The 57,671-nt window shown below is 71.9% G+C and carries 52 protein-coding genes and 2 tRNA genes (2 of these 54 cut by a window edge); 36 read left to right on the forward strand and 18 right to left on the reverse strand.

The features are described 5' to 3' along the window. The 11 genes from MON03_RS06615 to MON03_RS06665 all read left to right on the forward strand — a co-directional run. Positions 1 to 147, forward strand: partial view of a PhoH family protein gene (locus tag MON03_RS06615; RefSeq protein ID WP_502798690.1) — the 3' end only. 978 nt of this gene lie to the left of the window's left edge; 147 of the gene's 1,125 nt are visible here — the last part of the coding sequence; its start codon lies off the left edge, out of view; the stop codon is at positions 145 to 147. Beyond that, positions 144 to 605, forward strand: a complete 462-nt coding sequence (gene ybeY / locus MON03_RS06620; RefSeq protein WP_242091188.1) for an rRNA maturation RNase YbeY — start codon at positions 144 to 146, stop codon at positions 603 to 605. The genes MON03_RS06615 and ybeY overlap by 4 nt, the downstream gene beginning before the upstream one ends. A gap of 4 nt (positions 606 to 609) precedes the next feature. Continuing rightward, complete coding sequence (locus tag MON03_RS06625) at positions 610 to 1,932, forward strand: hemolysin family protein (protein ID WP_022904305.1); 1,323 nt, start codon at positions 610 to 612, stop codon at positions 1,930 to 1,932. Next, a complete protein-coding gene (gene era, locus MON03_RS06630; RefSeq protein WP_242091190.1) occupies positions 1,929 to 2,858 on the forward strand; it encodes a GTPase Era in 930 nt (309 codons plus the stop codon). Before MON03_RS06625 ends, era begins: the two co-directional genes overlap by 4 nt. 77 nt (positions 2,859 to 2,935) lie before the next feature. After that, positions 2,936 to 4,186, forward strand: a complete 1,251-nt coding sequence (locus MON03_RS06635) for a sensor histidine kinase (protein ID WP_242091192.1) — start codon at positions 2,936 to 2,938, stop codon at positions 4,184 to 4,186. Next, entirely contained in the window at positions 4,183 to 4,869 is a 687-nt protein-coding gene (locus tag MON03_RS06640; protein ID WP_022904308.1) for a response regulator, read from the forward strand. Before MON03_RS06635 ends, MON03_RS06640 begins: the two co-directional genes overlap by 4 nt. A gap of 122 nt (positions 4,870 to 4,991) precedes the next feature. Beyond that, on the forward strand, positions 4,992 to 5,744 hold the full coding sequence (locus tag MON03_RS06645; RefSeq protein WP_022904309.1) for an ABC transporter ATP-binding protein: 753 nt from the start codon (positions 4,992 to 4,994) through the stop codon (positions 5,742 to 5,744). Continuing rightward, positions 5,741 to 7,144, forward strand: coding sequence for an ABC transporter permease (locus MON03_RS06650; RefSeq protein WP_242091194.1), 1,404 nt, complete (start codon positions 5,741 to 5,743; stop codon positions 7,142 to 7,144). The genes MON03_RS06645 and MON03_RS06650 overlap by 4 nt, the downstream gene beginning before the upstream one ends. 267 nt (positions 7,145 to 7,411) lie before the next feature. After that, positions 7,412 to 9,187: a 2-isopropylmalate synthase gene (gene leuA, locus MON03_RS06655; RefSeq protein ID WP_242091196.1), complete on the forward strand. Its 1,776-nt coding sequence runs from the start codon at positions 7,412 to 7,414 to the stop codon at positions 9,185 to 9,187. Between the two features lie 153 nt (positions 9,188 to 9,340). Further along, positions 9,341 to 10,180, forward strand: coding sequence for a DNA repair protein RecO (gene recO / locus MON03_RS06660; RefSeq protein WP_175328628.1), 840 nt, complete (start codon positions 9,341 to 9,343; stop codon positions 10,178 to 10,180). Then, positions 10,177 to 10,974 carry an isoprenyl transferase gene (locus MON03_RS06665; protein ID WP_242091198.1) on the forward strand — a complete coding sequence of 266 codons (798 nt, stop codon included), beginning with the start codon at positions 10,177 to 10,179 and terminating at the stop codon, positions 10,972 to 10,974. The genes recO and MON03_RS06665 overlap by 4 nt, the downstream gene beginning before the upstream one ends. Positions 10,975 to 11,181: 207 nt before the next feature. Here the strand turns inward: MON03_RS06665 and MON03_RS06670 are convergent, their stop codons facing one another. Beyond that, a complete protein-coding gene (locus MON03_RS06670; RefSeq protein ID WP_175328626.1) occupies positions 11,182 to 12,099 on the reverse strand; it encodes a LysR family transcriptional regulator in 918 nt (305 codons plus the stop codon). A 70-nt stretch (positions 12,100 to 12,169) separates the two neighbouring features. On the opposite strand from MON03_RS06670, the gene MON03_RS06675 reads away from it, so the two are divergent. The 4 genes from MON03_RS06675 to MON03_RS06690 all read left to right on the forward strand — a co-directional run bounded on the left by MON03_RS06675 (position 12,170) and on the right by MON03_RS06690 (position 15,816). Then, positions 12,170 to 13,219 carry an aminotransferase class V-fold PLP-dependent enzyme gene (locus MON03_RS06675; protein WP_242091200.1) on the forward strand — a complete coding sequence of 350 codons (1,050 nt, stop codon included), beginning with the start codon at positions 12,170 to 12,172 and terminating at the stop codon, positions 13,217 to 13,219. A 114-nt stretch (positions 13,220 to 13,333) separates the two neighbouring features. After that, positions 13,334 to 14,719, forward strand: coding sequence for a glycine--tRNA ligase (locus tag MON03_RS06680; RefSeq protein WP_175328624.1), 1,386 nt, complete (start codon positions 13,334 to 13,336; stop codon positions 14,717 to 14,719). Between the two features lie 153 nt (positions 14,720 to 14,872). Further along, positions 14,873 to 15,607, forward strand: coding sequence for a DsbA family oxidoreductase (locus tag MON03_RS06685; protein WP_242091431.1), 735 nt, complete (start codon positions 14,873 to 14,875; stop codon positions 15,605 to 15,607). Next, on the forward strand, positions 15,604 to 15,816 hold the full coding sequence (locus MON03_RS06690) for a hypothetical protein (RefSeq protein ID WP_022902919.1): 213 nt from the start codon (positions 15,604 to 15,606) through the stop codon (positions 15,814 to 15,816). Before MON03_RS06685 ends, MON03_RS06690 begins: the two co-directional genes overlap by 4 nt. Before the next feature lie 59 nt (positions 15,817 to 15,875). Here MON03_RS06690 and MON03_RS06695 read toward each other — a convergent pair whose 3' ends face one another. After that, the gene (locus tag MON03_RS06695; RefSeq protein WP_242091202.1) at positions 15,876 to 16,361 is read right to left on the reverse strand and encodes an aminoacyl-tRNA deacylase; all 486 of its coding nucleotides are present in this window, start codon (positions 16,359 to 16,361) and stop codon (positions 15,876 to 15,878) included. Between the two features lie 47 nt (positions 16,362 to 16,408). Between MON03_RS06695 and dusB the strand changes: the two genes are divergently transcribed. The 11 genes from dusB to MON03_RS06750 all read left to right on the forward strand — a co-directional run bounded on the left by dusB (position 16,409) and on the right by MON03_RS06750 (position 30,547). Next, a complete protein-coding gene (gene dusB / locus MON03_RS06700; RefSeq protein ID WP_242091204.1) occupies positions 16,409 to 17,563 on the forward strand; it encodes a tRNA dihydrouridine synthase DusB in 1,155 nt (384 codons plus the stop codon). Next, positions 17,560 to 18,849, forward strand: a complete 1,290-nt coding sequence (locus MON03_RS06705; RefSeq protein ID WP_242091206.1) for a deoxyguanosinetriphosphate triphosphohydrolase — start codon at positions 17,560 to 17,562, stop codon at positions 18,847 to 18,849. The genes dusB and MON03_RS06705 overlap by 4 nt, the downstream gene beginning before the upstream one ends. Positions 18,850 to 19,143: 294 nt before the next feature. Further along, a complete protein-coding gene (gene dnaG / locus MON03_RS06710) occupies positions 19,144 to 21,081 on the forward strand; it encodes a DNA primase (RefSeq protein WP_242091208.1) in 1,938 nt (645 codons plus the stop codon). Positions 21,082 to 22,038: 957 nt separating this feature from the next. After that, positions 22,039 to 23,655: an ABC transporter substrate-binding protein gene (locus MON03_RS06715; RefSeq protein ID WP_022903551.1), complete on the forward strand. Its 1,617-nt coding sequence runs from the start codon at positions 22,039 to 22,041 to the stop codon at positions 23,653 to 23,655. A 91-nt stretch (positions 23,656 to 23,746) separates the two neighbouring features. Beyond that, positions 23,747 to 24,844 (forward strand): ABC transporter permease, encoded by a 1,098-nt coding sequence (locus MON03_RS06720; protein WP_022903550.1) that lies wholly within the window; start codon positions 23,747 to 23,749, stop codon positions 24,842 to 24,844. Positions 24,845 to 24,846: 2 nt separating this feature from the next. Further along, positions 24,847 to 25,842, forward strand: coding sequence for an ABC transporter permease (locus MON03_RS06725; protein ID WP_242091210.1), 996 nt, complete (start codon positions 24,847 to 24,849; stop codon positions 25,840 to 25,842). Next, positions 25,839 to 27,611 (forward strand): ABC transporter ATP-binding protein, encoded by a 1,773-nt coding sequence (locus MON03_RS06730; protein WP_022903548.1) that lies wholly within the window; start codon positions 25,839 to 25,841, stop codon positions 27,609 to 27,611. The genes MON03_RS06725 and MON03_RS06730 overlap by 4 nt, the downstream gene beginning before the upstream one ends. A gap of 147 nt (positions 27,612 to 27,758) precedes the next feature. Then, positions 27,759 to 28,715 (forward strand): ATP-binding cassette domain-containing protein, encoded by a 957-nt coding sequence (locus MON03_RS06735; protein WP_022903547.1) that lies wholly within the window; start codon positions 27,759 to 27,761, stop codon positions 28,713 to 28,715. Further along, on the forward strand, positions 28,712 to 29,737 hold the full coding sequence (locus MON03_RS06740) for a D-isomer specific 2-hydroxyacid dehydrogenase family protein (RefSeq protein ID WP_242091213.1): 1,026 nt from the start codon (positions 28,712 to 28,714) through the stop codon (positions 29,735 to 29,737). The genes MON03_RS06735 and MON03_RS06740 overlap by 4 nt, the downstream gene beginning before the upstream one ends. Positions 29,738 to 29,824: 87 nt before the next feature. Next, a tRNA-Asn gene (locus MON03_RS06745) sits at positions 29,825 to 29,897 on the forward strand. A 173-nt stretch (positions 29,898 to 30,070) separates the two neighbouring features. Further along, entirely contained in the window at positions 30,071 to 30,547 is a 477-nt protein-coding gene (locus MON03_RS06750) for a hypothetical protein (RefSeq protein WP_022903545.1), read from the forward strand. A gap of 56 nt (positions 30,548 to 30,603) precedes the next feature. Here the strand turns inward: MON03_RS06750 and MON03_RS06755 are convergent, their stop codons facing one another. Further along, positions 30,604 to 32,064: an ArnT family glycosyltransferase gene (locus tag MON03_RS06755; protein WP_242091214.1), complete on the reverse strand. Its 1,461-nt coding sequence runs from the start codon at positions 32,062 to 32,064 to the stop codon at positions 30,604 to 30,606. Between the two features lie 141 nt (positions 32,065 to 32,205). Continuing rightward, positions 32,206 to 32,781: a peptide deformylase gene (def, locus tag MON03_RS06760; RefSeq protein WP_175328614.1), complete on the reverse strand. Its 576-nt coding sequence runs from the start codon at positions 32,779 to 32,781 to the stop codon at positions 32,206 to 32,208. Between the two features lie 39 nt (positions 32,782 to 32,820). Between def and MON03_RS06765 the strand changes: the two genes are divergently transcribed. The 6 genes from MON03_RS06765 (at position 32,821) to MON03_RS06790 (ending at position 37,812) form a co-directional block, all read left to right on the forward strand. Beyond that, positions 32,821 to 33,735 (forward strand): multidrug DMT transporter permease, encoded by a 915-nt coding sequence (locus tag MON03_RS06765; protein WP_242091215.1) that lies wholly within the window; start codon positions 32,821 to 32,823, stop codon positions 33,733 to 33,735. Positions 33,736 to 33,835: 100 nt separating this feature from the next. Then, positions 33,836 to 35,047, forward strand: coding sequence for a glycosyltransferase (locus MON03_RS06770; protein WP_242091216.1), 1,212 nt, complete (start codon positions 33,836 to 33,838; stop codon positions 35,045 to 35,047). A 12-nt stretch (positions 35,048 to 35,059) separates the two neighbouring features. After that, a tRNA-Ile gene (locus tag MON03_RS06775) sits at positions 35,060 to 35,134 on the forward strand. 97 nt (positions 35,135 to 35,231) lie between these two features. Beyond that, positions 35,232 to 36,362 carry an AI-2E family transporter gene (locus MON03_RS06780; protein WP_022903954.1) on the forward strand — a complete coding sequence of 377 codons (1,131 nt, stop codon included), beginning with the start codon at positions 35,232 to 35,234 and terminating at the stop codon, positions 36,360 to 36,362. Beyond that, entirely contained in the window at positions 36,359 to 37,165 is an 807-nt protein-coding gene (locus tag MON03_RS06785; RefSeq protein WP_242091217.1) for a DUF1684 domain-containing protein, read from the forward strand. The genes MON03_RS06780 and MON03_RS06785 overlap by 4 nt, the downstream gene beginning before the upstream one ends. Positions 37,166 to 37,332: 167 nt before the next feature. Beyond that, complete coding sequence (locus tag MON03_RS06790) at positions 37,333 to 37,812, forward strand: DUF3145 domain-containing protein (protein ID WP_502798697.1); 480 nt, start codon at positions 37,333 to 37,335, stop codon at positions 37,810 to 37,812. A gap of 312 nt (positions 37,813 to 38,124) precedes the next feature. Here the strand turns inward: MON03_RS06790 and fabF are convergent, their stop codons facing one another. The 6 genes from fabF to aceE form a co-directional block, all read right to left on the reverse strand. Then, positions 38,125 to 39,369 (reverse strand): beta-ketoacyl-ACP synthase II, encoded by a 1,245-nt coding sequence (gene fabF, locus MON03_RS06795; RefSeq protein WP_175327796.1) that lies wholly within the window; start codon positions 39,367 to 39,369, stop codon positions 38,125 to 38,127. Between the two features lie 179 nt (positions 39,370 to 39,548). Further along, complete coding sequence (locus MON03_RS06800; RefSeq protein ID WP_022903951.1) at positions 39,549 to 39,797, reverse strand: acyl carrier protein; 249 nt, start codon at positions 39,795 to 39,797, stop codon at positions 39,549 to 39,551. Positions 39,798 to 39,930: 133 nt separating this feature from the next. Then, the gene (locus MON03_RS06805) at positions 39,931 to 40,950 is read right to left on the reverse strand and encodes a beta-ketoacyl-ACP synthase III (protein ID WP_175327825.1); all 1,020 of its coding nucleotides are present in this window, start codon (positions 40,948 to 40,950) and stop codon (positions 39,931 to 39,933) included. Positions 40,951 to 40,997: 47 nt separating this feature from the next. Next, positions 40,998 to 41,939, reverse strand: coding sequence for an ACP S-malonyltransferase (locus MON03_RS06810; RefSeq protein WP_242091218.1), 942 nt, complete (start codon positions 41,937 to 41,939; stop codon positions 40,998 to 41,000). A gap of 124 nt (positions 41,940 to 42,063) precedes the next feature. Then, positions 42,064 to 43,266 (reverse strand): PucR family transcriptional regulator, encoded by a 1,203-nt coding sequence (locus MON03_RS06815; protein WP_175327797.1) that lies wholly within the window; start codon positions 43,264 to 43,266, stop codon positions 42,064 to 42,066. Positions 43,267 to 43,300: 34 nt separating this feature from the next. Further along, a complete protein-coding gene (gene aceE, locus MON03_RS06820; RefSeq protein WP_175327798.1) occupies positions 43,301 to 46,045 on the reverse strand; it encodes a pyruvate dehydrogenase (acetyl-transferring), homodimeric type in 2,745 nt (914 codons plus the stop codon). 240 nt (positions 46,046 to 46,285) lie between these two features. Here aceE and MON03_RS06825 point away from each other — a divergent pair, with 240 nt between their 5' ends. Further along, the gene (locus tag MON03_RS06825) at positions 46,286 to 46,774 is read left to right on the forward strand and encodes a peroxiredoxin (protein ID WP_242091220.1); all 489 of its coding nucleotides are present in this window, start codon (positions 46,286 to 46,288) and stop codon (positions 46,772 to 46,774) included. A 52-nt stretch (positions 46,775 to 46,826) separates the two neighbouring features. Beyond that, entirely contained in the window at positions 46,827 to 47,756 is a 930-nt protein-coding gene (locus tag MON03_RS06830; protein ID WP_242091222.1) for an alpha/beta fold hydrolase, read from the forward strand. Positions 47,757 to 47,802: 46 nt separating this feature from the next. On the opposite strand, the gene MON03_RS06835 is transcribed toward MON03_RS06830, so the two are convergent. From MON03_RS06835 to MON03_RS06855, 5 genes are all read right to left on the reverse strand, one after another. After that, positions 47,803 to 49,374, reverse strand: coding sequence for an alpha/beta hydrolase (locus tag MON03_RS06835; RefSeq protein ID WP_242091224.1), 1,572 nt, complete (start codon positions 49,372 to 49,374; stop codon positions 47,803 to 47,805). Next, a complete protein-coding gene (locus tag MON03_RS06840) occupies positions 49,371 to 50,312 on the reverse strand; it encodes an amino acid--[acyl-carrier-protein] ligase (RefSeq protein WP_242091226.1) in 942 nt (313 codons plus the stop codon). The genes MON03_RS06835 and MON03_RS06840 overlap by 4 nt, the downstream gene beginning before the upstream one ends. Then, complete coding sequence (locus tag MON03_RS06845) at positions 50,309 to 51,691, reverse strand: acyl-CoA dehydrogenase family protein (protein ID WP_204620510.1); 1,383 nt, start codon at positions 51,689 to 51,691, stop codon at positions 50,309 to 50,311. The genes MON03_RS06840 and MON03_RS06845 overlap by 4 nt, the downstream gene beginning before the upstream one ends. Continuing rightward, positions 51,688 to 51,975, reverse strand: coding sequence for an acyl carrier protein (locus MON03_RS06850; protein ID WP_022904736.1), 288 nt, complete (start codon positions 51,973 to 51,975; stop codon positions 51,688 to 51,690). Before MON03_RS06850 ends, MON03_RS06845 begins: the two co-directional genes overlap by 4 nt. 112 nt (positions 51,976 to 52,087) lie before the next feature. Then, complete coding sequence (locus MON03_RS06855) at positions 52,088 to 52,465, reverse strand: holo-ACP synthase (protein ID WP_242091228.1); 378 nt, start codon at positions 52,463 to 52,465, stop codon at positions 52,088 to 52,090. Positions 52,466 to 52,599: 134 nt separating this feature from the next. On the opposite strand from MON03_RS06855, the gene MON03_RS06860 reads away from it, so the two are divergent. Together MON03_RS06860 and MON03_RS06865 are read left to right on the forward strand one after the other, a co-directional pair. Next, positions 52,600 to 53,637, forward strand: coding sequence for a nitroreductase family protein (locus tag MON03_RS06860; RefSeq protein ID WP_242091230.1), 1,038 nt, complete (start codon positions 52,600 to 52,602; stop codon positions 53,635 to 53,637). Next, positions 53,634 to 55,208: a phenylacetate--CoA ligase family protein gene (locus MON03_RS06865; protein WP_242091232.1), complete on the forward strand. Its 1,575-nt coding sequence runs from the start codon at positions 53,634 to 53,636 to the stop codon at positions 55,206 to 55,208. Before MON03_RS06860 ends, MON03_RS06865 begins: the two co-directional genes overlap by 4 nt. 204 nt (positions 55,209 to 55,412) lie before the next feature. On the opposite strand, the gene MON03_RS06870 is transcribed toward MON03_RS06865, so the two are convergent. The 3 genes from MON03_RS06870 to MON03_RS06880 form a co-directional block, all read right to left on the reverse strand. Then, on the reverse strand, positions 55,413 to 56,039 hold the full coding sequence (locus tag MON03_RS06870) for a hypothetical protein (protein ID WP_175327804.1): 627 nt from the start codon (positions 56,037 to 56,039) through the stop codon (positions 55,413 to 55,415). Further along, positions 56,039 to 57,019, reverse strand: coding sequence for an aldo/keto reductase (locus MON03_RS06875; protein ID WP_242091233.1), 981 nt, complete (start codon positions 57,017 to 57,019; stop codon positions 56,039 to 56,041). Before MON03_RS06875 ends, MON03_RS06870 begins: the two co-directional genes overlap by 1 nt. A gap of 257 nt (positions 57,020 to 57,276) precedes the next feature. After that, positions 57,277 to 57,671: the 3' portion of a hypothetical protein gene (locus MON03_RS06880; protein ID WP_148286280.1), read on the reverse strand. It continues 133 nt past the right edge of the window; only the last 395 of its 528 coding nucleotides appear in the window; its start codon lies beyond the right edge, outside the window; it ends in the stop codon at positions 57,277 to 57,279.

Genomic DNA, 57,671 nt, shown 5'->3' on the forward strand with positions numbered 1-57,671 from the left:
CAAGCCGGGCACCGCCCCGGTGGCCGGGGCACCGCGCCCGAGGGCAACCCGGCCGGCGTGAACCGTGCCGAGCGCCGGGGCCGGCCGCCGCAGGACCGCCAGCGCTCCCCGTACCCGCAGAACGATCCCCGAGGAGGGAACCGGTGAGCATCGAGCTCAACAACGAGTCCGGGGTGGAGGTCGACGAGGCCGCGATCCAGCGCCTCGCCTCCTTCGCGCTCGACGCGCTGCACGTCCACGCCGACGCGGAGCTCGCCATCGTGCTCGTCGACGAGGGCGCGATGGAGCAGCTGCACGTCCGGTGGATGGACGAACCGGGGCCGACCGACGTCCTCAGCTTCCCGATGGACGAGCTCCGTCCCGGCACGGAGGACGACCCGACCCCGGCCGGGCTGCTCGGGGACATCGTGCTGTGCCCGCAGGTCGCCGAGGAACAGGCGAAGACCGCGGGGCACTCGACGACCGACGAGATGCTCCTGCTGACCTGCCACGGCATCCTGCACCTCCTCGGGTTCGACCACGCGGAGCCGGAGGAGAAGGCCGAGATGTTCGGCCTCCAGGGCGAGATCCTCGCCGCGTTCGCCGTGCAGCACCGAGGGCGGTGACCTGATGCTGCTCGTCGCCGTCCTGCTCGCGGTGGCGTTGGTGCTCGTCGTCGCCGGCGGTGTGCTCGCCGCCTCGGACGCCGCCCTGTCCGTGTTGTCCCGCGCCGACCTCGACGAGATCGCCCGGGGCGCCAAGCGTCGCCGCGCGATCGAGGCGATCGCGGACGACGTCGGCGCCCACGTCAACGCGCTGAACTTCGTCCGGGTCCTCGCCGAGACCGCCGCAGCGGTCCTCGTGACGATCGCGCTCGTGACGGTCTTCGACACGTGGTGGGTCGCGCTCGTCGTGTCCGCGGCCGTGATGACGGCGGTCTCCTTCGTCCTGGTCGGGTCGAGTCCGCGCAGCGTCGGTCGCGCGCACGCCGAGCGGCTCATCGCCGTGACCGGCGGACTCGTCCGCGCGGTCCGCATCGTCCTCGGGCCGCTCGCCGGGCTGCTCGTCGCGATCGGCGACCGCGTCACACCGGGGCGTGGCCGGAGCGCCTCCACCGTGTCCAGCGAGGAGCAGCTGCTGTCCCTGGTCGACGAGGCCGCCGAGAGCAACGTGCTCGAAGCCGACGACCGTGAACTCATCCACTCGGTGTTCGAGTTCAGCGACACCCTGGTGCGCGAGGTCATGGTGCCGCGCACCGACATGACGACCGTCGACGGCTCGGACACGCTCGGCGCCGCGATGGAGCAGTTCCTCGCGTCCGGGGTGTCCCGCATGCCGGTCACGGGCAAGGACAGCGACGACGTCCTCGGCGTGCTGTACCTCCGCGACGTGTCCCGTGCCCTCTACGAACGCCCGGGCGCCGGCGCCGAACCGGTCAGCGGTCTGCTGCGGCCCGCCGGGTTCGTGCCGGAGTCGAAGGCCGCCGACGACACGCTCCGCGCGATGCAGGCGGGCAAGAACCACCTGCTGCTCGTCGTCGACGAGTACGGCGGCGTGGCCGGACTCGTCACGATGGAGGACCTCATCGAGGAGCTCGTCGGCGACATCTCGGACGAGTACGACCGCGCGGTGGTCGACCGGGTCGAGGTCGAACCGGGCGTCTGGCGCATCGCGGCCCGGATGCCGATCGACGAACTCGGCGACCTGTTCGGCATCGAGCTCGAGGACGACGACGTCGACACCGCCGGCGGCTTGCTCGTGAAGGAGCTCGGCCACCTCGCCACGCGCGGCGACCGCGTCACCGTCGACGGCATCGTCCTCGTCGCCGACCGGGTGGAGGGCAAGCGCCGTCACCTCGTCTCGGTCCTCGCCGAGCGCACCACGGCCCTCGACGACGTCGAGCACGCGTTCGACGACTCCTCGCCCACGACCACAGGGAAGCCCACCGCATGACCGACACCACCACGCCCGACGGTCAGCCCTACCGCGCGGGCTTCGTCTCCTTCGTCGGCCGACCGAACGTCGGCAAGTCGACGCTGACGAACGCCCTGGTCGGCGAGAAGGTCGCCATCACCTCGTCGAAGCCGCAGACGACCCGTCGCGCCATCCGCGGGGTCGTGCACCGACCGAATGGGCAGGTCATCATCGTCGACACACCGGGGGTCCACCGGCCGCGCACCCTGCTCGGAGAACGCCTGAACGACCTCGTGCAGTCCACGCTGGGCGACGTCGACGTGATCGGCTTCTGCGTCCCCGCGAACGAGCCGATCGGACCGGGCGACCGCTTCATCAACGACTCGCTCGACCAGTACCCGCGTGCGAAGAAGGTCGCGATCGTCACGAAGATCGACCGCGTCTCGAAGGACAAGGTCGGCGAGCAGTTGCTCGCGGTCTCGAAGCTCCGCGAGTGGGACGTCATCATCCCGACCTCCGGCACGAAGGGGCTGCAGCTCGAACCGCTGCTCGACGAGATCACCGCCCTGCTGCCCGAGTCGCCGCAGCTCTACGACGACGCTACCGTGACCGAGGAGACCGACGAGGACCGCATCGCCGAGCTGATCCGCGAGGCCGCGCTCGAAGGCGTCCGCGACGAACTGCCGCACTCGCTGGCCGTCGTCGTCGAGGACGTCGTCGAGCCGGACGAGGAGGACGACCCCGACGGCCCCCTGCGGATCTTCGCGAACCTCTTCGTCGAACGGGACAGCCAGAAGGCGATCGTCATCGGCCGCGGCGGCGAGCGGCTGAAGGACGTCGGCTCGCGCGCGCGGACGGAGATCGAGTCGCTGCTGGGCGGTCGACACGTGTACCTCAACCTCCGCGTGAAGGTCGCGAAGGAGTGGCAGCGGGACCCGAAGCAGCTCGGTCGCCTCGGCTTCTGAACCGACCCGCCGTGGACGCCGGGAACGTCAGCCCATCGGCTGACGCGCGCCGCGTCGCAGGGCCGTACCGTGGGGTGGTGTTCCGTCCCGTGCTGCGCTCGCAGGTCCTCTTCGACGTCATCGTCGCTGTGCTCCTGACCGCGCTCATCGGGCTGGCGCAGGCACCACGGTCCGACGCCCTGCAGTCGCTCGTCGTGGTCGTGCTGCTCGGCGGCGCGTTGGCGTTGCGGCGGACGGCTCCGGGGCTCGCCCTGGTGATCGCCTGGGCGGGCGCCATCGCGCAGATGGTGATGGGCCTCGGACTCGAGGCCGCCGACTTCCTCATCGCCGGCGTGATGTACACGACGAGCGCGTACGGCTCGAACCGGACGCGGTGGTGGGGCTTGGCCTCGGCGTTCCTCGGCGCGGTCGTCGCGGCCGGGTACCTCGGGCTGCAGGAGTACTTCGGCCGGTACTCGCTCGACGGGCCCTTCGCCACGTACCCGTCGCAGTTGATGCGCGAAGCCGTGCAGACGGCGGCGTACTTCGTCGTGGTCCTCGCGATCCTGCTCCTGCCGTGGCTCGCCGGACTCGTGCGCCGCGTCCGGTCGGCCGCACGCATGAGCCGTGAGGCGCAGCTCCTCGCCGAACGTGACGCGGCCCGGGCCGACCGCGCCGTCGCCGTCGAGCAGGAGCGCGTCCGCATCGCCCGGGACATGCACGACATCGTGGCGCACTCCCTCGCCGTCGTCATCGCGCAGGCCGACGGTGCCCGCTACGCGCTCAAGGCCGATCCCGACATCGCCGACCAGGCCCTCACGACGATCTCGGGCACGGCCCGCCGGGCGCTCGGGGACGTCCGCGAGCTCCTCGGCGCGCTCCGCCACGAGCAGGGTACGGCCCCGACACCGGAGATCGACGACATCGAGCAGCTCGTCACCGAGATGCGGGACATCGGGCTCGACGTCGACGTCGAGCGCGACGGCGACCCCTCGGCCCTGCCGACGACGACGCAGCTCGCCGTGTACCGCATCGTGCAGGAGAGCCTCACGAACGCCTACAAGCACGGCCAGCGCGGCACCCCCGTGCACGCGCGCCTGACCTACCGGCCCGACACCGTCGAGATCCAGGTGGTGAACGAACGGGCCGACGACGGCCGTGCGGGGCCGGGCACCGGACACGGCCTGGTCGGCATGCGCGAGCGCGCGACCATGACCGGCGGGACGATGACCGCGGGGCCGCGCGGGGACGCCTTCGTCGTCGCGGTGCGCATGCCCGCCGTCCCCGCGAGCGGGCAGATGCCCCGTGACCGCATCACCTCGACCCACCAGGAGCACACCGCACGATGACCACGACCCCGAACCCCGAGGCCCGCATCCGGGTGGCGCTCGTCGACGACCAGGCCCTGTTCCGCACCGGGATCCGGATGCTCATCGACTCCCAGTCCGACCTGCAGTTCGTCGGCGAGGCCGGAGACGGCGCCGAAGGGGTCGAGCTCGTCCGTCGTGCCCGGCCGGACGTGGTGCTCATGGACGTGCGCATGCCCGTGATGGACGGCATCACGGCGACCGCGACGATCGTCGAGCAGTCCGGCACCGACGGCGCGAAGGTGCTCGTGCTGACCACCTTCGACTTCGACGAGGCCGCCGCGAAGGCGATCCGCGCCGGCGCGAGCGGCTTCGTGCTGAAGGACGCCGACCCCGAGTTCCTGCTCGCGGCGATCCGGACCGTGCACGCCGGGACCGCCGTGTTCGCCGCGTCGGCGACCCGCGAGCTGCTCCGGCGCTACGAGGACACCTCCGCGCCTTCGGTGACCGTCCCGTCGGCGTTCGCCGAGCTCACCCCCCGCGAGCGGGAGATCTTCGACCTCGCGGCGAAGGGCCTGAGCAACAGCGAGATCGCGTCGCACGAGTTCGTCAGCGAGGCGACGGTCAAGACCCACATCTCGCGGGTGCTGACGAAGCTCGAGCTCCGTGACCGTGTCCGTCTCGTGGTGTTCGCGCACGAGCACGGGCTCGTCACGAAGGACTGACGCCCGGCGGCGCACCGTCATCCGCGCGGATGACCCCTGCACAGGGAAGCCAGCCGAGCGGACCATCCACAGGAGCCGACCGACCGACGCGCCACGTGCCTCCCGGGCGTCATCGTTGAGCCATGACCAGCAGCCACCTCCCGATCATCCGCCTCGACCACGTGTCCAAGCACCACGGGGACGCCGCTCGCCGCGTGACGGCCCTCGACGACGTCAGCGTCGACATCGGCGCGGGTGAGTTCACCGCGGTGATGGGACCGTCCGGATCCGGCAAGTCGACGCTCATGCACGTCGCGGCCGGCCTCGACGCCGTCTCGGCCGGACGCATCCAGATCGACGGGGTCGACGTCACCGGCCTCGGTGACCGCGACCTCACCGAGCTCCGTCGCCGCCGGCTCGGCTTCGTCTTCCAGTCGTTCAACCTCGTGCCGACGCTCGACGTCAGCGAGAACATCCGGCTGCCGTTCCTGCTCGGCGGACACCGGACCTCGCGCGAGGAGGACGCCTGGATCGACCGGCTCGTCGCGATGCTCGGCCTCGGCGACCGCCTGACCCACCGCCCGCACCAGCTGTCGGGCGGTCAGCAGCAGCGCGTCGCGATCGCCCGGGCGCTCGCCTCGCGGCCGGCCGTGGTCGTCGCCGACGAGCCCACCGGCGCACTCGACTCGCGGACGGGTCGTGACGTGCTCGCGATCCTCCGCGGTGCCGTCGACGACTGGGGCCAGAGCGTCGTCATGGTCACGCACGACCCCGTCGCCGCGGCGAACGCCGACCGCATCCTGTTCCTCGCGGACGGCCGGATCGTGGGGGACCGCCCCGGGATGGACGCGGCGGAGATCTCCGCCACGATGCTCGGGATGGAGGCCGCCGCGTGAACACCCTGACCTCGCTCCGTGCGTTCCGGCCGACGATCCTCGTCGCGGCGCTCGGCACCACCTTCGGGTCCGCCCTCGTCATCGCACCGGGGATCGTGTCCGAGGCGCTCGCCACCACCGGCCTCGACGGCATCGCCAGCGTGCAGGCGATCCTGTCCGTCGTCGGCTGGCTGTTCCTCGGCATCGCGCTCTACGTCGGGTCGATCGTCACGGCGAACACGTGCGCGACCATCATCGCCGGGCAGACCCGCGTGATCGCGTTGCAGCGGCTCGTCGGTGCGACCGGCGCTGCGCTGCGGGCGCGGATCACGCGCGCCGGACTCCTCGTGGGCGTCGTCGGCGGTCTCCTCGGCGCCGTGGTCGGCACGGGCGCGAGTGCGGTGTTCGTGGTGGTCCTCCGGGGCACCGGGTTCCTGCCGGACACGGCGTACACACTCGTGCCGTGGGAGCTCGTGCTGCCGGTCGTCGCCGTCGTCCTCGCGACCTGGGGTGCGTTCGCCGTGGGTTCCCGCCGAGTGCTCACGGTCACCCCGCTCGAGGCGCTGTCCTCGAGCGTCGAGCCGAGCCACGACGACGTCCGTTCGGGTCGCGCCCGCATCGTCTGGGCCGTCGTGCTCATGGTGGTCGGCGGCGGCCTGATCGTCATCGGCCTCGGCGGCAGTGCGCTGTCGCCGGCCGCCGTGCTGCCGGCCGCACTCGGCGGCTTCGTGTCCTTCGCGGGCGTCGCCCTCGGGGCCACGATCGTGATGCCCCCGGTCCTGCAGCTGATCGGACGGATCGGCGCGAAGGACCCTGTGGTCCTGCTCGCCGGACGCAACGCCATGCGTGCGCCGGGGCGGTCCTCGCGAGCGACGATCGGCCTCGTGATCGGCGTGACCCTGCTCGTCACGTTCGCGGTCGCGCTCGGGATCATGCAGCACGTGCTCGAGACCGTCGTCTCGGGGCAGCCGGGCTCGACGCCGGCGGCGGTCGAGGCGCAGCGCGACTTCTTCGTGCAGCTCAACGTCGTCGTGAGCGTCATCGTCGGGTTCTCCGCGGTGATCGCCGCGGTCGGTGTGGTGAACGCGCTGGCGCTCGGGGTCCTGCAGCGTCGACGTGAACTCGGGCTCCTCCGCGTCCTCGGGCTCACCGGGGCGCAGGTCCGCCGGATGATCGTCACCGAGGCCGTCCAGATGGTCGTCGCGGCCGTGCTGACGGGGCTCGTCCTCGGGGTGTTCTACGGGTGGGTCGGCGGGCAGACGCTCCTCGGCACACTGGGCACCGTCGTCACGCCCGTCCTGCCGCCGGCGACGATCGGGGTCGTGGTGCTCGGCGCGCTCGTGCTCGCGGTGGTCGCGACGATCGCTCCGGTCCGCCGAGCGATGCGCGTGCCGCCGACGGAGGCGCTCGCGGTCGATTGATCGCGCACGACCCCTGCGGAGGCGCTCGCGGTCGACCGACCGCGCACGTCGCCTGGCAGAGGCGACCACCGGTCGGGAGGCGCGTGGCGGACCCGCCCCGTGCCTCCCGGCCGCTTGCACACGGTTGGTACACCAGTGCTACGGTGGAGCCGATGTACCCGGCACTCCTCCTCCTTCGCTGCCGCGACGAGGCCTGACACAACGGCCCACCTCGTCGCGGAGTCCGTCGTGGCCTGACACACACCTGACGACGAAAGCGACGAATCGATGCAGAACACGCAGCGCCCCTCCGGGATGCCGATCCACAAGTACGTCCCCTTCCACGAGCAGATCCGCGTCGAGCTGCCGGACCGCACCTGGCCGACCAAGCGCATCGATCGCGCTCCCCGGTGGTGCGCGGTCGACCTCCGCGACGGCAACCAGGCCCTCATCGACCCGATGGACTCCGAGCGCAAGCGGGCCATGTTCGACCTGTTGGTCCGCATGGGCTACAAGGAGATCGAGGTCGGGTTCCCGAGCGCCTCGCAGACCGACTTCGACTTCGTCCGCTCCCTCATCGACGAGGGTGCGATCCCGGACGACGTCACGATCCAGGTCCTGACGCAGGCGCGGGAGCACCTCATCAACCGGACGTACGAGGCGATCGACGGTGCGAAGCAGGCCATCGTGCACCTGTACAACTCGACGTCGATCGTCCAGCGCGAGGTCGTGTTCCGCACCGACGTGCAGGGTGTCGTGGACATCGCGGTGCACGGTGCCGAGCTCTGCAAGGCGGCCGAGGCGAACCTGCAGCACGAGACGCAGGTGTTCTACGAGTACTCGCCCGAGTCCTACACGGGCACCGAGCTCGAGGTCGCGGTCGAGATCTGCAACGCCGTCCTCGAGGTCTTCCAGCCGACGCCCGAGCGCAAGGTCATCATCAACCTGCCGGCGACGGTCGAGATGGCGACCCCGAACGTCTACGCCGACTCGATCGAGTGGATGTCGCGACACCTGGCGCACCGCGAGGACGTCATCCTCTCGCTGCACCCGCACAACGACCGCGGCACCGCCGTCGCGGCCGCCGAGCTCGGCTACATGGCCGGCGCGGACCGGATCGAGGGCTGCCTGTTCGGCAACGGTGAGCGCACGGGCAACGTCGACCTGGTCGCCCTCGGCATGAACCTGTTCACGCAGGGCATCGACCCCGAGATCGACTTCAGCGACATCGACCAGGTGAAGCGGACCGTCGAGTACTGCAACCAGCTGCCGGTGCCCGAGCGTCAGCCCTGGGCGGGCGACCTCGTCTACACCGCGTTCAGCGGCTCCCACCAGGACGCGATCAACAAGGGCTTCGACGCCATGCGGGCGAAGGCCGAGGCCGCGGGGACATCGGTCGACGAGATCGCATGGGCCGTGCCGTACCTGCCCGTCGACCCGAAGGACATCGGCCGCTCGTACGAGGCCGTCATCCGCGTGAACTCGCAGTCCGGCAAGGGCGGGGTCGCCTACTTGCTCAAGACCGACCACGCGCTCGACCTGCCCCGCAAGCTGCAGATCGAGTTCTCCGGCGTCGTGCAGCAGCACACGGACGCCGAGGGCGGCGAGTTCTCCTCCGAGCGGATCTGGGACCTCTTCCGCGACGAGTACCTGCCCGCTCCCGTCGACGAGGACAAGTGGGGCCGCTACGAGATCACGAAGACCGCGACCTCGAGCGACTTCGACGGAACGACCTCGCTGTCGGTGGCGATGCGCGTCGACGACGGCGCCGTCACCGCGGACGCGGTGGGCACGGGTCCGATCGACGCCTTCCTGCAGATCCTCGCGGGGCAGGGCATCACGGTCACGCTCTACGACTACTCGGAGCACACGATGAGCGCCTCCGGGGACGCCCAGGCCGCGTCGTACGTCGAGCTCGACGTGGACGGGACCCGGCTGTGGGGCGTCGGCATCGACGCCGACATCGCGACGGCGTCGCTCAAGGCGATCGTCAGCGCCGTCAACCGCGCGGTGCGCGCGGGTGCCGCGTCCGGCACGGCGTCGCCGGAGCTGGTCTCGGCCTAGTCACGGTCACTGCCTGGAGGCGCGGTGCGGGTCCGTCCCGCACCGCGCCTGCTGCGAGGGGTCGCGTCGGTGCCCGGTCTCGCCGGGGACGCCCGGTTCTGCCAGGCACGCCCGTAGCGCGCCGGCGTCGGTGGACCGGGGGATACTGGAGCAATGCCGCTGTACCGGGACGAGTGCGTCGTGTTGCGCACCCACAAGCTCGGGGAAGCCGACCGCATCGTCACGATGCTCAGCCGGCAGCACGGCAAGATCCGCGCCGTGGCGAAGGGTGTCCGGCGCACGGCCTCGAAGTTCGGCAGCCGACTCGAACCGTTCATGGTCGTGGACGCCCAGTTCTACGAGGGTCGCTCGCTCGACATCGTCACCCAGGCGGAGTCCCTCGGCTCATACGGCGCGCAGATCGTCGCCGACTACGGCGCGTACACGGCCGCGAGCGCGATGGTCGAGACCGCCGACCGGCTGAGCGAGGCGGACGCCGGGCTCCAGCAGTACCTCCTGCTCGTCGGTGCGCTCCGGTCCCTCGCCCGCGGGGAGCACGCCGCGACGGCGACGCTCGACTCGTACCTGCTCCGGGCCATGAGCATCGCCGGGTGGGCGCCCTCGTTCGGCGACTGCGCGGTCACGGGGGAGCCGGGGCCGCACTCGGCCTTCGTCGTGCAGCTCGGCGGGGTCGTCGCAGACCACGCCGCCCCGCCGGGGACGCCCCGGCTCGACCCGGTGACGCTCGGCCTGCTCGGCTCCCTGCTCGCGGGGGACTGGAGCACGGTCGACGCCGCCGACGAGCGCACCCGTTCCCGTGCGTCCGGCGTGGTCGCCGCGTACGCCCAGTGGCACCTGGAACGATCGCTCCGGTCGCTGCCCCACGTCGACCGCACCGAGCACCCGGCCCCGGTCGCCCCGACCCCGGGCGGTGTGCCGGCCGCCGTGGCCGCGACCCCGACCCCCGCGGTACCGACCCCGACCGCCGCCGACGCCGAAGGAACCCCTGCATGAGCCCACGCCGGTACGCCGAGTCCGAGCCCCTGCGTCCCCTCGACTGGACCGGCGAGCAGCCGCCCGCGATCCCGGCGCAGTTCGTCCCGGAGCACGTCGCGATCGTCATGGACGGCAACGGCCGGTGGGCGAACCAGCGCGGCCTCACCCGGGTCGAGGGGCACAAGGCCGGCGAGGCCTCGCTCCTCGACGTCGTCGCCGGCGCGATCCAGATCGGTGTCCGGCACGTGTCGGCGTACGCCTTCTCGACGGAGAACTGGAAGCGCTCGCCCGACGAGGTCCGGTTCCTCATGGGCTTCAACCGCGAGGTCATCCACCGCCGCCGCGACCAACTGCACGCCTGGGGCGTGAAGATCCGCTGGGCCGGTCGCCGCCCTCGGCTGTGGCGCAGCGTCGTCGACGAGCTGCAGGCGGCCGAGCGGATGACCGCCGACAACGACGTGTGCACGCTGACGATGTGCGTCAACTACGGCGGCCGGAACGAGATCGTCGACGCCGTGCGGGGCATGGCGGAGGACGTCGCCGCCGGGCGCATGAAGCCGAGCCAGGTGACGGAGAAGGCCCTGGCGAAGCGGCTCTACGTGCCCGAGCTGCCCGACGTCGACCTGTTCCTCCGGAGCTCGGGGGAGCAGCGCACGTCGAACTTCATGCTCTGGCAGTCGGCGTACGCCGAGATGGTCTTCCTCGACCGGCTCTGGCCGGACTTCCGACGCACCGACCTCTGGGGAGCGATCGAGGAGTACGCGCGCCGCGACCGTCGGTACGGCGGCGCCGTGGACGCACCGACCGCCTGACAGGAGGCCCGTAGCGGGCCGGCACCGTGCCTCCCGTCGGACACGGCGTCACCACGCGCGGGTGCGACCCGCGTCGGTCGCGGAACGTGGCGGCCGAGGCCGCCGCCGACGGCACGTCGTGCGACCAGGACGGCACCCGGGCGGCACGTCGTGCGACCAACCCGGCGCGGCCCGCTCAGCCGATCATGCGCTCAGCCGATCACGTGCTCAGCCGAGCAGGTGCGCTGCCGACCGCACCGCGCCGAGCGCCGCCCGCACGCTCGGCACCCGGTCCGCGCCCCGCGCGACCACGACCTCGACGCGCCGCGCGAGCTCCTCGCCCGCCGGCGTGACCGTCACCCCGGCCGGCACGACCGTCGTTCGGAGCGCGAGCCGCGGGAGCAGCGCCACGCCGAGCCCGGCTGCGACGAGCCCGACGACCGCCGCCGCGTTGTCCGTCTCGAGCACGATGTCCGGCGTGAACCCCGAGGCCGCACACGAGGCGAGGAGGTGCCCGCGGCAGCGCGGACAGCCGCCGATCCAGCGCGCCTCCCGGTGCTCGGCGAGGTCGGCGGGACCGACGGCGGTGACGGTGTCCGTCGTGGCGGGGGTGACGAGGGCGAGCGGGTCCTGCCCGAGGACGCGGACGAGCAGGGTCGGGTCGACGCCGGGGTCGGCGTCCTGCAGCGCGTGCGAGAACGTGAGCGCCACGTCGACCTCGCCGCGGCGGAGGAGCTCGACGGCCTCGGGCGGCTCGGCCTCGACGTACGAGGTGACGACGCCGGGCGCCTCGTGCGCCATGGTCGCGAGGACGGCCGGTACCAGGGTGGAGGACGCGCTCGGGAAGCCGGCGATCCGCACCCGTCCGCGTGCGAGTCCGCCGACGGCGTCGAGGTCCTCGCGGGCAGCGGCCAGCGCGGCCTCGACGGCGGGGGCGTGCTCGGCGAGGACGCGCCCCGGCTCGGTCAGCGTGACGCCGCGCGCGCCGCGGAGGACCAGGTCGTGTCCGAGTCGTCGTTCCGCACGGGCGAGCAGTTGGCTGACCGCGGGCTGGCTGTACCCGAGGGCGACGGCGGCGCGGCTGATGGAGCCCGCGTCGCGGACGGCACGCAGGACGCGGAGCAGCTGGGGGTCGATCTCGTCCACAACGTCATGTTATGGGGGATCGAAGAAGCCTGCTCTGGTGTGATGCCTCCACCACGGCCACGGTGGAGGCATGGACTCCTTCGTCGACGGCTCGGGCTACCTGGCGGCGTGCACGGCCGGACTCCCGACCCACGGGACCCTCGCTGCGATGCGCGCCGACCTGGCCGAGTGGGAGCACGGCGCGTCCTCGCCGCTCGCGTACGGCGCGCTCGTGGAGGAGGGCCGTTCGCTCTTCGCCCGAATCGTCGGCGTCGACCCGGCACGCGTGGCCACCGGCTCCCAGACCTCCGCGATGGTCGCGGTCGCGGCGGCCGCCCTGCCCGACGGTGCCGAGGTCGTGGTCCCCGACGGCGACTTCAGCTCCGTGGTCTTCCCGTTCCTCGCGCAGGCGCATCGCGGGGTGCACGTCCGGAGTGTCCCGCTCGACCGGCTGGCCGAGGAAGTGCGCCCGGGCACCGCGATGGTCGCGTGGTCCGCGGTCCAGTCATCGAGCGGCGCGGTGACCGAACCGGAGCCGGTCGTCGCGGCGGCGCGCGCTGCCGGGGCCCTCACCCTGTGCGACCTCACGCAGGCGGCCGGGGTGCTCCCGGTGTCCGCCGCGCCCGTCGACGTGACCGTCACGCACGCCTACAAGTGGCTGTGCGCACCGCGTGGCGTCGCGTTCGCGACCTTCTCGGACGAGGCGCTCGCCCGGCTCCGACCCGTGCAGGCCGGCTGGTACGCGGGCGAGGACCTGTGGTCGTCCTGCTACGGCCCGGACATGCGCCTCGCCGCCGACGCGCGCCGGTTCGACGTCTCACCGGCGTGGCAGGCCTGGCCCGGGGCGGTCGCCGCCCTGCGGCACCTCGCCGCCGTCGATGCGGCATCGGCCTGGAGGCACGCCACCGGCCTCACGGACCGGCTCGCGGACGCGCTCGGGTCGCCCCGGAACGGTCAGGCGATCACGACCTTCCCGGACGCCGACGGCTCGGCGCTCCGCGCACTCACCGACGCCGGCCTCACGGCGAGCGGCCGGGCCGGGCGGCTCCGCCTGGCGTTCCACCTCTGGAACGACGACGCGGACGTGACGCGCGTGGTCGACGTCCTCGGGGGACTGTCCGGCTTCAGACCTGTGGGGTGAGACGACCCGTCCACAGGTGCCGCGCCTCCCGTCCGCCGACGGCCGCGAGGCCGGTACGCTTGCCCGGTACCTTCCCGCACCGGGCACCCAGTCCGGCGATCCCTGGAGTCCCTCTTGGCACAGTCCTCCCGTCTCGACAGCGTCATCGCCCTGGCCAAGGGCCGTGGCTTCGTCTTCCAGTCGGGGGAGATCTACGGCGGATCCCGCTCCGCGTGGGACTACGGGCCCCTCGGCGTCGAGCTCAAGGAGAACATCAAGCGCCAGTGGTGGCAGCGGTTCGTCCGCGGCCGCGGCGACATGGTCGGCCTCGACTCCGCCGTCATCCTGCCCCGCAAGGTGTGGGAGGCCTCGGGCCACGTCGCGACCTTCACGGACCCGCTCGTCGAGTGCCTGCACTGCCACCACCGCTTCCGTGAGGACCACCTGCTCGAGGCGTTCGAGTCGAAGAAGGGCCGGAAGCCCGAGGGCGGCATGGCCGAGATCGCCTGCCCGAACTGCGGCACCCGCGGTGAGTGGACCGAGCCGCGCGAGTTCTCCGGCATGCTCAAGACGTACCTCGGCCCGGTCGAGTCCGAGGAGGGTCTGAACTTCCTCCGACCCGAGACCGCGCAGGGCATCTTCGTCGACTTCGCGCAGGTCGTCACGACGAGCCGGCAGAAGCCCCCGTTCGGCATCGGACAGGTCGGCAAGGCGTTCCGCAACGAGATCACGCCCGGCAACTTCATCTTCCGCACGCGCGAGTTCGAGCAGATGGAGATCGAGTACTTCGTGCCGCCGGCCGACGCCGAGACCCACTACGAGCAGTGGATCGCCGACTCGGTCGCGTTCTACACCGACCTCGGCATCGACCCCGAGAACCTCCGGCGCTTCGACGTGCCGGACGGCGAGCGGGCGCACTACTCCGACGCGACCGCCGACATCGAGTACCGGTTCGGGTTCCAGGGCTCCGAGTGGGGCGAGCTCATGGGCGTCGCGAACCGCACCGACTTCGACCTCAAGAACCACATCGAGGCGTCCGGCAAGGACCTCCGGTACTTCGACCAGGCGGCGAACGAGAAGTACGTCCCGTACGTCATCGAGCCCTCGTTCGGCCTCACCCGTGCCCTCATGGCGTTCCTCATCGACGCCTACCACGAGGACGAGGCCCCGAACGCGAAGGGCGGCGTCGACAAGCGCACCGTCCTCCGCCTCGACCCGCGCCTCGCTCCGGTCAAGGCCGCGGTCCTGCCGCTGTCGCGCAACGAGCAGCTCTCGCCGGTCGCACGGGGGCTCGCCGACGACCTCCGGAAGCACTGGAACGTCGACTTCGACGACGCCGGCGCGATCGGCCGTCGCTACCGTCGCCACGACGAGATCGGCACGCCGTTCTGCATCACCGTCGACTTCGACACGCTCGACGACAAGGCCGTCACGGTCCGCGAGCGCGACACCATGGGCCAGGAGCGCGTCTCGCTCGACCAGCTGCAGGGGTACCTCGCGCAGCGGCTCCTCGGCGCCTAGGCGCGACGCGGCGCGGCGCGGCGCGGCGCAGGCCGGCGTGGCGCGGATGCGCTTCGCACAACCAAAGTCACCTCGAACCACGCGATCCCGCGGCGCGAGGTGATTTTGGTTGTGCGGCGGGAATGAGCACGCATGCCGCGCGTTGTCGTCTGCGTGAACGACTCCGTGAAGGTCGATGTCTGGTCGGACATCGCATGCCCCTGGTGCTACATCGGCAAGCGCAAGTTCGAGGCGGGAGTGGCCGTGTTCGGCGCCGGCCCCGACGCCCGCCCGGTCGAGGTCGAGTACCACTCCTTCGAGCTGAGCCCGGACACGCCCGTCGACTTCGAGGGCACCGAGGCCGAGTTCCTCTCCGGGCACAAGGGGCTCCCGGTCGAACAGGCCCAGCAGATGATCGACCAGGTCGCCGGCATCGCCGCCACCGTCGGGCTGCGCTACGACTACGACGCCCTCCGCCACACGAACACCGTGAAGGCGCACCAGGTCATCCACCTCGCCAAGCAGCACGGCAAGCAGCTCGAGATGGTCGAGCGCCTGTTCGCCGCGTACTTCGAGCGCGGGGAGCACGTCGGGCAGGACGAGTCGCTGGCCGACCTCGGGGCGTCGGTCGGACTGGATCGCGACGAGGTGCTCGCCACCCTCCGGGACGACGCCCAGCTCGCCGCCGTCCGCGCCGACCAGGCCCAGGCGCAGGCGTTCGGCATCAACGGTGTGCCGTTCTTCGTCATCGACGGCAAGTACGGCGTCTCCGGGGCACAGGACCCGGCGACGTTCGCACAGGTGTTGCAGCAGGTCGTGCAGCTCCGTGCGACCACGCCCGAGGAGCTCGCCGAGGCGGCTCAGCGTGCAGCGGACGACGCGCACGCGGATGCCGAGGCGACCCGATGACGGCGCTGCAGCCGACGGGTGCGGTCGAGCCGCGCCTCCAGGCCGCACCGCCGGTGTCGGTGCCCGACGCGCTGACGGGGGAGCCGCGCCCGGCGCTGCTCAGCCTCGTCACCCCGGGAGGTGCGCCCGTCTGCGAAGGCGACACCTGCTTCGTCCCCGGCGCGACCGTGCCCGGCGCCGAGGGCGTCTGGACGGAAGTCCCGGACTGATCGACGGCGACCGACCGACCGTGACCGACCGGCGGCGATCGATCGTCAGCTGCTGACGATCAGTCGCGGGTCGGCTCCTCGTCGGTGATGTCGGCGACCGTCGCACCGTAGGCCGCGACGAGGTCGTCCGCCTCGACGAACGCGCTCGCGCCGTGGCGCCCGGCGCCCAGTGCGATGCGGCGGCCGAGGATCCGCTCGTCGGCGTACACGGGCAGGTCACCGGTCGCGCCGATGGGGGTGATCGTGCCGCGCTCGTAGCCGGACGCCTCGAGCGCCGTGGCCGCGTCCGGCAACGAGAGCTTGTTGACGCCGACGACCGCGCGGAGCTTCTTCCACGCGATGCTCCGGCCGCCCGGGACGAGCGCGAGCACGAACCCGCCGTCGTGGCGCTTCACGACCAGGGTCTTGACGATGTCACCGGGCTGGATGCCCAGGAGCGCGGCGGCATCCGCGAGCGAGTCCGCGGCCGGCCGTTCGACCACCTCCACCCGCAGGTCTCGGGCGGTGGCGTCGGCGTCGAAGCGGGCGATCCCGGTGTCGGTCATGTGGAGAACGCTACCGGCGCGCGACGACGTGGGAGGATGGGAGCCGTATGACGATCACACAAGCGCCTCCGAAGGGTTTGCGCATCGGCCCGATCGAGGTCGAGGCGCCGGTCGTGCTCGCGCCGATGGCGGGCATCACGAACATGGCGTACCGCCGGCTCTGCCGCGAGTACGGCGCCGGCCTGTACGTGTGCGAGATGATCACGTCCCGGGCGCTGGTCGAGCGGACCCCGGTGTCGATGCAGCTCATCCAGCACCACGAGTCCGAGACGCCGCGCTCGATCCAGCTGTACGGCGTCGAGCCGAACACCGTGGCCGAGGCCGCGACGATCCTCGTGGGTGAAGACCGGGCCGACCACATCGACCTGAACTTCGGCTGCCCGGTCCCGAAGGTCACCCGCAAGGGCGGCGGGGCCGCGCTGCCGTGGAAGCTCGACCTCTTCAAGGACCTCGTCGAGAAGACCGTCACGGCGGCCGGGGACGTCCCCGTCACGGTGAAGATGCGCAAGGGCATCGACGCCGACCACCTCACCTACCTCGACGCCGCCCGCATCGCGCGGGACGCCGGCGTCGCCGCGATCTCGCTGCACGCCCGCACGGCGAACGAGCACTACTCCGGGCACGCCGACTGGTCCGCGATCGCCACCCTCAAGGAGACGATCACCGACATCCCGGTGCTCGGCAACGGCGACATCTGGTCCGCCGCCGACGCCCTGCGCATGGTCGACGAGACCGGCTGCGACGGCGTCGTCGTCGGACGTGGCTGCCTCGGTCGCCCGTGGCTGTTCGGCGACCTCGCGGCGGCGTTCCGCGGTGAGGACGTCCGTGCGATGCCGACGCTCGGCGAGGTCGCGGTCGCGTTCCGTCGGCACGCCGAACTCCTCGTCGATTTCTTCGGCTCGGAAGACCACGGCTGCCGCGACGTCCGCAAGCACGTGGCGTGGTACTTCAAGGGGTACCCGATCGGCGGTGACGTCCGGTCCGGCCTCGCGATGGCCTCGAGCCTGCAGGAGATCGACGACCTGCTCGGCAGGCTCGACTGGACGGCGCCGTACCCGGGCGCCGACGTCGAGGGCCCCCGCGGACGAGCCGGGCACCCGAAGCGCACCGCACTGCCGGACCGGTGGCTCGAGTCGCGCGACGTCGACGCCGAGTTCCGGAAGGTCCTCGCGGCCGCCGAGCTCCACCACAGCGGCGGATGAGCGCCACCGCCTCGTACGGTCCGGCCGACGCCGAGCGCTGGCTCCCCGAGCAGCACTCGAACCGTCGCTCCGACTTCGCCCGTGACCGCGCCCGGCTCCTGCACTCCAGCGCGCTCCGGCGTCTGGCCGCCAAGACCCAGGTGCTCAGCCCCACGACGGGGCTCGACTTCGCCCGCAACCGGCTGACCCACTCGCTCGAGGTCGCGCAGGTCGGCCGGGAACTCGCGGACTCGCTCGGGCTCGACCCCGACGTGGTCGACACCGCCTGCCTCGCGCACGACATCGGTCACCCGCCCTTCGGACACAACGGCGAGACGGCGGTCAACGCCTGGGCCGCGGGCATCGGCGGGTTCGAGGGGAACGCACAGACGCTGCGACTCCTGACCCGGCTCGAGCCGAAGGTGTACGGGTCGGGGCCGGACGCCGACCGCGCGTACGGGTTGAACCTGACCCGGGCGTCGTTGGACGCGAGCTGCAAGTACCCGTGGCCCGCCTCCCAGGGCGTGTCGGAAACGTCGTCGGGCCGGACGAAGTTCGGGTTCTACGACGACGACCATGCAGCGTTCGAGTGGCTCCGGGCCGGCGCTCCCCGTCGTCAGCGCTGCATCGAGGCCCAGGTCATGGACCTCTCCGACGACATCGCGTACTCGGTGCACGACTTCGAGGACGCCGTCGTCGCGGGCTTCATCGACGTCGCGGCGCTCGGGGACCGGGTCGGCGAGAACGACATCGTGACGGCCATGCACGCCTGGGTGGGCGACGACCTCAGCCGCGAGGAACTGCTCGAGGCGTTCGACCGGCTCCGCGCGCTGCCGCTCTGGATGACCTCCTACGACGGCTCCCGGCGTGACCTCGCGCGCCTGAAGAACCTGACCTCGCAGCTCATCGGCCGGTTCGCGCGGACGGCGACCGCCGCGACGCGCGAGTCCTACGCGTCCGGCTCCCTCGTCCGGTTCGCAGCGTCGGTGGTGACGCCCCCGGAGATCATCGGCGAGATCGCCGTGCTCAAGGGGATCGTGGCGGCGTTCGTGATGACCCACGGCGACCGGCAGCCGGTGTACGAGGAGCAGCGACGGGTGCTGACCGAGCTGCTCGACGCGCTCGCGGCCACCGGCAGCGGCGACCTCGAGCCGGGGTTCGCGGCGGACTGGCGTGCGGCGTCCGACGATGCTGGGCGGCTGCGGGCGGTCGTCGACCAGGTGGCGAGCCTGACCGACCAGGGGGCGCTCGCGTGGCACCGGCGGCTCGTCGTGGGGGAGCAGGAGCGGACGCACATCCCGGTGTGACGTCGTGCGCTGGCGCGCGGTGCCGGCGAACGGCGCTGGAGCGCGGCGCTGGCGCGCGCCAGCGCTTGGTGCGAGGATTCCCGCACGGTGCGACGCGCAAGGGCGGTCACCATGTGTGGAACCTCGCACCGAAGGCCCACGGCAGTCGCCGCGACCGCCACGACGCAACCACGACGCGACCACGCACCGGGGGTGCGGAGCGCGCCGGTCCTGCACCGCGCCTCCAGGCAGGTGGCCCGTCCACAGACGGACCGACGGCCAACGGGGGTCGGTCGCACGAACTAGGATCGAGGGGTGGCTGGCAGGATCGCGCGGAACGACATCGACGAGGTCCGCTCGCGTGTCAACATCGCGGACGTCGTCGGCGACTACGTCACGCTGAAGCACGCGGGCGTCGGCTCGATGAAGGGTCTCTGCCCGTTCCACGACGAGCGCTCTCCGTCGTTCCACGTCCGGCCTCAGGTCGGCCGCTACCACTGCTTCGGGTGCGGCGAGGACGGCGACGTCTTCAGCTTCATCATGGCGCAGGACCACACCACCTTCGCCGAGGCCGTCGAGCGCATGGCGGCGAAGATCGGGTACACCCTCCACTACGAGGAGGGCGACGGCCCCCGCACCGACTACAACACGCGTGCCCGGCTCATCGCGGCGAACGAGGCCGCGCTCGAGTTCTTCACCGCGCAGCTGACGACCGCCGCGGCCGACCCCGCGCGGCGGTTCCTGGGGGAGCGCGGGTTCGACCCGGGGGCGGCTCAGCACTTCGGCGTCGGGTTCGCCCCGAAGTCCTACGACGCGCTCAAGGACCACCTGCGCGGTCGCGGCTTCACGCTCGAGGAGCTCACGAGCGCCGGGCTCGTGAGCCAGGGCGACCGCTCGCCGTACGACCGCTTCCGCGGACGCCTGATGTGGCCGATCCGCGACGTCACCGGGGCGACGATCGGCTTCGGTGCGCGGCGGCTCCTCGACGACGACAAGGGCCCGAAGTACCTCAACACCCCCGAGACGCCGATCTACCACAAGAGCCAGGTGCTCTACGGGATCGACCTCGCCCGGCGCGACATCTCGAAGCAGAAGCAGGTCGTCATCGTCGAGGGCTACACGGACGTCATGGCGTGCCACCTCGCCGGCGTGACCACCGCGGTCGCCACGTGCGGCACCTCGTTCGGCGTCGACCACATCAAGGTGCTCCGGCCGATGCTCGGCGACGTCAGCGGCGCCGACCCGAACGCCAACGGCGAGGTCGTCTTCACCTTCGACCCGGACGAGGCGGGGCAGCGTGCCGCCTCGCGGGCGTTCGCCGAGGAGCAGCGGTTCGCCGCCCAGACCTTCGTCGCGGTGGCGCCCGACGGCCTCGACCCGTGCGACCTCCGGCTCGCGCGCGGCGACGACGCCATCCGTCGCCTGGTCACGAACAAGCGCCCGATGTTCGAGTTCATGATCCGCCGGACCCTCGACGGGCACGACCTCGAGACGGTCGAGGGCCGTGTCGGTGCCCTCCGCGCCGCGGCGCCCGTGCTCGCGACCATCCGCGACCGTTCGCTCACGCAGGGCTACGTGCGCGAGCTCGCCGGCTGGCTCGGTCTCGACATCCCCGAGGTCCGTCGCGCGGTCGAGAACGCTCGCCAGCGAGCGCGCGGGGCGCAGGACGATCGGTCTGGAGGCACGGTGCCGGTCGCGCAGGCCGGTCCCGGTGGCGAGCTGGTCGCCCCCGCGGACGAGCCGGTGGCCGGACTCCGGTCACTGCCGAACGACCCGATCACCCGCATGGAGCGCGACGCCGTGATGGCGATGGTGCAGCAGCCCGGGCACGTCGGTGCGCCACTGCTCGGCCTCGCAGCGGCGGCCACGTTCTCGGCGCCGATGCTCGCCGTCGTCCGTGACGCCGTCGTCGCGAACGTCGACGCGGTCGGCGCGGGGGACTGGCTCGACCGGCTGCTCACCGACGTGCCGATGCCGCTCCGCGGTCTGGTGCAGGAGCTTGCGCTGTCGCCGATCCCCGCCCGCACCGACGAAGACCTCGCGCTCTACTGCCGGAGCATCGTCGTCGCCCTCGTCGAGCGCGACCTGCTCGCACGCAAGGCGTCGTTGCTCGGGCAGCTGCAGCGGGCCGACCCGCACGAGCAGGCCGACCGTCGTGCGGAGATCCAGCGGCAGCTCGTGGACATCGACGCGCAGCGGATGCGGTTGCGGGCGGACTCCGAGGCTGCTGCGGCCGCTGCCAGCCAGCGCTGAGCGGGCGGCCCCGGGCGGCCGGCCAGCGCTGAGCGGGCGGACCCGGGCGGACCTGGGCGGACGGCTGTTCGCGGGCGGGGCTCGGCTCGCGGTCACGGTCGGTCGCAGGAGATGTCGGGCGTGCGTGTGGCGGGCGGAACGTCGTGCGACCAGCGCGGAACGAGCACGGCATGTCGTGCGACCAACGACGGGACCGGCGCCGCGCCCCCGGTCCTTCCCGCCCGCCGGCCGGTCACGACTCCCCGCCGCCGCGACGCCGGGCGGTCACGAACGGTCGGTCCCGCGCGCGCCAGGCGACAGTTCGTGACCGACAGCCGGAGATGAGCGGGGAGTCGTGACCGCCCGCCACGCCCGGCACGCCGCCGTCGAGTCGCTCCTGGTCGCAGGAGGTGTCGGGCGTGCGTGTGGCGGGCGGCACGTCGTGCGACCAGCGCGGGACGAGCACGGCATGTCGTGCGACCAACGACGGGACCGGCGCCGCGCCCGGCGCCGCGCCCCCGGTCCTGCCCGCCCGGGGGTCGCGACTCCCCGCCGCCGCGACGCCGGGCGGTCACGAACGGTCGGTCCCGCGCGCGCCAGGTGACAGTTCGTGACCGGTGGGCGGAGCTGAGCGGGGAGTCGTGACCCCGCGCGCGCCAGGCGACAGTTCGTGACCGGCGGGCGGAACTGAGCGGGGAGTCGCGACCGCCCACCCAACCATCAGCCGAGTCGCCCCCGCCCCGCCCCCTCCGACGCCCGATGTTGCCCGACGCAACGATCGTGCACGACACGCCGAGACCGACCGGCGACATCATGCGCCACGCGGCGCGGCGCCGCATTACAGCGGTGTAAACAAATCGCCCTCAGTTCGCTGACTTCCGTGACAGGGTGGTACCAATGAGCGTTCCTGACCGGGCACACAGTCGTTCCACCCGCCGGTCAGGACTCCTGCAATCATCACCAGAGAGGTACACGGACATGGCATCCGTCACCAAGTGGGGCAAGCGCGGCATCGCGCTCGGCGCCGGGGCAGCAGCGACGGCGCTGGTGCTGACCGGCTGCGCGAGCAGCAGCGTGTCGTCCACCGACCTGAACGGCCTGACGATCGGCACGACCGACAAGATCACGTCGCTCGACCCGGCCGGCTCGTACGACAACGGCTCCTTCGCCGTGCAGAACCAGGTGTTCCCGTTCCTGATGAACACCCCCGTCGGCAGCCCGGACGTCAAGCCGGACATCGCGACCAAGGGCGAGTTCACGAACGACACCACGTACGAGGTGACGCTCAAGAAGGGGCTGAAGTTCGCGAACGGCCACGACCTCACGTCGAGCGACGTGAAGTTCTCGTTCGACCGCGAGCTCAAGATCAACAACGAGAACGGCCCGCAGTCCCTGCTCGCCAACCTCAAGAGCATCGACACCCCGGACGACACCACGGTCGTGTTCCACCTCGACCACGCCGACCAGACCTGGCCGCAGGTGCTCTCGAGCCCGGCCGGTCCGATCGTCGACGAGCAGGTCTTCTCCGCCGACAAGCTCACCCCCGCGGCGGACATCGTCAAGGGCAAGGCGTTCGCCGGGCAGTACGAGATCACCTCGTACAAGGAGAACGACACGATCCAGTACAAGGCGAACAAGGAGTACGACGGCCTCCTGGGCAAGGCGAAGACCGACGAGGTCACCGCCAGCTACTACACCAAGGAGACCGACCTCAAGCTCGCCGTGCAGCAGGGCGACGTCGACGTGGCGTACCGCTCGCTGACGCCGACCGACATCGCCGACCTGCGCAAGGACGACAACGTCAAGGTCACCGACGGCCCCGGTGGCGAGATCCGCTACCTCGTCTTCAACTTCAAGACGCAGCCGTTCGGCACCGGCCAGTCCGACGCCGACGAGGCGAAGGCCCTCGCGGTCCGCCAGGCGGTCGCGGACGTCGTCGACCGCGAGAAGCTCGCGAAGGACGTGTACAACAACACGTACTCGCCGGTCTACTCGATGGTCCCGGACGGCCTCACCGGTGCGGCGACCCCGTTCAAGACGCTCTACGGTGACGGCAACGGCGGCGCCGACGTGGACAAGGCGAAGAAGACCCTGTCCGACGCCGGTGTCTCCGGCAAGGTGCAGCTCGACATCCAGTACGCGCCGGACCACTACGGCTCGACCTCGGACGACGAGTACGCCGAGCTCAAGACGCAGCTCGAGAACTCGGGCCTGTTCACCGTGAACATCCAGTCGACGGTCTACACGACGTACGCGGTCGACCGCACGAAGGACGCCTACCCCGTGTACCAGCTCGGCTGGTTCCCGGACTTCTCGGACGCGGACAACTACCTGTCGCCGTTCTTCACGAAGGACAACTTCGTGCAGAACCACTACGACGACCCGACGATCCAGAAGCTCATCGCCGAGGAGCAGGCCGAGTCGGACGCGTCCAAGCGCGCGGACCTCATCGAGCAGGCGCAGCAGCAGGAGGCCGAGCAGATCTCGACCCTGCCGCTCCTCCAGGGCAAGTCGATCGCCGTGGCCGGCAAGGACGTCAAGGGCCTGACCCTCGACGCGTCCTTCAAGTTCCGCTACGCGACCCTCTCCAAGTGACAGCGACCCTCTCCGAGTAACACCGATGTGACCCCAGGGGGCGCTCCCGACCGGAGCGCCCCCTGACCACGTCCCGAAAGGCACCCCACCCGTGACCCTCACGAACCCCGAGGCGATCGAGACCGAACCCACCAAGCCGCAGGCACAACGTCGTGCCCGGGGCGGCGGTGGCGGTCTCGGCCGGTACGTCCTCGTCAGATTCCTCCTGATCTTCCCGACCGTGTTCATCCTCGTGACGCTCGTGTTCTTCCTGATGCGCGTCATCGGGAACCCGATCACCGCGTCCGTCGGCGGCCGTCTGACGCCCGACCAGCTGCAGGAGCGCCTGCACGCCGCCGGGTACGACCGCCCCGTGCTCGTGCAGTACTTCGAGTACCTCGGCAACATCGTCCGGTTGAACTTCGGCGAGACGTCGACCGACCACCGGCCGATCACCGAGATCATCCTGCAGTACGGCGGCGCGACGGCCGAGCTGGTCTTCTACGCGCTCATCGTGGCGCTCGTCCTCGGCATCCCGCTCGGCATGCTCGCCGCCTACGTCCGCGACAAGTGGCCGGACGTGCTCTTCCGGGCTCTCGCGATCCTGACGTACGCGACCCCCGTGTTCTTCGGCGGCCTGCTGCTCAAGCTCGTGTTCTCGGTCTGGCTCGGCTGGCTGCCGCTCGGCGACCGTGCGTCGACGCGGGTCAGCCTCGTCCTCGACAACATCCCCGGCGCCACCGGCATCTACATCGTCGACGCGCTCCGCACCGGCAACGCGCAGATCATCGGGGACGTGCTCGCGCACGCCGTCCTGCCCGCGCTGACGCTCGGGCTGCTCACCGCCGGCATCTTCCTCCGCCTGGTGCGCGCCAACATGATCGGTTCGCTCGGCTCCGAGTACGTCGACGCGGCCCGCTCGCGCGGCGTCCGGGAGGCGCGGCTCGTCCGGACGCACGCGTTCCGTCCCGCCCTCGTGCCGATCATCACGGTCATGGGACTCCAGATCGCCATGCTCCTCGGTGGTTCCGTCCTGACCGAGACCACCTTCGGGTGGCGCGGGCTCGGCTTCGAGCTCAACCAGTACCTGTCGGCCCGCGACTTCGTCGCGGTCCAGGGCATCGTCGCGATGCTCGCGGTGATCGTCGCGGTGACGAACTTCGTCGTCGACGTCGTCGCCGCGCTCATCGACCCGAGAGTGAGGTTCTAGCGATGGCCGACACCGCCCTCGTCGACCGCCACGAGCCGCTGTGGAAGCGCCTGCCCGTGGTCGTCCAGCTCCGCAGGAGCACCGGCTGGCAGCGCGCCATGCTCGTCACCGGCGTGGTCATCTGCGCCCTGTACCTCGTCGTCGCGATCGCCGCACCGCTCATCGCTCCGTACGGCTTCGGCCAGCTGCAGTCCGCCGACGGCCAGGGCTTCCCGCGCACCGCGGCCCCGAGCTCGGAGCACATCTGGGGCACCACGGTCGGCGGGTTCGACGTGTTCAGCCGCACCGTCTACGGCGCCCGGACCGCGGTGCTCGTGGTCATCGTCGCGGTCGTCGTGTCGATCACGATCGGCGTCATCCTCGGCATGGTCTCCGGCTACCTCGGCGGCTGGCTCGACCGGGTCCTCGTGGTGGTCGCCGACGCGATCTACGCCTTCCCGTCGCTGCTGCTCGCGATCGTGCTCTCGATCGTCGTCTCCGGCGGCAACTCGAGCTACTCGGGCGGCATCATCGCGGCGGCCATCTCGATCACCGTCGTGTACGTGCCGCAGTACTTCCGCGTGGTCCGCGCGGAGGCGGTGCGCCTCAAGAACGAGGCGTTCGTCGAGTCGGCACGCGTCGTCGGCACGAACCCGTGGCGGATCATGACCCGGCACGTGCTCCGGAACTCCACGCGGAGCCTGCCGCTCATCCTGACGCTGAACGCGAGCGACGCGATCCTGACGCTGGCGGGCCTCGGCTTCCTCGGCTTCGGCATCGGCCCGACCTCCGGCGCCGAGTGGGGCTACGACCTCAGCCGCGCGCTGTCCGACGTGGCGTCGGGCATCTGGTGGACGGGCGTCTTCCCCGGTGTGGCGATCGTCGTGCTCGTGCTCGGTGTGACCTTCATCGGAGAGAGCCTCAACGACATCTCCGACCCCCGTCTGCGTGCTCGCCGTCGCTTGAAGCAGCTGGTGTCGCGCAAGCAGGCGGCCGGCACGGAAGGAGCAGCAGCATGACGGACGCGACGAACCGACCCAGCGCAAGCGGCCAGTCCGACGTGACCGGCCAGTCCGACGTGACCGGCCAGCCGGGCGCGACCAAGCGCCTCCAGGCCGGCGACACGACGACCGAGGCGGTGGCCGTCGTCGACGACCTGACCGTGACGTTCGCCACCGACAACGGTGCCGTCGACGCCGTCAAGGGCGTCAGCATCGACGTGCGACCCGGCGAGGTCCTCGCCCTCGTCGGCGAGTCCGGCTCCGGCAAGTCCGTCACCGCCAGGAGCATGCTCCGGCTCATGCCGGAGACCGCCACCCTCGGCGGCGCGGTGTACCTCGACGGCACCGACGTGATCAGCGTCGGCGCGGGCAAGCTCCGCGAGCTCCGCGGCACCGCCGGTGCGATGGTCTTCCAGGAGCCGTCGACCGCGCTGAACCCGGTCTTCACGGTCGGATGGCAGATCGCCGAGGGGCTCCGCGCCCACGGCGGCGTCTCCAAGAAGGAGGCCCGGGCCAAGGCGATCGACTACCTCCGCCGTGTCGGGATCCCCGACCCCGAGACGCGGGTCGACCACTACCCGCACCAGTTCTCCGGCGGGCAGAAGCAGCGCGTCGTGATCGCGAGCGCGCTGGCCCTCGAGCCGAGCGTCATCATCGCCGACGAGCCGACGACCGCGCTCGACGTGACGGTGCAGGCGGAGATCCTCGACCTCCTCCGGCGCTGCCGCGACGAGTTCGGCGCCGCGATCGTGATCATCACGCACAACATGGGCGTGGTGGCCGACCTGGCCGACCGCGTCGCCGTGATGTACCAGGGCGAGATCGTCGAGGAGGCCCCGGTCCGCGAGCTCTTCGCGGCGCCGCAGGCCGACTACACGAAGCGCCTGCTCGCCGCCGTGCCCCGGCTCGAGGCGTCGACCGGCTCGGCGCGCCGGGCGGCGATCTCCGAGGACGTCGAGCCGCTGGTGTCGGCGCGGGGCCTCGAGATCGAGTACCCCGGACGCCTCGGGTCCCACGCCTTCAGGGCCGTGAAGGGCGTCGACCTCGCGATCCGCCCCGGCGAGGTCCTCGGCCTCGTGGGGGAGTCCGGCTCGGGCAAGACCACCATCGGCCGGGCGATCGCCGGCCTCACCCGTGTGACCGGCGGCTCGCTGAACGTCCTCGGCACCGAGATGCTCGGGTACCGTGAGCGCGACTTCAAGCGGCATCGGAAGGACATCGGGTTCGTCTTCCAGGATCCGGCGACGTCGTTCAACCCGCTGCTCACGATCGCGGAGTGCGTGGCCGAACCGCTCGTCGTGCACGGCGAGGTCCGGAGCCCCCGGGCCGCGCGCAAGCGGGTCGACGAGTTGCTCGAGGCCGTCCAGCTGCCCGCCGCGTACGGCGACCGCTACCCGCACGAGCTCTCCGGTGGGCAGCGTCAGCGTGCGTCGCTCGCCCGGTCGCTCGCGCTCCGGCCGAAGCTGCTCATCGCGGACGAGCCGACGAGTGCGCTCGACGTGTCGGTGCAGGCCCGCGTGCTGGAGCTCTTCCTCGAGCTCCAGCAGGACCTCGGGTTCGCGTCGCTGTTCATCAGCCACGACCTCGCGGTCGTCGGGGCGCTCTCCGACCGGATCGCCGTGCTCTACCGGGGCGACCTGGTCGAGACGGGCACGACGGCGCAGGTCCTCGGCGCGCCGCAGCACCCCTACACGCAGCGGCTGCTCGCGTCGCTCCCCGTGCCGGACCCGGCGGAACAGGCCGAGCGACGGCGTACGCTGGAGGAACTGGAGCGCGTCGGGTCCTGACCCGACCGGACCGGCCTGGAGGCGCGACCCGCGTCGTCGACGCACCTCGCGCCTCCAGGCGGTCGCCTCCGGTGCCGTGCACACGCGGCGACGACCTCCCACGTCGCCGCGCGGACCGCCGCCAGGGGGCGGCGTGGAAGGGGACCCATGATCGCGGTGAACGGACCGGCGGTCGTCGCAGACGACGTCTCGATCGAGTACCGGAGCGGACGAGCGGGGGAGCCGATCCGCGCCGTCGACGGCGTGAGCCTGTCGCTCCGGCAGGGCGAGATCCTCGCGGTCCTCGGTGAGTCCGGCTCCGGCAAGTCCACCCTCGCGGCGGCGATCGCCGGTCAGCTCGGCGCGCACGGGGAGGGCGAGGGCGCGTACCGTCGCCAGATCGTCGGCGGGGAGCTGACCGTCCTCGGCCAGAGGACCCGCGGGCTCCGGGCATCGTCCCGCAAGCTCGAACGACTCAGCGGCCGGATCGGCTACCTGCCGCAGGACGCCGCCGACCGCCTCAGCCCCGACCTCACCGTCGGCGAGGCCGTCGCGGAGCCCATCTACGTCCGCGACCGTCGCTTCGGCCGGAAGGAGGCCGGGCTCATGGTCGCCCGGCTGCTCGACGCCGTGCACCTGCCGCTCGGGTCGATGCGTCTCAACACGTGGGAGCTCTCGAGCGGGCAGCGGCAGCGCGTCGCGCTGGCTCGGGCGCTCATCCTCGAGCCACAGCTGCTCGTCGCCGACGAACCGGCTCGTGGCGTCGACGTCCTGGTGCGGCAGTCGGTGCTCGAAGCGCTCGCGAACCTCCAGCGGAACCGCCAGTTCTCGGCGATCGTGGTGTCGAGCGACCTCCGCGAGGCCAGGGCACTCGCCGACCGCGTCGCCGTGATGGCCGACGGCCGCCTGGTCGGCCTCGGTACTTTCGACGACGTGCTCGACAACCCGGTCGACCCCTACGTGAAGACCCTCGCCGCCACCGCGGCGCGCCCGGTCAAGCGTCGTCCGGCCGGCGGTGCCGCTGCCGCTGCCGCACCGGCCGCTCCCCGCCGGTCCTCCGCGCCCCGTCGTCCGGTGGCCGCTGCCGGGACCGGACCCCGCACCGACCGACAGGAGCAGGCATGAGCGCCGAGACCGCAGCCCCGACCCCGGCCGGCACGCGAGGACACCGAGCCGTCGTGACCGACCACGGCGCACCGCTGCCGGTGGCCCCGCCGACCGCCGGTCCGGTCGCGATCCTGCCGTCGCCCGCCGACCTCCACGTCGCGGCCGTGCGGGACGCCGGCGGCACCGTGTCCGCCGTGGGCGAGGACACCCGCGGCATCGTCTGGCTCGACCCGCGCGACCCGGACGGACTCGCGCGGGCCCTCGACACGGCACCCTCGGTCGGCTGGGTCCAGCTCCCGTTCGCCGGCGTCGACGCCTTCGCCGGGCTCATCGCGGCGCACGGCGACCGGGTGCTGTTCACCTCCGCGAAGGGCGCGTACGCGGAGCCGGTGGCCGAGCACGCCCTCGCACTCACCCTCGGCACGCTCCGAGTGCTCCAGAAGCGCGCGCGAGCGACGTCGTGGGCGACCGAGCCCGAGGGCGTGTCGCTCTACGGGCGGAACGTCCTGGTCATCGGCGCCGGCGGCATCGCGCTCGAGTACATCCGGCTGCTCGCCCCGTTCGACGTCACCGTGACGGTCGTCCGGCGCTCGTCCTCGCCCGTCGAGGGCGCCGACCGTACCGTCACGACCGACCGGCTCGACGAGGTCCTGCCGGACGCCGACGTCGTGATGATCGCCGCCGCCATGACCTCGGGCACGGCGAAGCTCCTCGGCGCCCGGCAGTTCGGCCTCATGAAGCCCTCGGCCCGGCTCGTGAACATCGCCCGCGGCGGCCTGGTCGACACCGACGCGCTCGTCACCGCCCTCCGCGAGGGCACGATCGCCGCAGCGGGCCTCGACGTCACCGATCCCGAGCCGCTCCCGGACGGGCACCCGCTCTGGGACGAGCCCGGGGCGGTCATCACCCCGCACCAGGCCGACACCCCCGAGATGGTCGCCCCGCTGCTCGCCGAGCGGGTGCGTGCGAACACCACGGCGTTCCTCCGTGGCGACGGGGAGGGGTTCGTCGGGGTCGTGGACCCGGTGGCGGGCTACTGAACCGCCACGCCCGGGGTGCGGCGACGATGCGGTGAGCGGGCTCCGGGTGCTGCTATGCTGTTACCCGTTGTTCAGCAGAGCAACTGATCCTCGATAGCTCAATTGGCAGAGCAGCCGGCTGTTAACCGGCAGGTTGTTGGTTCGAGTCCAACTCGGGGAGCGTCAGACCCCCACCGTTCGCGGTGGGGGTCTTTTGCGTCCCCGGATTCTTCGCGTCCCCGGGCTCTCCGCATCCCCGGGTTCTCCGCGTCTTCGGTGGTCCATGGCTCGGAGTCTTCCCCGCCTTCTTCAAGCGCGCGTGGAGCACGAGCCTGTTAGCGTTCTCAGGTGCGCATGCCCAGCCTCATCCTCGCCGTGACGGTCGTCGTCGCGACGGGCGCACTGCTGCAGGGCTGCACGTCGTCGGATCCGACGCCAGAGGACTCCTCAGCGGGTTCGGCCGGAGTGGGCACGGTGACCGGGAGTGCACCGATCATGTTCGCGTTCACCTGTCGTACCGGCTCCGGTGCCGGGACGGAGACGTACACGACGTACTCCGCCGTGTGGGAAGACCGCCGCGCGGAGTGCACCGCGTTCCGGACGACGGGCAGCGTTCTCTCCACGCAACAGGCCGCCGCGGTACGAGCCGCCCGGGGCGCCGCGGCGCTCGACGAGCTCGCCGCGGGGTGCGCCGTCCGCGGAGCCGGTGCCTGGGTGCGCCCGGTGACCGAAGCGAGGGCAGCTGACATCGCCGCCGGCCTCCTCGCCTACTGCCCCGGACACCCGGAGCACGAGCGACTGCGCGAGGCGTTGGCGACGTACCGCAGCTGAGCCGCACCTCCGAGTCCCGCTCCCTCGAACGGGTGCGACGCCCCGCGTCGCTTCCGTCATCCGCGCTCGATGAGGAGCGTGCCGTCCCGGTTGTTGTCCTCGATCGTCCCCTGCTTCGCGATGTAGACGTCGAGGTAGTCGACCCGGAAGTGCTCGAGCTGTCCGCTCGACTCCGAGAGGAACGTCCGCACCTGCCGAGGCATCGTCCTGCGGTCGTCCTCACCGACGACGATGGCACTGAACGGGCCGTTCTGCGGCTTCATCGTGCCTCGCTCGGGGAAGTAGATCCGCCAGGTGTTCGCGCTGAACCTCGCGAAGAGCACGTTGTCCGTGTCCTCGCCGCGGACCGTGAGCGCTTCGTCGAGCAGGGCGATCCCGCTCGGCCGGGTTGTCGCCACCGCCTTGCCGAGCACAGCGACGGGGACGAGCAGGGCAGCGACGAGTGTGACTCCGACGACACGGACGACGGGCGAACGCGACGCAGCGAGTCGGCCGTACCCGATCGCCGCCAGCGCGATGACGAACGGCATCCACGCGTCGTAGTAGTACGGCAGCGAGACGTTCGCGACCAGGATGTAGAAGACGAGGAAGACGCCGAGGGCGATCGCCAGGAACGCCACCAGACGGCTCGGGCGGAGGACGAGTGCGGCGAGGACCCCGATGAGCAGCACCGTGAGCAGGAACCACCCGGTGCCCTGCGCGAGGAACGCGAAGTTCGCCCACCACGGGGCTTCCGGCCAGATCGTTCCGCCGATGGTGATGGGATGCCCGTGCTGGTTCTGACGGCCCTGGAAGCGCAGCATGTAGCCGATCGCCGTGAAGAGTCCCACCGGGAGGTACACGACGACGAACACGACGACGAAGGCGATCCCGCCGAACACGGCGCCCACGATCAGGTCCCGGGGGCGGCGGAAGAGCAGCGGAAGGGCTGCGATCGCCAGCACCAGCACCGAGGTCGAGACCTTCGACGTCACGGAGAGCGCCAGCATGGCTCCTGCGAGGGCGATCCAGCGGCGGTGGCCGGTGCGCATCCAGGTCCACCCAGCGGCCAAGGCGGCGACCGCGAAGAAGACCATGATCGGTTCGAGCATGGCGAAGCGATCGATGCGCGCGCCGATGTTCGACCCTGTCGTGGCCCAAGCGGAGCCGGATCCTCGCGGCGTGAGCCACCATCCGCCAGCGGCCACCAGTGCGGTCCAGAACCCGGTCTCCCTGCGGAGCCAGACGAACAGGACGGCGCCGGTCCCGAGCACCGCGACCGCTGCCACGACCCTGGGACCGAGCACGCCCTGCCCTGCGACGAGCTGTGCGACCCCGTAGAGGTACTTCGCGAACGGCGGGTGCTCGAGGTTCAAGCTCACGTCACCGTGCACGTACGCCCAGCCGGCTCGGACGTAGACGAACTCATCGTTGACCACCGTCGCCCGGCCCAGCCGCCAGAACGCGACGAAGACCGCTGCAGCGCCCACGGCTACCAGCGCGGCGATCCGCACGACGTGGATCCGGTGGTGATGCATGACGCCCTCCTGGTCGCGAACTCCGCCATCTTGACAGGAGCGCGACCGCCGACGCTGGACGCGGTGCTCGCCGGGCGGTTCGTCCGCTGGACGCAGCCCTCGCCGGTCGCTTCCCGCGCCGGACCGCGGACGGAGCGGGCGTCAGCCCTCTGGGTGGTCCCGCCCGGGCAGCCAGGAGTGACCCGGGCCACCCCAGCTGTTCTTCCGGATCGCCTTCGCGACCTGCTTGCCGTAGGGGTGGACGAGCCGGTCCGCGTAGAGGTAGCCGTCGAGGTGGTCGTACTCGTGCTGGAAGATCCGCGCGAGCCAGCCGTGCGCTTCGACCTCGAACGGCTGCCCGTGCTCGTCCTGGGCGCGGAGCAGCGCACCCTCCGACCGCCGCAGCGGGAACCGCTCGCCGGGCACGGAGAGGCAGCCCTCGGACTCGTCGTCCTCGTCCAGTTCCTCCACGGACTCGGGCACCGGGGGAGTCGTCCACAGGACGGGGTTCACCGCCGCGCCGCGGTGCAGGACGTCGGCATCATCGGTCCATGAGTAGACGAAGACCCGCTTGCCGACGCCGACCTGCGGACCCGCCAGCCCGACACCCGGGGCCAGGTCCATCGTCTCGAACATGTCCGCCACCAGCTCACGCAGTCCGTCGTCGAACTCGGTCACCTCCGCCGCGCGCTCGTGGAGGACGGGTTCACCGGTGATGCGGATCGGGAGGACGGCCATTCACCCAGGTTATCCGGCGACGACCGGTAGCCTCGACGCGTGACGACGGACCTCCCGCTCCCCGACGCGGTCAGCAACCTGACCCCGTTCCAGGCGCTCATGATCCCCGTCGCACTGCTCGGGGCGGTGTTCCTCTCCCTCGGCGCACAGTTCCAGAGCTGGGGCGTCCAACGGGTCGAGGCGAGGCTCGGCCGCCAGTCGAAGGGCCTCAGCGTCAGGCACGTGCTCGGGCTGCTGTCGAGCGGCTACTGGGTGCTCGGGACGATCATGCTCGGCGCGGCGGTGGTGCTGCAGCTGTTCAGCATCGCGAACGCACCCCTGATCGTCGTGCAGCCGCTCGGGGCGGTGGCGCTCGTCATCACCACGTGGTTCTCCTCCCGCGCGAGCGGGGTGCCGCTCGGTCGCCGGGCCAAGCGCGCCGTGTGGACCTGCATCATCGGCGTCGGCATCTTCGTCGGCATCGCGGCCTTCGTCGGTCGAGAGAGCGCCATCACGCGCGAGCAGCTCATCACGGTGCTCGTGATCCTCGCGGTCGTGCTCGCGCTCGTGCTGGTGTCGTTCCGCTTCGTCGCGACGCACCGCAACGCGCTGTACTACATCGTCGGGGCCGGGGTGCTCTACGGCTTCGTCGCGACGCTCGCGAAGGTCGTGCTGAACCGCCTGCTCAACGGGACGTTCGACTGGCTGACCGTCGTGGCGATCGTCGGCGTGGTCGTCGCGGCGTCGCTCGGCGGGTACTTCGTGCAGAACGCCTACTCGAGCGGCTCGGCCGACCTCGTCATCGCCGGGCTCACCGTGATCGACCCGATCGTCGCGGTCGGCATCGGCGTGATCGTCCTCGACGAGGCCACGGGCGCGCCGGTCGGGGCGGTGCTCGGCTTCGTCGTGGCGGCGGCGATCGCGATCACCGGGGTGTTCCTCCTCGCCAAGCACCACCCGCAGTCGCGCTCCTGAGCCGCCGGTTCCTCAGCCGCGAGGCGGACGCCCGACGCGGAGCGTGTGCGGTAGCGTTCCAGTCCGACCGGACACCGCCCACGAGAGGACATCACCCCACGTGTCAGCAGATGCCACCACCGCCACCGCCTCGTCGACGGGTGCGACGGGCGAACGCCGACCGCTGCGGGTCCTCATCGCCGCGGACACCTTCCCGCCGGACGTCAACGGCGCCGCGACCTTCGCCGAACAGCTCGCGGTCGGCCTCGCCGAGCGCGGCCACGAGGTCCACGTCGTCGCCCCGGCCTTCTCCAGGCACCACGGCAGCTTCGAGGAGGAGCACCGCGGCGTGCAACTCGTCGTGCACCGCCTGAAGTCCTACAAGTGGCCGACCCACGCGTGGCTCCGGTTCGTGTGGCCGTGGAGCGTCCGGAAGCTCACCGCGCCGATCTTCGACGCCGTCCGGCCCGACGTGGTCCACATCCAGTCCCACATCGTGGTCGGACGCGGTGTCGCCCGCGAGGCGCACGACCGCGGCATCCGGGTCGTGGCGACGAACCACTTCATGCCGGAGAACCTGCTCGACTACGTGCCGCTGAGCAAGTGGATCATCCCGACCGCGATCAAGATCGCGTGGCGCGACGCCGCGAAGACCTACCGCATCGCGGACGCGATCACGACGCCGACGAACCTCGCGGCCGACTACCTGCGCGAGGCCATCGCCGGCCAGCGGGTGCTCGCCATCTCGTGCGGCCTCGACGTGTCCCGGTACGTCGCCCGCGAGGGGCGCCCGGTGAACAACGAGATCGTCTTCGTCGGCCGTGTCGCGCCGGAGAAGAACCTCGACGTCCTCGTCCGTGCGCTCCCGCTCCTGCCGCCGGAACTCCACGCGCACCTCACCGTCGTCGGCGGCGGCGAGATGATCCCGAAGCTCACCGCGCTCGCCCGGGAGCTCGGACTCGAGGACCGCGTGCGCTTCGCCGGATTCGTGTCCGACGAGGACAAGCGGACCGCGCTCACGAACGCCACCGTCTTCGCGATGCCGTCCACTGCCGAGCTGCAGAGCATCTCGTCGCTCGAAGGCATGGCGTCCGGCTTGCCCGTGGTGGCGGCCGACTCGATGGCCCTCCCGCACCTGGTCGACGGCAACGGGTTCCTGTTCCGCCCCGGCGACGAGCACGACCTCGCCGCCAAGCTCACCGAGGTGCTCACGGCGTCGGACGAGGACTACGTGGCCATGCGGCAGCGGAGTCTCGAGATGATCCAGCCACACGACATCAACCGCACCCTCTCGACGTTCGAGGCGCTGTATCGTGGGGAGCCGGTGGCCTGACGGCCCCGGCGAGGGGCGGTAGCCAAGCTGGTCAAGGCAGTCGGCTCATAACCGAACGATCCGCGGGTTCGAGTCCCGCCCGCCCTACGATGTGACGCGGGTCCGAGCAGGACGCTTCAGGCACGGCCCGCCATGCCCGATCCGAACCCGGTTCGGGCGAGTCCGCGAGACGAGGCCCGCCACCGTGCAGCTCCCCAAGCGCAAGCCCCACGACCACGACCCGCTCGGCCCGACGCCGAACGTCACGTTCGAGGTGACCCGTGGTGGCACCGGCGTGCGCGTCAACGCGTTCCGCATCGGGTTCATGGGTGCCATCGGCGTCCTCGTGGCCATCGTGGCCGGCACCGTCCTCCGCGAACTGAGCACGGTCCTCGTCTACATCGGCGTCGCGCTGTTCCTGGCGCTCGGCATCGACCCGCTCGTCTCGTTCCTCGAACGCCTGATCCCGCGGTGGTCGGCGATCCTCGCGGTGGTGGTCGCGGTGCTCGCGGCCTTCGTCGGCGTGATCTTCGCGGTCGTGCCGATCCTCGTCGAACAGGCCACGAACCTCATCCAGAACTTCCCGGGGATCATCCAGGACATCTCCCGGCAGGACTGGTTCCAGGACCTGTCGAAGCAGCTGGGCGGGGCGTTCGACGTGCAGCACGCCCTGCAGTCGGTCCAGTCCTTCGCCGAGGACCCGGGCAACCTGCTCAACCTCGGCGGTGGCATCCTCGCGGTCGGCGGCGGCATCCTCTCCGGGCTGACCGGCGCCCTCATCGTCCTGATCCTCATGCTCTACTTCCTCGCGTCGATGCGCGGGCTGAAGTCGATGACGTACCGCTTCGTCCCGGCCTCTCGGCGGGAGAACTTCGTGGACGTCAGCGAGCAGATCACGCAGGCGGTCGGCCGGTACGTCGTCGGGCAGATCTCACAGGCGCTCATCAACGGCATCCTGAGCTTCTTCTTCCTGCTCATCATCGGCGCACCGTTGCCCGCGCTGCTGGCGTCGTTCGCGTTCCTCGGCTCGCTCATCCCGCTCGTCGGGACGCTGAGCGCCGCGATCGTCATCTCGCTGCTCTGCTTCTTCGCCTCGCCGGCCACGGCCCTCGCGGCAGCGATCTACTACCTCGTCTACATGCAGGTCGAGGCGTACGTCATCTCGCCCCGCATCATGTCGCGGGCGGTCCAGGTCCCGGGGGCGCTGGTCGTCATCGCCGCGGTCGCCGGCGGGACGATCGGCGGCGTCCTCGGTGCGCTCGTCGCGGTGCCCATCGCCGCGTCGCTCATCATCATCGTGCAGAAGGTCATCTACCCACGCCAAGACCAGGCATGACGACCTTCCCCGACCACGTCGCCGAGCGGGACCGCTGGGCCAGGAGTGCCCGCGGACCGCTCGCGCTCATGAACGCACAGCGCGTCGACCTCGAGCAGCCGGTGTGGCCCGTGCCCGGTCGTTGGGCTCCCGCTCCGGGCGGCCTGACGGTCACCGCGGCGGTCGCCGACGGGGTCGTCGTCGACGGCGTCCCGGTGGACGGGACAGTCCTGGTCGCGAGCGACCAGGCGGTGGTGCCGTCGACCGTCGCGTTCCCGGACGGCCTCGCCGGCACCGTCGCCGACGGGACGCTCCGGGTCTGGGACCCGGCCTCCGAGGCGGTCACCCGGTTCGACCACATCGCCCGCTTCGCTGAGCAGGACCACTGGGTCACGTCCGGCAGGTTCGAACCGGTGGGCGACGGCCTGGAGGCACGGGCTGACGTCGTCGACGCGGCCGGCGTCCCGCTCCTGGTCGCCGGGATCGTCGCCACGACCGTCGCCGACGTCGCCGTGCGGCTGGTCGCCGTGCGCTCGGCCGCGTTCCGCGGCGCATCCCGGCTGCAGCTCATCGTGCAGGACGCCACGAGTGCGCTCCCGGAGGACGACCCCTCGAGCACCTACTCGATGGGCCGTTTCCTGTACCTGGATGATCCTGGAGCAGCGGGCGAGGTCGTCCTCGACTGGAACCGAGCGGTCCTCCCGCCCTGCGCGTTCTCCTACCAGTTCGCATGCCCCATCCCGCCGGAGGAGAACCGCGTCCCGGTCGCGATCACCGCCGGGGAGCGGCACCCCGTGGACGCATCCGGAGCGGTTCTGCTCTGAAGCGGGCGCCGACCTGGCGCTCCCAGCGGTGACGCTGCATAATGGGCGTGTCCGCAGGACATCACAATCGCATACCGATGGTTCCCGAACGCGATGCCGTTCGTCCAGGTCGATGGGGAAGTCGCACCTGACGAATCGGAGGAATCGTGAACGGAACGACGGCCGGAGTGCTCTACGTGCACTCCGCTCCACGCGCGCTCTGCCCGCACGTCGAATGGGCGGCTGGTCGCGCCATGAATCGTGCCGTGAACTTCTCGTGGCTCGACCAGCCCGCACAGGACGGCGCGCGGCGGACCGAGTTCACCTGGACCGGTCCGGTCGGGACAGGCGCTGCGATCGCCTCGGCGCTGCGCGGGTGGGAGCACCTCCGGTACGAGGTCACCGAGGAGCCGACGAGCGCCTCCGACGGCGGCCGGTGGATGCACACCCCCGACCTCGGGGTCTTCTACGCGCAGACCGACGTCACCGGCAACATGGTCGTCCCCGAGGACCGCGTCCGCTACGCGATGGAGGTCGCGGGCAGCAACGCGCTCGAACTCCACCGTGAGCTGCGGCTCGCCCTGGGCCAGGCCTGGGACGACGAGCTCGAGCCGTTCCGCCACGCCGCCGAGGGCAACCCCGTCGTCTGGCTCCACCGCGTCGGCTGACCGTCGCCCGCACGCCCTTCCTCCGCTCCGCCGAACGCCGCCCGGCCCCGTGCCCGGCGGCGTTCGTCGTCCCGCCGGCCCCGAGTCTCGGCGGACCCGCCCCGAATCTCGCGCAGGGCGACCGTTCTCGCGCCGGACAGCCCGAGCAGTGTCGCGCAGCGCGAGTCTCGGCGCCCGGACGCCCGGGCACCCGGGCACCCGGGCACCCGGGCACCCGCGACCAGGCCGGCCACGCAACCGACGGAGGCCCGCCCCGACGACGCGGGGCGGGCCTCCAGACCGGATCGGACGCGGCGCGCCCACCCGACGCGACTACACGTTGCGGAACGCCACCACGGCGTTGTGGCCACCGAAGCCGAACGAGTTGCTCACCGCGAGCAGGTCGCCGTCCGGTAGCTGGCGCGGCTCGCGTGCCACGTCCATGACGATCTCCGGGTCCTGGTCGGTGAGGTTGATCGTCGGCGGCGCGACCCGGTTGTGCAGCGCGAGGACCGTGAACACGGCCTCGATCGCGCCGGCACCGCCGAGCAGGTGGCCCGTCGACGCCTTCGTGGCCGAGACCACGACGTCGTCGAGGTGGTCGCCGAACACGCGGCGCATGGCGTGGTACTCGGCGACGTCGCCCACCGGGGTCGAGGTGGCGTGCGCGTTGACGTGGACGACGTCCTCGCGGGACGCGCCGGCGTGCTCGAGCGCCTGGAGCACCGCACGGGCTGCCGCGCTGCCCTCGGGGTCCGGGGCGGTGATGTGGAACGCGTCCGAGGTGATGCCGGCGCCGGCGACCTCGGCGTAGATCGTCGCTCCGCGGGCCTCGGCGTGCTCCTTCGTCTCGAGGATGAGCGCCGCGGCGCCGTCACCGAGCACGAAGCCGTCACGCGTGACGTCGTACGGCCGGGAAGCGGTCTCGGGGGAGTCGTTGCGCCGCGACAGGGCCTGCATGGCGGCGAACGCGGCGAGCGGCAGCGGGTGCAGGGCAGCCTCGGCGCCACCGGCGATGACGATGTCCGCTTCGCCGGTCGCGACGTGGCGGTAGGCCTCGGCGAGGGACTCGGTCGAGGAGGCGCAGGCGGAGAGGTACGTACGGGCACCGCCGCGCGCGCCGAACTCCATCTCGATGGCGGCCGCGGGGCCGTTGGCCATGAGCATCGGGACCGTCATCGGCATGACGCGACGCGGGCCCTTCTCCCGGAGGGTGTCCCAGGCGTCGAGCAGCGTGTTGACGCCGCCGATGCCGGTCGCCCAGTCGACGATGAGGCGCTCGGGCACGACCGACTCGGCGTCGATGCCGGCGTCGGCCCACGCCTCACGGGCGGCGATGAGGGAGAGCTGCGACGACGGGTCGAGGCGCTTGGTCTCCGGACGGGTGAGCTGGTCGGTGACGAAGCGGCGCGCCTGGCCGGCGAACTCGACGGGGAGCTCGAGCTCCGCGTAGCGGGGGTCTTCGATGCGGGTGATGCCGGACTTCCCGGCCAGCAGCGCCTCCCACGTCTCCGGGGCGGTCGCGGCGAGGGGTGAGATGGCACCGATCCCGGTGACGACGACGGTCTTGTTGGTCATGGAACGACGTGTTCTTTCGTGAGGACGCCCGGCCGCTCGTGGCGGAGCCGGACGGAGCCGGTTCGGCCCGACGAACGTCGAGCCGGAGTGGACCGAGCTGTGTCGGTCCGGAGGTGGACGAGATGAGCGCCGCGGCCCGCGGCTGGTCAACCGGGGCCGCGGCGCTCAGGAAGCTCGCGTCAGGCCTGCGCCTTGACGATGTAGTCGACGGCGTCGCCCACGGTCTTGAGGTTCTTGACCTCTTCGTCCGGGATCTTCACGTCGAACTTCTCTTCGGCGTTCACGACGATGGTCATCATCGAGATCGAGTCGATGTCGAGGTCGTCGGTGAACGACTTGTCAGCGGCGACGGTGTCGGTCGCGATGCCGGTCTCGTCGTTGATCAGCTCGGCCAGGCCGGCGAGGACTTCTTCGTTGGACAGGGCCATGGGGATTCTCCTTGAGGGGGTGTCGTTTGACCGTGGACCAGCCTAGGGCACTCGCGCTGCGGGTGCCCGGAGGCGGGCCGGGGATCGCGGAGCGACCCCCGTGGGGGTCGTGCCGGAGCACGACCGTGTGGGACTAGGGGAGGACGACGACCTGCGCGCCGAAGACGAGACCGGCACCGAAGCCGATCTGCAGCGCGAGGCCGCCCGACAGCTCGGGGTGCTCCTCGAGCAGTCGGTGGGTCGCGAGCGGGATGCTCGCTGCCGACGTGTTGCCGGTGGTGGTGATGTCCCGCGCGATGGCCACCGTGTCCGGCAGGCCGAGCTGCTTCGCGAACTCGTCGATGATCCGGATGTTCGCCTGGTGCGGCACGAACGCGGCGAGGTCCTCGGGGCGGATGCCGGCGGCCTCGATCGCCTCGCGGGCGACCTTGACCATCTCCCACACCGCCCAGCGGAAGACCGTCTGACCGGCCTGTCGCATGGTCGGACGAGGTGCGCCGGCAGCCCATTCGTTGTAGGTCGCGGTCATGCCGATCGCGTCCCACTTCGAGCCGTCGGAGCCCCAGATCGTCGGCGCGATGCCGGGGAAGTCGCTCGGGCCGATCACCGCGGCGCCCGCACCGTCGCCGAGGAGGAACGAGATCGAGCGGTCGGTCGGGTCGACGACGTCGCTGAGCTTCTCCGCACCGATCACGAGCACGTGGTCGGCGAGGCCGGACTTGATGAACGAGTCGGCCTGGGCGATGCCGTACGCGTAGCCGGCGCACGCGGCGCTGACGTCGTACGCCGCGGCCGGGGTCGCACCGATCCGCTCGGCCAGGAGCGACGCCATCGACGGGGTCGCGACCGTGTGCGTCACGGTGCTGACGAGCACGACGCCGATCTGCGACGGCTCGATGCCGGCCTTCTCGATCGCCTCCCGCGCGGCCGTCTCGGCGAGGTCGACCGCCTCGGTGCCGGCTCCGGCACGCTTCCGCGTGATGATGCCGGTGCGCTGCCGGATCCACTCGTCGGACGAGTCGATCGGGCCGACCAGATCGTCGTTCGGGACGACGTTCTCGCCGCGGGCCGCGCCGAACGCGAGGATGCGCGTGAACTCGTGGCCGCGACGCTGCTGGAGCAGCGGCCGGGAGGCGCGGGTCGCGTCCGTCACGCTGGTGTCGGTGGTGCTGTCGGTCGGGTTGGTGCTGGTCGCGTCCGTCACGCGGTCGCCTCTGCTTCCGTCGTCGCGGCCTGCAGGAGCTCGATGGCTGCCGGCAGGTCGTCGGGGGTCTTGATGGCCACGGTCGGCGTGCCGCGGAGGCCGCGCTTGGCGAGGCCGACGAGGGCACCGGCCGGAGCCAGTTCGATGATGCCCGTGACGCCCGTGGTGGAGAACGACTCCATCACGGCGTCCCAGTGCACGGGGTTCGCGATCTGCTGGACCATGAGGTCGACGAAGCGTCGGCCGTCGTCGACACGGGAGCCGTCGGCGTTCGTCCAGATCGGGAGCGTGGGGTCCTGCACCGTGGCGGCCGCCGCGACGGGAGCGACGCGCTCGACCGCCGGGGCCATGTACCGGGTGTGGAAGGCGCCGGCCACCGCGAGCGGCACGACGCGCGCCTTCGCCGGCGGGTTCGCGGCGAGGTCGGTGATCGCGTCCGCGGCGCCCGCGACGACGGTCTGACCGCCGCCGTTGTGGTTCGCCGGGACGAGCCCGCGCGACTCGAGTGCCGCAGCGACCTCGTCGGCGTCGCCGCCGAGGACGGCCGCCATCGAGGTCGGTTCGAGCGCTGCCGCGTCGGCCATCGCCCGGCCGCGCTCTGCGACCAGCGTGAGGGCATCGGTCGGCTCGAGGACGCCGGCGACGGCCGCCGCCGTGAACTCGCCCACCGAGTGGCCGGCCACGCCCCCGACCAGGCCACGACGGCCGTCGGCGAGCAGGGCGTCCGCGGTGATCAGGCCCGCGGCGACGATGAGCGGCTGCGCGAGCGCGGTGTCCTTGATCGTCTCGGCGTCCGACACGGTGCCGTGCGCGACCAGGTCGACGCCGATGGCGTCCGACCAGGCTCCGACACGGTCACGGACGGCGGAGTCCTCGAGCCAGGGGGCGAGGAAGCCGGGGGTCTGGGAGCCCTGTCCGGGCGCGACGACGACGATCACCGGACAATCCTGCCGGGCCGGGCGCGCGCGGTCCGTGTGGGCTTCCCACACGAAACCGCGCGCGACATTGTGCGAACTCATACACCCTGCGATGCGAACGACGCGCGACCGGGCGTTGCTCGGGTCACCGACGGTGCGGCAGGCGCCGTCGCCCGGATGCGGACTCCGACATCGCGCCGAGGATGAGCGCCGACTGCACGATGAGGGCGTCCCGGGCGTGCGTGGCGTCCCACCCGATGATGTCGGCCACGCGCCGCAGCCGGTAGCGGACGGTGTTCGGGTGCACGAAGAGCTCGCGTGCCGTCGCCTCGAGCGACCGCCCGGTGTCGAGGTAGCACCACAGCGTCTGCAGGAGCTCGGTCGACTGGTCCTTCAGCGGCACGTAGATGCGCTGGACGAGGGCCGACCGGGCGAGCGGGTCGCCGGCGAGGGCCCGCTCCGGCAGGAGGTCGTCCGCGAGCGCGGGACGCGGGGCGCCGCGCCAGGCGCGAGCGACCGCGAAGCCGGCCAGGGCGGCCTTCGCGCTCGTGGAGGCGTCGACGACACCGGGCACTTCGTTGCCGAGCACCAGGTGGCCCTCGCCGAACGACGGTTCGAGCGCCTGGGCGATCGCGGTGAAGGACACGGGGTCCTCACCCTCGGGAACGTCGTCGCGCGGGGTCGCCCGACCGATGACGACGACCAGCCGCGAGCCCTGCACCCCGATCAGCACGTCGGCGTCCATGTGCCGCGCGGTGCGGCGGATCTGGTCGACCTCGAGCTGCTTCGGCGCCGTGCCGACCAGCACAGCGACCTCGCCGTGGCCGTGCCACCCGAGCGCCGCGATGCGGGAGGGGAGTTCGTCGTCGTACTCGCCGGAGAGGATCGAGTCCACGACGAGCGCTTCGAGCCGGGCATCCCAGAGCCCGCGGGCCTCGGCCGCACGCGCGTAGACGTCGGCCGCCGCGAACGCGATGTCGCGCGAGTACTGCAGGATCGCCTCCTGCAGCATCTCGTCGTCCTTCGCCCGCTCCTCGACCACGGTCACGACGACCCGGATGAGCTGCAGGGTCTGCTGCAGGCTCACCGAGCGGAGGAGCTCCCGCGGTGCGGAGCCGAAGACGTCGGCCGCGGCGATCCACGGCGTCGAGGAACTGCCCTCGAGCCATCCGATGAACGACGTGATGCCGGCCTGGGCCACCAGCCCCACTGCACTGCGCCGGCCGGGGGGCATCTCGCTGTACCAGGGGAGCGTGTCCTCCAGCCGCTTGATGGTCGCGGTGGAGAGTTCGCCCGACACCTGCCGGAGCCAGGAGAGCGCGCGTTCGCGGTCGTTCTCCCGGCTCACGGCAGGGTCGGTGCGGGGTGTCGTCACGCGGGGATCAGCTCTCGCCGCCCGCGCTGCCGGTGGTGCCGGCGGTGACGTCGTGCAGACGGTACTTGTCGATCGCCTGCTGGACGAGGGCGTGGTCGACCTTGCCCTGCTTCGCGAGCTGCTGCAGCGTCCGCACGACGACCGAGGGGCCGTCGATGTGGAAGAAGCGGCGGGCCGCCGGACGGGTGTCCGAGAAGCCGAAGCCGTCGGCGCCGAGCGTGGCGTAGTCGGTCGGAACGAACGGACGGATCTGCTCCTGCACGGCGTGCATGAAGTCGCTCACCGCCACGACCGGACCCTCGGTCCCGAGCAGGCGCTCGGTGACGTACGGCGTCCGCGGGGCCTCGTTCGGGTTGAGGAACGCGTGCTGTTCCGCGTCGAGTCCGTCGCGGTACAGCTCACCCCAGCTCGTGACGCTCCACACGTCGGCCGACACGCCCCAGTCCTCTGCGAGGAGCTGCTGCGCCTCGAGGATCCACGGCACGGCGACACCCGACGCGAGCAGCTGGGCCTTCGGGCCGTCCTGCTCGCTCGGCTTGAGGAGGTACATGCCCTTGACGATGCCCTCGGCGTCGACGCCCTCCGGCTCGGCCGGCTGCACGAGCGGCTCGTTGTAGACCGTGAGGTAGTACATGACGTTGGGGTCGGCGTGCTTCGGCGAGCCGTCCTCGTTCGTCCCGTACATGCGCTCGAGACCGGCCTTGACGATGTGCCCGATCTCGTAGCCGTACGCGGGGTCGTACGACACGACCGCCGGGTTCGTCGCCGCGAGGAGCAGCGAGTGGCCGTCGGCGTGCTGCAGGCCCTCGCCCGTCAGGGTCGTGCGGCCCGCGGTCGCACCGATCATGAAGCCACGGGTCATCTGGTCACCCGCTGCCCAGATGGCGTCGCCGGTGCGCTGGAACCCGAACTGCGAGTAGAAGACGTAGACCGGGATGAGCGGCTCGCCCTGCGTCGAGTACGAGGTGCCGACCGCGGTGAACGCCGCCAGGGCGCCCGCTTCGTTGATGCCGACGTGGATGATCTGGCCCTGCGGGCTCTCCTTGTAGGCCAGGAGGAGCTCACGGTCGACCGACGTGTAGTGCTGCCCGTTCGGGTTGTAGATCTTCGCGGTCGGGAAGTACGCGTCCATGCCGAACGTGCGCGCCTCGTCCGGGATGATCGGCACCACGCGGTCGCCGAAGTCGGGCGATCGCAGCAGGTCCTTCAGCAGACGGGCGAACGCCATCGTCGTGGCGACCTCCTGCTTGCCGGAGCCCTTCTTGACGACCTGGTACTTCGAGTCGTCCGGCAGGGTGACCTGCGTGTACTTCGTCCGGCGCTCCGGCACGTAGCCACCGAGCTCGCGACGACGCTCGTGCATGTACTGGATCGCCTCGTCGTCGTTCCCCGGGTGGTAGTACGGCGGCGTGTAGGGGTTCTCCTCGAGCTGCGCGTCCGAGATGGGGATGCGCATCTCGTCACGGAACTGCTTGAGGTTGTCGAGCGTGAGCTTCTTCATCTGGTGGGTCGCGTTGCGGCCCTCGAAGCTCGGGCCGAGGCCGTAGCCCTTGACCGTCTTCGCGAGGATGACCGTCGGCTGGCCCTTGTGCTCGGTCGCGGCCTTGAACGCCGCGTACACCTTGCGGTAGTCGTGCCCGCCGCGCTTGAGGTTCCAGATCTGGTCGTCGGAGTAGTCCTTGACGAGCTCGAGCGCCCGCGGGTCGCGGCCGAAGAAGTTCTCGCGGACGTACGCGCCGTTCTCGGCCTTGTACGTCTGGTAGTCGCCGTCCGGCGTCGCGTTCATGAGGTTGAGCAGCGCGCCCTCGGTGTCGCGGGAGAGCAGGTCGTCCCACTCGCGGCCCCAGATGACCTTGATGACGTTCCAGCCCGCACCGCGGAAGAACGCCTCGAGCTCCTGGATGATCTTGCCGTTGCCGCGCACCGGACCGTCGAGCCGCTGCAGGTTGCAGTTGATCACGAAGTTCAGGTTGTCGAGGCCGTCGTTCGCGGCGACCTGGAGCTGCCCGCGCGACTCGACCTCGTCCATCTCGCCGTCGCCGAGGAACGCCCAGACCTGCTGGTCGGAGGCGTCCTTGATGCCACGGTTGGAGAGGTACTTGGCCTGCTGCGCCTGGTAGATCGCGTTGATCGGGCCGATGCCCATCGACACGGTCGGGAACTGCCAGAAGTGCGGCATGAGGCGCGGGTGCGGGTAGGACGACAGTCCGCCGCCGGCGTGGGACTTCTCCTGCCGGAAGCCGTCGAGCTGGTCCTCGCTGAGGCGGCCCTCCATGTAGGCGCGGGCGTACATGCCGGGGGAGGCGTGGCCCTGGAAGAAGACCTGGTCGCCGCCGGACGGGTGGTCCTGCGCGCGGAAGAAGTGGTTGTAGCCGACCTCGTACATCGCGGCGCTCGACGCGTACGTCGAGATGTGGCCACCGACGGCGATGCCCGGGCGCTGTGCGCGGTGCACCGTGATGGCGGCGTTCCAGCGGATCCAGCGGCGGTAGCGGCGCTCGAGCTCCTCGTCGCCCGGGAACTCGGGCTCGTTCTCCGGCGCGATGGTGTTGACGTAGTCCGTCGTGGGGACCATCGGCACACCGAGGTGCAGCTCCTTGGACCGCTTGAGCAGGCTGAGCATGATCTCGCGGCCACGCTGGTGGCCGTGGGTCTGCACCAGGCCGTCGAGGGACTCACGCCACTCGGCGGTCTCCTCCGGGTCCTGGTCGTTGCTGCCGGCGCTGTACGGGTCCTGGTCGTTCACCGTCACCCTTGACCTCGTTCGTTCTCGTGGTGGTGGACATGGTGGGTTCCGGCGGTCGGTCGGACCTGAGGGAAACCCCCACCACTCTAGGCCCCACCACCGACCGCCATGCTGATGGTGACGTGCACGTGGACAGGCGCTTGCATTCGGGTGACGTCGGCGTACGATTGCCGATCGTGCACGCGTGACCCGCGCCTGCACGGGACACGGGCACACACCACGCCCGAGGAAGAAGCACACGCACCGATGGCACTGGAGATCGGCTCACTCGCGCCGGACTTCGAACTCCCGAACCAGTTCGGAGAGCACGTCCGCCTCAGCGACTTCCGCGGCATCCGCCCCGTCGCCCTCGTCTTCTTCCCGCTCGCCTTCTCGTCCGGCTGCACCAACGAGCTCTGCGCCCTCCAGGACAACATCGCGATGTTCGAGGACCAGCGTGTCGAGCTCATCGGCATCTCGGTCGACTCGAAGGCGACGCTGCGGTCCTTCGCCGAGGCGAACGGCTACGACTTCGAGCTCCTCGCCGACTTCTGGCCGCACGGCGCGGTCTCCAAGGAGTACGGCGTGTTCCTCGACAAGAAGGGCTTCGCGACCCGCGCGACCTTCGTGATCGACGTGCAGGGTCGGATCAAGGCCTCCATCATCACCGAGCCCGGTCTGCAGCGCGACGTCGCCGAGTACCAGGCCGCGCTCGACCGCCTCGCCGCCTGCTCGGCACCCGTCCCGGTCGGCTAGCGTTCCGAATCCTCCTCGGGCGCGCGCACGCGCGGTCCGGACGGGAGGAACGGTGCGGGTCATCGACGGACGCTCGGTCGGCGACGCGGTCGCGACGGACAGCGGCGCCTACGCGCCGTTCCCGCTCCGTGACCAGCCCGAGCGGTGGTCGCTCGTCCGCCGAACCGTCGAGACCACGGCGGGCACCGTCGTCGTCCACCACCGCCCCGGCCCGGACCCCGTCCTGCTCCTGCACGGCGTCGCGGGCTCCTGGACGACCTGGACGCCGCTGCTCGACGCGGCGCACGGCTTCGCGGGACGCGGTGTGGTGCTCCTCGACCTGCCCGGCTGGGGCGCCTCCTCGACGCCGGCGGAGCCGCTCACGGTCGACGGCGCGGCGGAGGTCGTGACGGTGGTCCTCGACGCCCTCGGTGTCGGACGGGTCGACGTGGTCGGGCACTCGATGGGCGCGTTCGTCGCCCTGCACCTCGCGGTCGTGCTGCCCGGACGGGTCCGTTCGCTGTCGCTGGTGTCCCCGACGACGACCGCGACGGTCCGTGCCGCTCGGCACCCGTGGCGTGCGCTCGGACACCTGCCGGCGTACACGCTGCTCCGGGGCGGTCTGCTCGTGACCGGCCGGGCTGCGCTGCCGCTGCTCCGCGGGCTGGCGGCGGTGGGGCTCCTCCGACTGCTCGCCGCCCCGGTGTTCACGCACGTGCGCCGGCTCGACCGCAGCGTGCTCGACGCGTTCGTCCGGGAGCTGCGGCCGCGCGAGTTCACGGCAGCCGCCCGTTCCGCTGCCCGCTACGACACCGAGCGCTGGCGCGGCGTCCGGTGCCCCCTCGTGGCGGTGCTCGGCCGGGACGACGTGTTCGCCCGGCCGGCGGACCTCGACGAGCTCCGAGCCGCGATGCCGCAGGCACGGACGGTGCTCCTCGACGACTGCGGCCACTTCGCCCACGTCGAGCACCCCGCCGAGGTCGCCGCGCTCCTCGCCCCCTGACGGTCGACCCGCGAGGACACCCGGACCGGCCGGAGCCGCGGCGGCGTCAGACGTGCGCGGGGAAGGTGGCCGCCACGCGCGCCCGCACCTCGGCGCGGACGGCTGCCCGCATCGTCGGGGAGAACAGCGCGTGGTCGCCGTCCGGCACCCGCACGACCTCGACCTGCCCCGACCACCGTCGGACGGCACGTCGGCCGCCGAGCCGGTCGAACAGCTCGGCGTCCTCGGGCGCGACGACGAGCACGACCTCGGTGCCGTGCTGCACGAGGGGACGCACGTGCCCGACGACGCCGCCGACCCGGTCGCGCCGGGCGATCCGCGTCCGCAGTCGTTCCGGCACCCACCGGTTGTAGAGCGTCCGGAACCGTTGCCGCCGCGGGGACGGGGTGTCCACCGCGCGGACGTGGTCGGCGTAGCTGCCCGGCGCGGCCGGCGTCCGGCGGTAGTCGTTCGGGCTGATCTCGACGACGAGCCGCGGGGTCTGGTCCACCGCCCGACCGGCGAGCCACGCGCCCGCGCACATGCCGACGAGGGCGAGTCGGTCCGGCGGCACCTCCAGCGCGTCGAGCACGGTGGCCTGGTCGTCGATCCACTCCTGGGCGAACATGAAGTCGCGCTCGTCGGCGCGGACGACGGAGCTCTCGCCCGTGCCGCGCCGGTCGATCCGGAGCACCCGGGCGCCGTCGCGGGCGAGGTCCCGCGCGAGGGCGACCTGGTAGTCGGACGCCCCGACTCGGTGCTCGGCGGACCCGTTGTGGAGCACGACCGTGGGCGCGTCGTGTCCCTGGGCCGACGACACCGTCTCGATGCCGAACAGGGCCTCCGGGCCGAGGCGCACCATGCGCTCGGACACCCGGCCGTCGACGTCGAGGACCTCGTCGAGCACCGGCGTCCGCGGCGTCTCGGCGACCGCGGGGGCCCAGGTGTCGATCCACGCGACGACCTCGTCGACCGCCGGACCCGGGATGCGGGCGTGCATGCTCGTCCGGTCCATCAGTTCGTCGGTGCCGTGCACCTCGATCCGATCGACGGCCCCGAGCTTCCGCGGAGCCGGGGCGCCGGGGCGGACGAAGGCGACGGTCGGGGCCGCGCACGGGGTGAACGTGAGGGCGCCGAGGACGGCGGCCTCGGCCTCGTCCACGTCGATCCCGACCAGGGACTCGACGCCGTCGAGCACACGGTCGGACCCGATCGTCATCGTGGCGAGTGCCCGCTGCCCGCGGAGCCACGCGCGCCCGGAGGCCGGCGGGTCCCACACGACGAGGGCATCGTCGTCCGCGGCGGCCTCGGCGGCGACGATCGCAGCCGACGCGAGCCCGACGAAACCGATCCGTCGGACGCCCGTGCTGCGCAGCAGCGCGGCCGCGTGTCCCGCCGACCGGACCTGTGCGTGCGGGTCGGTGTCGGGGGCTGCGTCCCCACGTCCGGACGGGTCGTAGCGCACCGAGGCCACGCCACGGGCCTCCAGGCGGTCCGCCAGCAGGCGCAGCGTGCGGTACGCGATGACGCCCTCCTGGCCGAGGGGCGGCACGATGACCACCCCGGCCCGCGCGGCGGGCGGCAGGTGCACGGCCACCCGGAGGGCGGGCGATCCCGACCAGCCGTGCAGGGTGGTCACAGCGCCAGTGCCGAGCGGACCGCGGTCGGCCACGCGTCGGGGTCGGTGCCGTGCGCGGCGAAGAGCGCGATCGTGATGCGCTCCAGGCCGAAGGCGATGCACGCGCTGTGCGCGACGCCGCCGTCGGCGCTGCGGATGCCGAACGCCGTGCCGAAGTGGTCCTCGTGCAGGTTGGCGGAGCTGATGGCCGTGGCCTCGTGGTCGGGCCCGTACACCGGGGTGACGAACTCGAACTTGAGCGCCTGCTCGACCTGGTTGCGAGCGAGCATCTGCCCGACGCGCCCGAAGAACGGGTCGTTGGCGGGCACGACGTCGATCTCGAGCCCGAACGACTCGAGCAGCGCGCGCATCACCGGGATGCGTCCGTCGCGGTGCGCCTTCGCGGACTCCGGCGTGCCGATGTGCACGAACTCGTGCATGTGGAACGCCTGGAGCCGCATCGGGTCGAGGGACGGTTCACGGCGGAACGAGTCGCCGACGATGTCGAAGAAGCGGCCGCCCGCGCGGACGACGTCACCGACGAGGCCGTAGACCGGGTGGCAGACGGCCGGCGTCAGCATGAGGTCCGCGGGTTCGAGGAAGCCCTCCCAGCGCTCCCCGCGCTCGCGGGCGGCGAGGAGCGCCCGGTGCGTCCGGTCGTCCCCCGTGAACCCGGAGATCGACGCGGCGAGGTCCGGGAAGGAGGCGATGTAGTCGGTCCGTTCGAACGCCGTGAGGGGCTCGACCGGGGGGAACCGCAGGACCTCGGCGTCGAGGTCGGACTGGCTGCGGACGGCGGCGGCGTCGACCGCGCCGTACACGCGCTCGAACACGCCGGTCCGGCCGTAGAGCCCGGGGGAGCCGAGGTCGATGAGGACCCCGTCCGCGAGCAGGCGTCCGCGGAGGGCAGCTCGTGCGGCGTCGAGCGTCGTGCGTTCGGTGTCGAGGTGGATGGTCACAGGAGTGCTCCCGTCATGAGCGCCATGCCGGCGTCGTTGTGCAGGAGACGGTCGTTGCTCACCATGACGGCGGCACCGTGGGCGTCTCGGAGGTGTCGGGCGATGCTCGAGGGACCGCTCGTGGCGTACCCGGCGATGCCCACGATGCGCAGGGACCGGGTGACGAGGTCGGTGACGCGTTCGGACGCACCGATCTTGAGGGCGTTCGCGGACAGGGCGAACGCCGTGGAGTCGAGGACGTCGGCGTCCTCGGCCACGACGTCGAACCGTTCCGCGGCGTGCCGGACGGAGTCGGCCAGCGCCTGCAGCTCGACGAGCAGCTCGGCCAGCCGGAGTGCACCGGGCGGGGTGGTCCCCACGGCGGCGCGGGCCTGCTTGCGGACGGCGGCACGGGCGCGGTCCGCGGCGTCGGCCGCGATCCCGAGCCACACCGACGCCCAGAGGACGTGCGAGACCGGCAGGACGGTCCGGGCGCTGACCGTGGCGTAGTCGTCGCGGAGGACGTGGTCGGCCGTGGTCTCCGCATCCAGCAGCCAGCCGTTGCTGCAAGTGCCCCGGAGGCCCAGGGTGTCCCACGTCGAGGTCTGCGTGAGCGTCGTGTGCTCGGGCAGGCAGACGACGACGCGCTGGTCCGAGGCGGCCGCGTCGACCGAGCGGCGTGCGGTGACGAGGATCGCGTCGGCCTCGGTCGCGTAGGAGATGACCGGCGCGTCCTTGCGGAGACGGATCCGGCCCGCGGCGTCCGGCTCGAGCGCGCAGGTGCTGCGACGGGCGTCGCCGCCGATGCCGCGCTCGGTCGTGGAGGACGCGAGCAGCGCGCCGTCACGGACCCCGGCGACGAGCTCCGTCACGCCGGCACCGTCACCACCGTGCCGCCAGAGCGCCATCGCCTGGCCCTGGTGCATCGCGAAGACCATCGCGGTGGCGGCGCACGCGCGGCCGAGCTCGGTCGCGATGACGGACAGCTCGGCGAGGGTCGCACCCTCGCCGCCGAGCTCCGTCGGGACCGCGGCGGCCAGGAGTCCGTGCTCGCGCATGGCGGCGATCGCCTCGCGCGGGGGCCTGGCGTCGCGGTCGACCTCGTCGGCGACGTGGCGGGCGACGTCGGCGACGAGGGCGGTCCGCGCGGCGAAGCGGCCGCGGGGGTCCGTGCCGGCGGCGGCGGTGGCGACGGCGCCGGTGGGCGCGGTGCTGCTGCCGCTGGCGTCGGTGCCGGTCGCTGCGGTCGGGGTGCCGCTGCCGGCGGCGGTGCCGGTCGTCGCCGAGCCGGTCGCCGCTGTGGCCGCTCCCGCTGCCGCGCGTCGCCCGCGCCGGGTCGGGCCGGCCGGCGCGACGACGGGGACGGGCGCGGTCGGCGGCGCTGCGTCGAGGATGGTCACGACGCCGTACCGGCGGCGTGCACGATCGACTCGACCGTCGCGAAGGTCGACCGGTTCAGCACGGCGTCCGGGAACTCGACGTCGAGTTCGTCCTCCACCGCGAGCATCACGTTGACGGTGGCGTGCGACGTCAGCCCGAGTGCGTAGAGGTCCGCGATCGAGGCGACGTCCCAGGCGTCGACGGAGAGGTGCCCGTGGTCGGCGAGCGCACGGCGGACGGCGTGTTCGGTCGTCGGGTCGGCGAGCGCGACGGCGGTCGCGCGGGTCTGCTGGTCCTGGTCCATGACGGCAACCGTAATGAGGACGGCTCCCCGGAAAGCCGCCTCCCGGTTGCGGGGAACCGCACGACCGTCCTGCGGGACCGTGGCCGCTCCGTGACCGTGCGGCCCGCCGACGTCAGCGTTCGGTGAGCGCGACCGCGGTGGCGAGCGCCAGGCCGCGTTCGTGGGACAGGGACACGGAGACCGGGCCGCACCCGATCGCCTCGGCGAGCGCCGCCGCTGCGCCGGTCAGTTCCACGGTGGGTGCGCCGTCCTGGTCGAGCACGACGGCGACGTCCCGGAGGGGCAGGGGGTCGGCGCGGGACGGGCGCAGGAGCTTGACGACGGCCTCCTTGCCCGCGAACCGTGCTGCGAGTCGCTCGGGGTCGTCCCCGCTGTCGGCGCGCTCGCGGTCGGTGAAGATGCGTGCGAGGTAGCGCTCGCCGTGCGTCGCGATGCCGCGGACGACGTCGTCGACGGCGGTGAGGTCCGTCCCCGTCCGGATCACGGTCATGCCGACAGGGTACGCGCCGGTCGGGCGGGCGCTCCGCCGTGGTCGCTGCGCTCCGGCGGCAGGGTGCATGTCGCCGCGGGCATGCGCGTCAGCGGGCATGGGTAGCATCGGCGCACGACCACCGAGGGGGAACGATGGCATCACCGTGGACCGGCATCGTCGAGGACGCCCGGCACTACCCGTCACCGCACAACTCACAGCCGATCGTGCTCGGCGTCGAGGACGACCGGACGGCGACCGTGTACTACGACCTGCGGCGGGGGCTGCCGGCCGAGTCGTTCGGCATCCCGTTCGGCCACGTCTGCGCCGGGGTGTTCCTCGCCGGGCTCGACGTGGTCGCGAGGGCGCACGGGTTCGCCGTGACCGAGACCCTCGACCACGCCGAGATGGACTTCACGCGGCTCGACCGCGACCCGGCGGACCACCTGCACCGGCTGGGACGGGTCGCGTTGCGTCCGCACGCGGTCACCGCGGACGACCGGGAGGCCTTGGCCGGGTTCACGGCGCGCCGCACCTCGCGCAGGCCCTACGACGCCACCCTGGTCGACGAGTCCGCCGTGTCGGCTGCGGTGGACATCGCGGCTGCCTCCGGGCACCGGTTCCGCACGACCGCCGATCGGGTGACCGTCGACGAGATCGTCCGGGTGAACCAGGAGACGCTGTTCGACGACCTCCGGAACGACGCGGTGCACGAGGAGATCCTGCACTGGCTGCGGTTCTCGAAGCGGCAGGCGGCGGAGACCGGCGACGGGCTCTCCGCGGAGACGATGCTGATGCCGGGTCCGGTACTGCGGTTCGCGATGGAGCACCGCGGGCTGTGGGAGGCGCCCGGCGTCGGCGGGCTGTTCAAGCGCGTGTACCTGTCGACGATGCGCGGCGTGCGGCAGCTCGGATGGCTCGAGGGGCCGTTCAGCACCCCGGCCGAGTACGTCGAGGCCGGCCGGGTGTTCATGCGCATCTGGTTGGACTTCACCGCGCGGGGGATCGCCCTGCACCCGTTCGGCACCGTGATCACGAACCCGCGCTCGCACGCCGCGTTCGTCGAGCGGGCCGGGGTGGACGAGTCCGACGGGCGGATGGCGTGGATGCTGTTCCGGTTCGGCCACAGCGCGCCGCCGCCGTCGGCGCACCGGCGTCCGGCGTCGGCGATGACGATCGGGACGGACCGGTGAAGCGCGCGGCGGTGTTCTCCGTGGTCTGGGTCGTCGAGACGTTCGTCGCGCTGTTCATGCCGCGGGTGCAGACCCACAAGCTCCTGCTGACCCCGGGGATCGAGCCGCTCCGCTGGACCCTCGGGCGGTGGCGGGCGTGGCGGACCGCGGAGCGCGCGGCGAAGCGGGTGCCCGCGTACCGGGCGTTCCTGGCGGAGCAGGGTCGTGCCTCCCGGCTGGACACCCGCGGCGGGATCGCCGCCGCGCTCTCGGGCCTGCCCGAGATGGACAAGGAGTCCTACGTCAAGCGGTGGAGCATCCCGGAACGCTGCCTCGACGGGCGGCTGCCGCGCCGCGGGGTGGTCGTCGACGAGTCCAGCGGGTCGAGCGGCACGCCGACCAGCTGGGTGCGCGGCCCGGACGAACGGCAAGCCACCCGGCAGCTGCTGCAGCTCGGGTTCTCACGGACGGCGAAGGACCTGCCGAAGCAGCCGTTCGTGCTCAACGCGTTCTCGCTCGGCGCGTGGGCGACGGGCATGAACGTGACCGCGTCGCTCACCGAGTCGTCCATGATCAAGTCGATCGGGCCGGACCGCGACAAGATCGTCCAGACGATGCGGGAGTTCGGACCCGACTTCACCTACGTCATCTGCAGCTACCCGCCGTTCCTCAAGGCGCTGTTCGAGGACGATCGGCTCGACTGGAGCCAGTACACGATCGTCGCGGCGTTCGGCGGCGAGGGCATCAGCGAGAACATGCGCGCCCACATCGAGCAGTACGCGCAAGCGGTGCTCGGCTCGTACGGTGCGAGCGACCTCGAGATCAACCTGGGCATCGAGACGCCCTTCTCGGTCGCGCTGCGGCGGGCGATCGCGGCGTCACCGTCGTTGTCCGGTGCCCTGACGAGGCAGGCCGAGTACGGCGTGCTCCCGATGGTGTTCCAGTTCAACCCGTTCGGGTACCTCATCGAGACGAACGAGCACGGCGAACTCGTCGTGACCATCGCCCGGTCGGAGAACATCAGCCCCCGCATCCGGTACAACATCCACGACCGGGGACACGTGGTCCGGATGGGTCCGCTGCGGCAGACGCTGCGTGAGCACGGGTTCGACGAACTCGCGGACTCCGCCGAGCTCGACCTGCCGCTGCTGTTCCACTACGGGCGGTCGGACCTCTCCGTCGACTACAACGGTGCCGTGGTCGCGCCCGACGTGGTGCGGGACGTCGTGTACGGCGACCCGGCGCTGCTCGAAGCGGTGGAGAACCACCGGCTCATCAGCTACGAGGACGACCGGGGCGACCGGCAGCTGCACATCGCGTTCCAGCTGGCGGCCGGCGCGGCAGGGTTCGACGCCGACGCCGCTCGTCCCGCCGTGGTCTCGGAACTGCGCCGGCTGAACAAGGACTTCTCGAACGCCATCCGGACGGCGCCTCCGGGAACGCTGCCGACCGTGGCGTTCTACCCGTACCGGACGGGGCCGTTCCGCGACGACGGGCGGAAGCTCAAGAACGAGTACGTGTGGCAGCTCGGCGCCGGTGCTGTGGCGGAGTGGGACCTCGACCTCTCCTGGACCGCTCCGAAGGAGGCCTGAGCGCGCGCGTTGCCGACGCCGGGGACCGGTCTCGGTACCGTTCGCACAACCTCTCGGTGCCGTTCGCACAACCAAAGTCACTCCGAACTGCGGAAGCCCGCGGTTCGGAGTGACTTTGGTTGTGCGGGCAGACGGGCAGACGGGCGGGCGGGCGGGCGGCCGCACGGTGGGCATTCGTGCGGGAGACCCGAGGCGCGCGGCGCGCTAGTGGTACTGCGGCGGCCAGTCGAAGGGGGCCGGGCGGTGCGGAGCCTCTCCGATCGTCGTGACCTCGAGCACCACCTGACGGAGGTTCGTCAGCTCGATCGACCTCGGGTTGCCGAAGAACCGTCGGCCGTCGACCCACACGGTGAGGTCCCCGTGCAGGCCGCCGACGTGCGCCGGGCCGATCGAGACGCCCCACTCGTCGAAGAACTGGCCGAGGGTGAACGTGTCCTTCGTCGGCGACTCCACGTGGATGATCCCGGACGTGTCGTGCGTGTGGATCTGCGCCGCGAACTTGGCCCGGTCACTGTGTCCGATGTTCCCGGGCACCGTGACGGGCTCGCCTCCGTCGAGGATGGTGAGGTGCGTGTGCACGTGCTCCGCGAGTCGCTCGCCCCACACGTTCGAGAGGCCGGCAGCGTCGGCGCGGGCGGTGAGGTCGGTCGGGGCGGGCCACGGCGGCGCGTCGGTCGTCGTGCCGGCCGCCGATCCGACGACCGCACCGGAGCTGCAGCCTGCGAGCAGGAGCACGGCGGCGGCCGCGGCGACGATCGCGCGGCTCGCGCGCCCGCCCCTCCACGGTGTGGAGTCGGCGACCGCCGGGCGGCCACCCCGTGCGGCGTGCATCACCAGCGGTCGTGGACCGCGGCGCGGAACCACTGGTCGTAGAGGTCGTGCACCGTCCGGTCGAGGCCGGGCACGTCCGGGAGCGATCCGGCCTCGGCGTTCGACCGGGCCTGCTCGGGGTTCCGTGCGCCGGGGATGGCCGCCGTGACACCGTCCTGGGCGATCACCCACGCGATGGCCGCCTGCGGGACCGAGACGCCCTCGGGCAGGGAGGCCGCGAAGGCCTGGGCAGCGCGGACGCCGTCCTCGAAGTCGACGCCGCTGAAGGTTTCGCCCTGGTCGAACGCCTCGCCGTGCCGGTTGTAGTTGCGGTGGTCCTGCTCGGGGAACGTCGTCTCGGGCTTGTACTTGCCGGAGAGCAACCCCGAGGCCAGCGGGACGCGCGCGAGGATGCCGACCCCTGCCTCCCGTGCGGCGGGGAGGACGCGGTCCAGCGGCTTGAGCCGGAACGCGTTGAGGATGATCTGGATGCTCGCGACGCCCGGCCGCGCGATCGCGGTGAGCGCTTGGTCGGCGGTCTCGACGGAGACGCCGTAGGCGGCGATCGAGCCGTCGGCGACGAGCGCGTCGAGGGCGTCGTAGACCGCGTCGTCGTCGAACACGGCGGTCGGCGGGCAGTGCAGCTGCACGAGGTCGAGGGTGTCCTGGCGGAGGTTGCGGCGCGAGCGGTCGACCCACTCGCGGAAGTTCGCGGCGACGTAGTTGGACGGCTTCTGCTCGGCGCGACGGCCCATCTTCGTGGCGATCGTGAGCGGCACGTCGGGGTTCGAAGCCCGCCAGGAGCCGATGAGCTGCTCGCTCCGGCCGTCGCCGTAGACGTCTGCGGTGTCGAAGAGGGTCACGCCGGCCTCGACGGAGGCGTCCATCACGGCGTTCGCGTCCTGCTCACTGACGGGACCCCAGTCACCGCCGAACTGCCAGGTGCCGAGGCCGACGGGGGAGACTGCGCGGCCGGTGCGGCCGAGGGTGCGACTCTGCATGCTCCCGAGCGTAGTCACGCGCTGGTGCCGCACTCGCGGTGAGCGCGCAGGGCGGACGGCCGCGAGGGGCCGGTCGCACGGTGCGAGGTCGGCGGTCGGCGCGGCCCTGTGGTGCGAGGTTCCGCGCAGCGTGCGAGGAGAAGAACCTCGCACCGTGCGCGGAACCTCGCACCGTGCGGCGCCGCCCGCCGCCGCGCCGCCCGCCCCGCCGTGCCCCGTGCCGCCCCGCCGGCCCCGCGCGCCGCCGCCCCGCCGCGTCAGGACAGCGCGGCGACCCGATCGCGCAGCAGCGCCCGCGCCGCCCGCGCCCGGGGGATGACGACCACGCCTCCCCACAGTGCGAGCCCGACCCAGAGGGCGATGAGCATCGTCGTGACGAGCGGGCCGTGCTGGTCGCGCATCGACCACGACATCGCGATCCAGAGCACTCCGAGCAGGACCTTGCCCCACCCGGCGCCCTCGCGGTCGGCCTGTGCCTGCAGCATCGGGATCCAGACGTCCGCGGGGACGTCGGCGGGCACGCGGCCGTCCGCGACCCACCGCTGCGCCTCGACGGAGTGCTCGTAGCCGCCGTCGAGCCGCCACGACCGCATCGTCGTCAACACGCCGACCGCGGCACCGGCAGCACCGGCGGGGACCCCGGCGACGACCA

Source organism: Curtobacterium sp. DN_7.5 (genome assembly GCF_022655355.1).
In the GTDB taxonomy this organism is placed as follows: Bacteria; Actinomycetota; Actinomycetes; order Actinomycetales; family Microbacteriaceae; genus Curtobacterium; species Curtobacterium luteum.

Coding starts and splice junctions, on each gene's coding strand:
- MON03_RS06850 (WP_022904736.1), bottom strand. CDS start 51,975: ATGGACCAGGACCAGCAGACCCGCGCGACCGCCGTCGCGCTCGCCGAC.
- MON03_RS06715 (WP_022903551.1), top strand. CDS start 22,039: ATGGCATCCGTCACCAAGTGGGGCAAGCGCGGCATCGCGCTCGGCGCC.
- MON03_RS06750 (WP_022903545.1), top strand. CDS start 30,071: ATGCCCAGCCTCATCCTCGCCGTGACGGTCGTCGTCGCGACGGGCGCA.
- MON03_RS06800 (WP_022903951.1), bottom strand. CDS start 39,797: ATGGCCCTGTCCAACGAAGAAGTCCTCGCCGGCCTGGCCGAGCTGATC.
- recO (WP_175328628.1), top strand. CDS start 9,341: ATGCCGCTGTACCGGGACGAGTGCGTCGTGTTGCGCACCCACAAGCTC.
- MON03_RS06695 (WP_242091202.1), bottom strand. CDS start 16,361: ATGACCGACACCGGGATCGCCCGCTTCGACGCCGACGCCACCGCCCGA.
- fabF (WP_175327796.1), bottom strand. CDS start 39,369: ATGACCAACAAGACCGTCGTCGTCACCGGGATCGGTGCCATCTCACCC.
- MON03_RS06640 (WP_022904308.1), top strand. CDS start 4,183: ATGACCACGACCCCGAACCCCGAGGCCCGCATCCGGGTGGCGCTCGTC.
- MON03_RS06645 (WP_022904309.1), top strand. CDS start 4,992: ATGACCAGCAGCCACCTCCCGATCATCCGCCTCGACCACGTGTCCAAG.
- MON03_RS06855 (WP_242091228.1), bottom strand. CDS start 52,465: ATGACCGTGATCCGGACGGGGACGGACCTCACCGCCGTCGACGACGTC.
- era (WP_242091190.1), top strand. CDS start 1,929: ATGACCGACACCACCACGCCCGACGGTCAGCCCTACCGCGCGGGCTTC.
- MON03_RS06690 (WP_022902919.1), top strand. CDS start 15,604: ATGACGGCGCTGCAGCCGACGGGTGCGGTCGAGCCGCGCCTCCAGGCC.
- MON03_RS06725 (WP_242091210.1), top strand. CDS start 24,847: ATGGCCGACACCGCCCTCGTCGACCGCCACGAGCCGCTGTGGAAGCGC.
- MON03_RS06735 (WP_022903547.1), top strand. CDS start 27,759: ATGATCGCGGTGAACGGACCGGCGGTCGTCGCAGACGACGTCTCGATC.
- MON03_RS06665 (WP_242091198.1), top strand. CDS start 10,177: ATGAGCCCACGCCGGTACGCCGAGTCCGAGCCCCTGCGTCCCCTCGAC.
- MON03_RS06740 (WP_242091213.1), top strand. CDS start 28,712: ATGAGCGCCGAGACCGCAGCCCCGACCCCGGCCGGCACGCGAGGACAC.
- MON03_RS06730 (WP_022903548.1), top strand. CDS start 25,839: ATGACGGACGCGACGAACCGACCCAGCGCAAGCGGCCAGTCCGACGTG.
- MON03_RS06860 (WP_242091230.1), top strand. CDS start 52,600: ATGGCATCACCGTGGACCGGCATCGTCGAGGACGCCCGGCACTACCCG.
- def (WP_175328614.1), bottom strand. CDS start 32,781: ATGGCCGTCCTCCCGATCCGCATCACCGGTGAACCCGTCCTCCACGAG.
- MON03_RS06675 (WP_242091200.1), top strand. CDS start 12,170: ATGGACTCCTTCGTCGACGGCTCGGGCTACCTGGCGGCGTGCACGGCC.
- MON03_RS06705 (WP_242091206.1), top strand. CDS start 17,560: ATGAGCGCCACCGCCTCGTACGGTCCGGCCGACGCCGAGCGCTGGCTC.
- MON03_RS06870 (WP_175327804.1), bottom strand. CDS start 56,039: ATGCACGCCGCACGGGGTGGCCGCCCGGCGGTCGCCGACTCCACACCG.
- MON03_RS06755 (WP_242091214.1), bottom strand. CDS start 32,064: ATGCATCACCACCGGATCCACGTCGTGCGGATCGCCGCGCTGGTAGCC.
- MON03_RS06625 (WP_022904305.1), top strand. CDS start 610: ATGCTGCTCGTCGCCGTCCTGCTCGCGGTGGCGTTGGTGCTCGTCGTC.
- MON03_RS06785 (WP_242091217.1), top strand. CDS start 36,359: ATGACGACCTTCCCCGACCACGTCGCCGAGCGGGACCGCTGGGCCAGG.
- leuA (WP_242091196.1), top strand. CDS start 7,412: ATGCAGAACACGCAGCGCCCCTCCGGGATGCCGATCCACAAGTACGTC.
- dusB (WP_242091204.1), top strand. CDS start 16,409: ATGACGATCACACAAGCGCCTCCGAAGGGTTTGCGCATCGGCCCGATC.
- MON03_RS06875 (WP_242091233.1), bottom strand. CDS start 57,019: ATGCAGAGTCGCACCCTCGGCCGCACCGGCCGCGCAGTCTCCCCCGTC.
- MON03_RS06825 (WP_242091220.1), top strand. CDS start 46,286: ATGGCACTGGAGATCGGCTCACTCGCGCCGGACTTCGAACTCCCGAAC.